This window comes from Actinopolyspora xinjiangensis, from assembly GCF_900104475.1.
In the GTDB taxonomy this organism is placed as follows: domain Bacteria; phylum Actinomycetota; class Actinomycetes; order Mycobacteriales; family Pseudonocardiaceae; genus Actinopolyspora; species Actinopolyspora xinjiangensis.
Genome location: NZ_FNJR01000011.1, coordinates 56,447 through 112,306 on the forward strand (window position 1 = coordinate 56,447; position 55,860 = coordinate 112,306).

Below are 55,860 nucleotides of genomic sequence, written 5' to 3' on the forward strand. Positions count from 1 at the left end.
ACTGTAGTGAGCGATCGGAGGAGGATGCCGACGGGGACGCGGTGTCCGAATCGGAGCGCGTTCCGGTGGCGGGGGAGTCATCGGTCGGGGCGACCGGGCGAGACGGCCGGGTCCGCGTGCCGCTCGGGGTGGTGCTCGGCAGCGCGCTCCTCGGCCTGGGGTTGGGCTGCCTGCTCGGTGCCCGGGTGGTCCGCTCCCACGTTTGAGGGGTCGGCGGTTCGGCACCGGGAAGGAGCGCGACGGGGAGTTCGGGGACGACCCGTCAGGAGCGGTCCTTGCGGCGGTAGGCCACCCCGGCGGCCACTCCGGCGGCCAACGCGCTCGCCCCCAGCACGGAGTGCGCGCCGATGCGCGCGGCCTTGCGGCCGGTCCTGAAGTCGCGGATCTCCCAGCCGCGTGCGCGTGCCGTCTCGCGCAGCCGCTGGTCCGGGTTGACGGCCACGGCTGTTCCCACCGCCGAGAGCATCGGCACGTCGTTGGCGGAGTCCGAGTAGGCGGTGCAGCGCCGCAGGTCCAGTCCTTCGCTGGCGGCGAGCGCGCGTACCGCCTGTGCTTTCGCGCGGCCGTGCAGCATCTCCCCGACGAGCTTGCCGGTGTAGACGCCCTGCGAGTGTTCGGCGACGGTGCCCAACGCGCCGGTCAGTCCGAGCCTGCGCGCCATGATCTGCGCCAGCTCCACCGGGGTGGCGGTCACCAGCCACACCCGCTGCCCCGCGTCGAGGTGCATCTGCGCCAGTGCTCGGGTGCCCGCCCAGATCCGGTCGGCCATGAGCTCGTCGTAGATCTCCTCGCTCAGCCCCACGAGGTCGGAGACGTCGCGTCCCGCGACGAACGAGAGTGCCTGCTCCCGGCTGGCCTGCAGATCCGTGGAGTTCTCCGCGCCCCCGATGCGAAACTTGATCTGTTGCCAGGCGAACCCGGCCAGATCCGCCGCCCGGACGAACTTCCGGGCCGCCAGCCCCCTGGCGAAGTGGAACAGCGACGCCCCCATCATCATCGTGTTGTCCACGTCGAAGAACGCGGCCGCGGTGAGGTCTCGCGATGCCGCCGTGTTCCCGTCGTCCGAAGGGGTGGTGACAGCCGCCTCCGCCGAGGCGCGTCCCGCGACCTCGGCGCTGTCCGGGGCGTCCTCCGGCGTCGGCTGCCGCGGTTCGGACACGTTGTCGTGCTGGTCCCCGTCGTTGGTTTCCTCGGCTGAGCCTGGCCGTGTCGGCACCGCCGCGCCTCCCGGTCTCCTCCGGAGTCGTCCGTTCGTTGCTGGCCCGCGAGCGGTGGGGGTTTCCGCCGTCGCTCCTACCGCCAGCATTCCTAGCTTAGAGGTATTGTCCGTTTTCGGTGTTGACCCAGTCGGGGCGGCGTCGTTCCACCGGTGGGAGTGATTTCGAGCCCGTGGCCTGGTGCTTCCGGTGTGCTGCGGTTCCCGGGGCCGTCGGGGTGGGGCGCTGGTGGCGGGGTGTCGCCCGTTCGGGCGTGGTGTGTTCGCGAGGCCCGTGTCACCCGGGGCGGGTCAGCGCGGGTCGTCGGGCAGCAGCTGGGCGAGTCTGCGGATCGCCCGGTGCTGCAGCGCCTTGACCGCTCCCTCGTTGCGGTTCATCAGCGTCGCGGTCTCGGTCACCGACAGGCCGAGCAGGAAGCGCAGCCGGATGCACTCACGCTGGTCCGGGTTGAGTCTGCGGACGCAGTCCATCAGTTCGTCGTACGCCGCCTCGGCCAGCACGTGCTGTTCCGGCCCCGGGGGGTGTTGCGCCGTGCCGCCGTCGCTCTCGCCGGGGTCGGCCAGCGGGATCTCCAGTTTGTTGCGGCTGGACTTGATGTGGTCGAGCAGGAGGTTCTTGGCGATGGTGATGAACCAGGCGGCTACGTCCCTTCCCTGGTAGCTCACCGAGGCGATGCGCCGTAACGCGCGCGCGAAGGTCTCGCTGGTGATGTCCTCGGCCAGGCAGTGGTCGCTGACCCGCAGCAGCACGTAGCGGTAGACCAGGTGCGCGTACTGGTCGTAGAGTCTGCCGAACGCCTGGTTGTCGCCGTCCTGGGCGGCGCGTACGTGGTTCCAGCCGTCCGGTTCCGCGCGTTCGGCGGGTGCCGGGACGCGGGAGGGGGTGTCGGTGGGTTCCCTCGGTTCGTCCGTCGGGGTGTTTTCCCGGGGCACCACTGCCTCCTCCGCCAGTGGGGCGGGTGGCTGTTGGGGAGCCTGCTGACGGGCGGGTGGGCGTCGCAGCGTCCGCTGGTGTTGCACCGTGGCCTGAAGCATTCTCTGGTCCCTGGAGTCTTCGGTGTGATCGTGCGAGCCTCGTCGGGAATCGGTTGTCAGGATCGGCAGCATACGTCTTGTTACTGCCGGGTAGGTAGTGTGTTCGGGGTTCGAATTGGTGCCGATTTCCCGGCGACCCTCGCTGCCCTCGGTTTCTCGGGCCGGATTTCGGTGATTTCGCCCACCGGCGACCGCCCGGTTGGGGTGGGCGGGAGCGGTCGTCGGGGACAATCGCCCCCTGCGGGCGAGCGCCCGTGTGAAGCGTTGAGACGAGGTGGTGCGGGGTGCCCGGTAACGCCGGTCACGAGGTGACGTTGCTCGTTCGGCAGGACTGTCCGGCCTGTGACACCGCTGCCGCCGACATCGACGAGGTGTGCTCAGAGCTGGGGGTGCCCTGGAGCGCTTCCGACGTCGACTCCGATCCCGAGCTCCGGGCGGAGTACGGCGACCGCGTTCCGGTGATCCTCGTCGACGGTGTCGAACACGGATTCTGGAAGGTGGAACCGGGGCGGCTGCGGGCCGCCCTGACCCGTTGAGCGGGGTCGCGCGAGGCGTTCGGAGCGGCTCTCGCGTGTCCGTTTCGTGTTCGTCGCGGCCCGCAGACCACTCGTTTTGGCACCTCGGGGGGCAGTCGGGGAGGATGTCTCAGTACCTGTTCCACAGCTCGGTCCGGTGGCGTCGAGCCGCCCGCCGAGTCGGAGCCCGATTCGTCGCCGAACGTGACGGCTGCCCGTCCGTGTGTGTTCGGTCATTCGAGGGGTCACCCGACTCGGTGAGAGGGTTCGGTCGGGCCGAGTTCGTTCGATCCGGGAATCCGGTTCCGGGACAGGTGTCCACTCGTGGACCGTCCGGGGTCGTCGGTTCGGTGGGTCGGCTGGACGCGGTCGGGCCGGTTCCCGGTCGGGTGCTCGGGTGGGTGTGGGGCTCGTTACTACGGGGCCCGCGAACTTTGTGCACGTGTTCACAAATAGCTACGGTGGGCGGTGTCGTGTTGCCGGACTCGTTCCGCGGAATCTCCGCACGCGATTACTGGTGGCGTTGGCACGCGCCCCCGGGTGTCACTTCTTCGTGGTCGGTGTTGTGGCCAACCGGCCGTCACGTTGCCGAACGGGGCGGCCGCCGGTTCGCGCTTGCCCCGGCCACCGACGGACGCAACAGCAGGCAGGTCGAGGGAGAGCCAGCGTGACGGCGCACGGAGACGACGTGCGAGACGGCGACGCGCACGCCGGGACCGCGGCGGATCCGCAGTCGTCGGACGGGGTCAGCATCCCCGAGCCGCAGGACCGCGCCAGAGCGATCCCGGAAGCGGCGGTGGCGCGACTCGCGGTGTACCTGCGTGTGCTCTCCGGTCTCGACGAACGCGAGGTGCACACCGTTTCCAGCGAGGAGCTCGCCGTCGCCGCCGGTGTGAACTCGGCGAAGCTCCGCAAGGATCTTTCCTACATAGGTTCCTACGGCACCAGGGGTGTCGGCTACGAGGTGGCCGTGCTCATCGGGCAGATCGAACGCACCCTGGGATTGACCCAGCAGAACCGGGTCGCGGTGATCGGCATCGGCAACCTCGGTCACGCGCTGGCCAACTACGGTGGCTTCCCCAGCCGGGGTTTTCCCGTCACCGCGCTGTTCGACCTCGACCCGGACCTGATGGGAGTGCCCGTCGGGGGCATCCCGGTCGACCACATCGACGACATCCCCAGGGTGTGCGCCGAACGTGACGTGACCATCGGTGCCATAGCCACCCCCGCCAAGGGGGCCCAGGAGGTCTGCGACCGCTTGGTCCGGGCCGGAGTGCGGTGCATCCTGAACTTCGCGCCCGTGGTTCTGCAGGTCCCCGAGGAGGTCGAGGTGCGCAAGGTCGATCTCGCGGTGGAGATGCAGATCCTCTCCTTCCACGTGGCCCGGCGGAGTCAGGAGGCACCCGAGTCGACCGACTCCGAGGACACGGGAGCCGGAGCGCCGCAGTCGGAAAATCGTGATGTGAATACCGGGGACAACCCGGTGGACGGGATGGTGGTTCGGCCGTGAATCTGCTCACCGTCGGTCTGTCTCACAACAGTTCCCCGGTACGGATGCTCGAACGCATGGCCGTCGGCGCGGACGACGTCGGCAAGCTGCTGCACGAGCTGCTTCGCAGTGAGCACATCTGCGAGGCGATGCTGGTGGCCACGTGCAACCGCGTCGAGGTCTACGTGGTGGCCGAAACCTTCCACGGCGGTCTCGACGACGTGACGTCGGTGCTGTCCAGGCACGGCGGTGTCGAGTTCACCGAACTGGCCGACCACCTGTACGTGCACTACGCCGGAGCCGTCGTCGAGCACCTGTTCTCGGTCGCCGCGGGCCTGGACTCGATGGTCGTCGGTGAGGCGCAGATCCTGGGGCAGCTGCGGCAGGCCTACAGCGACGCCGACGAGGCGGAGACGGTCGGCAAGACCCTGCACGAGCTGGCGCAGCAGGCGCTGCGCGTCGGCAAGCGGGTGCACTCCGAGACCGATATCGACGCCGCCGGTGCCTCGGTGGTCTCCGAGGCGCTGTCCGACGCGGAGGAGGTGCTGACGAGCCTTTCGGGCCGTTCCGCCCTGCTGGTCGGTGCGGGTTCGATGGGCGCGTTGGCCGCTTCGCAGCTCAGGCGGCTCGGGGTCGCCGAGGTGGTGATCGCCAACCGCACCCCGGCCAACGGTGACCGACTGGCCGAGTCGCTGCGCGCGGAGGGGCTGTCGGCTGACACGGTCGCGCTCTCCGAGCTCAGTGGGGCCATCCGCGACGCCGACCTGGTGGTCACCTGCACCGGGGCCGTGGGGTCCGTGGTCGACGCGGACACCGTGTCGCGGGCCCTGCGGGACAGGTCCTCGGACGCTCCCCTGCTGTGCTGCGACCTCGGGCTGCCGCGCGACATCGACCCGGAGGTGGCCGAGCTGCCGGGCGTCACCGTGGTCGACCTGGAGTCGCTGCAGCGCAGGCTGGCCGACCAGCACGGTGGCGGAGCCAGGCGGGACGCGGGCGACATCATCGCCGAGGAGGTCCGGAGCTATCTGGCCGCGCAGCGTTCCGCCGAGGTGACTCCCACCGTGACCGCGCTGCGCAAGCGCGCGGCGGAAGTCGTGGACTCCGAACTGCTCCGGCTGGACTCCCGGCTGCCCGAGCTCGACACGGACGTCCGGGAGGAGCTGGCGCGCACCGTCCGCCGCGTGGTGGACAAGCTGCTGCACGCTCCGACCGTCCGGGTCAAGCAACTGGCGTCGGCCCCCGGCGGGTCCGGTTACGCCGACGCCCTTCGTGAGCTATTCGAACTCGATCCGCAGACCGCCGCGGCCATCGGCACTCCGCAGGCCGTCGAGGACGCCGAGGGCGTCACCTCCGGTGGGAGCACCTCGGTCTCGCGGGCCCAGCCCCCGAAGGCCGCCGTGGTCTCGCGTGATCGTTCCGAACAGGACGGTGAGGACCGTTGACCAACACGCTCCGGATCGGCACCAGGGGCAGCGCTCTGGCGATGGCACAGAGCTCCAGGGTCGCCGAGGAGTTGGAACGCGCCGGTTACACGACCGAACTGGTCCGGATCGCCACTTCCGGCGACCAGTCGCAGGCACCGATCAACGAGATCGGTGTCGGTGTTTTCACCTCCGCGCTCCGCGAGGCGCTCGCGGCGGGGGAGGTCGATGTGGCGGTGCACTCCTTCAAGGATCTGCCCACCGCGCCCGATCCCCGGCTGTCGCTGGCCGCCGTCCCCCCGAGGGAGGATCCGAGGGACGCGTTGGTGGCCAGGGACGATCTGACGTTGGGGGAACTGCCTCCGGGCTCCGTTGTGGGGACCGGTTCGCCGCGCCGCGCGAGCCAGCTGCGAGCCCTCGGACTGGGGCTGGAGACGCGCGGTATTCGTGGCAATGTGGACACCCGGATGCGCAAGGTGGCCGACGGTGAGCTGGACGCCGTCGTGCTGGCCCGCGCGGGCCTGGCCAGGGTGGGCCGGCTTGAGGTGATCACTGAATCGCTCGATCCACTGCAGATGCTGCCCGCACCCGCTCAGGGCGCGCTGGCGGTGGAGTGCCGCGTCGATGACGTGGACACCGAGCACTTGCTGCAGTCCGTGTTGGACGATGAGGCCAGCCGCGTCGCGGTGGCCGCCGAGCGCGCCATGCTGGCAGCGCTCGAAGCCGGTTGCAGTGCGCCCGTCGGCGCACTGGCCGGAGTGGTGGAGGACCTCGACGAGGACGGCCGTGTGATCGACCGGCTGTCCATGCGCGGGGTGGTGGCGACCGACGACAACCAGTTGGTTCGCGCATCCGCCACGGGTGAGACGACCGCCGCTGAGCAGTTGGGCAGGGACATCGCCGCCCAGCTGCTCGAAGCCAGGGCCGCTTCGCTCAGCGGCCCCGGCAGTAGTTGATGGGGAGTGCCCTGATGACCCGAGCACGCAATACCCCCGGACGAGTGGCTTTCGTGGGCTCCGGTCCCGGTGATTCGGGCCTGCTCACCGTCCGGGCCAGGCAGTTGCTTACACACGCTTCGCTCGTCGTGACCGATCCGGACGTGCCCGCCGAGGTCTCCGGACTCGCCGACGACGCGGCCGAGGTGCGTCCGGCCGTCGGTGATCCCGCCGACGTGGCGGGCAACCTGGCCGGCGAGGCCCAGACCGGTCGCCCCGTGGTGCGACTGGTCGCCGGTGACCCGTTCACCGCCGACGCGGTGGTGCGGGAGGTCCAGGAGATCGCCAAGACCGACGTCTCCTTCGAGGTGGTTCCCGGCGTGTCCTCGGGCACGGCGGTCCCCGCCTACGCGGGTGTGGCGCTCGGCTCCGCCCACGCGGAGGTGGACGTGCGCGGCGAGGTGGACTGGGCCGCGCTGGCTTCCACCAACGGCCCGATCGTGCTGCACGCCTCCGGCAGTCACCTCGCGGAGGCCGCCTCGGCGCTGGCCGAGCACGGCGTGAGCCCGCAGACCCCGGTGGCCGTGACGGCCTCCGGCACCACGGTCTCCGAACGCACCATCGACACCACGCTGGCCTCGTTGCCCGGCGACGCGGGCGAGCTACAGGGGCAGCTGGTGGTCACCATCGGCACGGCGGCGGGCAACCGCGCCGCGCTGTCCTGGTGGGAGACCAGGGCACTGTACGGCTGGAAGGTCCTCGTGCCGCGCACCAAGGACCAGGCCGGGGCCATGAGTGACCGGTTGTGGTCCCACGGTGCCGTCGCCCACGAGGTGCCCACCATCTCGGTGGAGCCGCCACGCAGCCCCGCCCAGATGGAGCGGGCCGTCAAGGGACTGGTGGACGGCCGCTACCAGTGGGTCGTGTTCACCTCCGCCAACGCGGTGCGCGCGGTGTGGGAGAAGTTCCACGAGTTCGGCCTCGACGCCCGCGCCTTCTCCGGTGTCAAGATCGCCTGCGTCGGTGAGGCCACCGCGGAGAAGGTGCGCTCCTTCGGGATCAACCCGGAGCTGCTGCCATCCGGGGACCAGTCCAGCGAGGGCCTGCTGCAGGACTTCCCGCCGCACGACGAGGTGCTCGACCCGGTGGCCAGGGTGCTGCTGCCGCGTGCGGACATCGCGACCGAGACGCTGTCGGCCGGGCTGACCGAACGCGGCTGGGAGGTCGACGACGTCACGGCCTACCGCACCGTCCGCGCCGCGCCGCCGCCGGCCGAGACCCGCGAGATGATCAAGACCGGTGGCTTCGACGCGGTGTGCTTCACCTCCTCCTCGACCGTCCGGAACCTGGTCGGCATCGCGGGCAAGCCGCACGCCAGGACGCTCGTGGCCTGCATCGGGCCCAAGACCGCCGAGACGGCCAAGGAGTTCGGCCTCCGCGTGGACGTGCGGCCCGATCTGGCGCAGGTCCCGTCGCTGGTCGACTCGCTGGCCGAGCACGCCGCGAAGCTGCGTGCGGAGGGGGCGTTGCCGCCGCCGAAGAAGGCCAAGCGCACCCGCCGTTCTTGATTCGTGTTCGTTTGTCGGGTTGCTTGCGTGGTTACTCGGCGGAACCTCCGGCACGGCTCTCGCTGCGGGAGGCCCGACATCGGGTAGTTACTACACAACGTCGGGCCTTCCTCGCGAGAGCCGCACCGGAGAACCCGCGGCGGTGCCGACCGCGAGGGTGGTCGGGGCTCGGCTTGCGGGAGTGTTCGGGTTTCGGCCTGCCGTGTCGAGGAGTGAGTACGGCAGGCGGTCCGAGCCCGCGAGAGGTTCCGCCACGGAACTACCTTCGACAACCGGATCACCCCTCTTTTCCCCGCGAGGTGTTCGAGAGATGTATCCATCGGTCCGTCCGCGCCGACTGCGCCGCAACGCCGCGCTGCGGCGACTGGTCTCCGAGACCGAGGTGCGGCCGCGCCACCTGGTGCTGCCGATGTTCGTCCGGGAGGGCGCGGACGAGCCGGTGGAGATCCCCTCCATGCCCGGTGTCATGCACCACACCAGGGACTCGCTGCGTGCCGCCGCCGTGGACGCGGTTCGAGCGGGCGTCGGCGGGCTGATGCTGTTCGGCGTCCCCAGCGAGCGGGACCCCTCCGGCTCGGCGGCGGCCGATCCGGACGGCATCCTCAACGTGGCGCTGCGCGACGTGGCCTCCGAGGTCGGCGACGACACCGTGATCATGGCCGACACCTGCCTGGACGAGTTCACCGATCACGGCCACTGCGGTGTGCTCGACGAGCACGGCGGGGTGGACAACGATCGCACGCTGCGCCTCTACGGCGAGATGGCGCTGGCGCAGGCCGAGGCGGGGGCGCACGTGCTCGGCCCCAGCGGGATGATGGACGGCCAGGTCGGCGCCATCCGGGAGACGCTGGACGCGGCGGGCTTCCACGACACCTCGCTGCTGGCCTACTCCGCCAAGTACGCCTCGGCGTTCTACGGGCCGTTCCGCGACGCCGTGGACTCCCAGCTGTCCGGGGACCGCAAGACCTACCAGCAGGATCCGGCCAACGGCAGAGAGGGCATCCGGGAAGTGGGGCAGGACCTCGCGGAGGGAGCGGACATGGTGATGGTCAAACCCGCCATGTCCTACACCGACCTCCTCAGGCGAACCGCCGAGGTCTCCGAGGTCCCGGTGGCGGCCTACCAGGTGTCCGGGGAGTACTCGATGATCGAGGCCGCCGTCGAGCGCGGCTGGCTGGATCGGCGGCGGACGGTGCTGGAGACGCTGACCTCGATACGCCGGGCCGGGGCCGACATCGTGCTGACCTACTGGGCGGCGCGGGCGGCTCGCTGGCTTCGGGAGGAGTCCGGAGAGGACGCCTCGTGACCGGCCCGCGCGCTCCGCTCGACGCCCCGGGTGGCCGTCTCCCGGACCGCTCTCCCGAGCCGCCGTACTCGGTGTGGCTGGCCAGGTGGCTCTGGATCGGCGCGGCCGTGGTGGGGCTGGCGCGTTCGCTGCTCCAGCTGTCCGACCGCAGGATGCTCGTCGAGGAGCTGCGGCGGGTCGATCCCGGGCTCTCGCAGCACGAGGTCGATGCCGCGACCAACAGCGGGATCATGGTCGCGCTGCTGTTCATGGTCGGGATGGCACTGCTCTACGTGTTCTTCGGCAACCGGATGGCGCGGGGAGCCAACTGGGCGCGGGTGCTGGTGATGGTGCTGTGCGGGCTGTTCGTGTGCGGCGTTCTGCTGTCGTTGCTGACGCTCGGGTTGGCCGCGCGGGTGTTGCCCGAGGCGGCGATGCCGAGCGTGGCTGTCGGGCCGCTCGGTGTGTTGTTGAGCACGGTGATCGCGGGGCTCGATGTGGCCGTGTTCGTGCTGCTGTTGCGCGGTGAGTCCAGGCGATTCTTCGCCGAGGCGGGGGCGCGGCGTCGCGGTTGAGCCGGGTTCGGACGGGCTCGTGCCCGCCCGCCGGAATTGGACATCGCCACGGCGGGTTTCTACGGTTTCCGCGTGACTTCCCCACAGAACCCCTGGGAGCAGGACCCCTCACGACAGGAGAACTCCCCGCAGCAACCCGGCTACCCGCCCGACCCGCAGTCGGGTGGGTTCCAGCGACCCGATCCGCACTCCGGCGGATTCCAGCAGTCCGGCTACGGCCCGCCCTCCTACCCGCAGCAGGGCTATCCGCAGGGGCATCCGGGCGATCCCTCGCAGGGCGGCCACCCCGATCCCTACGCCGCGCCGCCGATCTCGGCGCAGGAGGTGGAGGGCCCGCCGCGGCCGAACACGATCGACATCGCCTTCTGGATCGCCGTCGTGATTCCCGTACTGTTCACGGTGCTCTCGGCGGTATCGCTGCTGTTGCAGCGCAGCTACATCGAGTGGGTGATGGAGCAGATCTCCGACAGGGCTACGGTCGTCAGCGAGGACCTGCTGCGGTTCGGCATGATGTTCGGTTTCGTGTTCGGACTGATCATCTCGGTGGTGTTCACCGTGCTCTGGGTCCTCTTCGCGTTCAAGATGCGCGCGGGGCGCAACTGGGCCAGGATCACGCTGACCGTCTTCGCGGGTCTCTGGCTGTTCGGATCTCTCGGCAACATAGTCACTGCCGCGAGCTACCGGACGGTGCGACTCCCCAGCGGGGAAAGCCTGACCTTTGAGGTCTCCACGGCGCAGTTGGCTACCAGCTATGCGCAGTACATCCTCACGCTGCTGGCGATGATCGCCTTCATCGTGCTGGTCTACCTCAAGCGGTCCAACGCGTTCTTCCGGGCGGCGCGGCGATGAGCGCGTTCCGTTCTCGCCGGGATCGAGGCGGGCACCGGTGACCGACACCCCGGAGGCGCCCACGGGAGTGCCGCGGACGTTGCGGGCGGGACTGGGGCTCTGGGTGGCGCTCGGCGTTTTCCTGCTCGTCCGCGCGGCGATCTCGTGGGCCGACCTCGGCGCGATGCGCGGCAGGCTCGTCGAGGCCAGTGGGCTGCTCCCGGATGAGGCGGAGCGGCTGGCCCGCGACCTCCTCGTGGCCAACACCCTCCTGGCGGTCGTGCTGGCCGCGGGCTACGCGGGACTGGGCTGGCTGGTGCTGCGTCGGCGCTCCTGGGCCCGGATCGCCGTCAGCGCGCTGGCGGTGGCGCACGTGCTGCTGTTGCTGCTGTCCGGGGCGTGGAGCGCCTCCAACCTGATCGTGCTGGTGCTGGCCGCGCTCGCGTGGGCGTGCTTCTGGCGCCGGGAGACCTCGGAATGGTTGGCCGGCGACCGGTGACCGGATCTCCGCGAGTCCGCTACGCCGAGCGGGGGTCGAGCTGGTGGCCGCTGCTCTGGGGGCCGTCGTTCGCCCTGCTGGGTCTCGTGGTGGAGCTGAGCACGCCGGGGCCGCTGCACCTGCCGCAGTGGCTGGTGCTGGCGGTCCTGTTGGCCGTCATGGCCGTGCCGTGGGTCCGGGCGCGCAGGCGGTTCCGCTCGGTTCGGCTGACCACCTCGGAGTTGACGCTGGGAGGGGAGTCGGTGCCGCTCGGGCTCCTCGCGCTGCCCGAGCAGCCGCCTTCGACGGACGCGGCCCGGGTGCTCGGGGGAGGCGGCACGGTCCCCAGGGGGATGGCCGAGGTTCCGCTGCTGCTGCACCACACCGACGAATCCGGCACCGACGCCGGGGAGGCCACCCCGGCCGGAGCGGGAACCGTGGTGCTGGCCTGGGCCGCCGATCCGGAACGGCTGCGCGCCGAGCTGGTGGCACTGCTGCGTTCGGAGTAGTTCACGGCATGCGATCCTGGCCGGGTGCACGATTCCCGATCCGAGGAGACCGATTCCGGGGCGCGGTCACGTCGGCTGCACCAGCCGTGGCGGCTGGCCGTGGCGGGCGCCGAGGTGCTGGTCGCCGCGCTGCTGATCGCGCTGGCCTTTCCCGCCTGGGAGAACTCGGTGGTCCGCATCGAACTGCCGGAGGCCGCCGGTGGCGCGGTCGTCTCCCGGATGCTGGGCAGCTGGGTGACGCTTTCGGTGCTCGCCGTCACGCTCGGCGGGCTGCTGCTGATCGACGCCTCGCGCCAGTTGGTGCTGGGGGTTCGGGCGGGCCGGTCGGGCGGCCGTTCCCGGGGTGACTCCGGGGCTACCACTTCGGAGGCCACCTCCGGTTCGCAGTGATCCGGCGGTGATCCCCGGCGCGGCCGTGCCGGAAAGGTGAGCGCGCGAGCCCCGGCACGGGTGCAAGATTCGCCACCCCCGGTGGGGAGGCATGGCCCGGTGGCATCCGTGGCCTGGCAAACTGGGCGACGTGACTGCCGATACTCCCGCCAACGCGACGACAGCAGCATCCGATCCGGCGCCCCGCTCCCGGCAGCTCTTCGAACGGGCGGAGGCGGTGACGCCCGGCGGGGTCAACTCCCCGGTGCGCGCCTTTCACTCGGTCGGCGGCACGCCGCGGTTCATGGTGCGCGGCGAGGGCGCGTATCTGTGGGACGCCGACGGCAACCGCTACGTGGACCTCGTCTCCTCCTGGGGACCGATGATCAACGGTCACGCGCACCCCGACGTGGTCGGCGCGGTGCGCGAGGCGGCCCTGGAGGGGCTCTCGTTCGGCACTCCCGCCACCGGTGAGATCGAGCTGGCGCGGGAGATCATCGACCGGGTGGACCCGGTCGAGCACGTGCGGCTGGTCAACTCCGGCACCGAGGCCACGATGACCTCCATCCGGCTGGCCCGCGCCTTCACCGGCCGCCCCAAGGTCCTCAAGTTCACCGGCTGCTACCACGGTCACGTCGACTCGCTGCTGGCGGGAGCGGGTTCGGGTGTGGCGACCCTGGGGCTTCCCGGCACTCCCGGTGTGACGGAGGCCCAGGCGGCCGACACCATCGTGGTGCCCTACAACGACCTGGACGCGGTGCGTCAGGCCTTCGCCGAGTACGGCGACCGGATCGCCTGCGTCATCACCGAGGCCGCCGCGGGCAACATGGGCGCGGTGCCGCCGCGCGAGGGCTTCAACGCCGCGCTGCGCGAGATCACCCGCGAGGCCGGGGCGCTGCTGGTGATGGACGAGGTCATGACCGGTTTCCGGGTCTCGCGCGCGGGTTGGTACGGCGTGGACGGCGTCGCCGGTGACCTCTACACCTTCGGCAAGGTGATGTCGGGCGGGCTTCCCGCGGCCGCCTTCGGTGGCCGGGCCGACGTGATGGATCTGCTCGCGCCGCGCGGCCCCGTCTACCAGGCGGGGACGCTCGCGGGTAATCCGGTGGCGGTGGCGGCCGGGCTGGCCAACCTGCGCGCCGCGGACTCCGAGGTCTACGCCGCGCTGGACCGCAACGCCGAGCGCCTGGGCGAGCTGCTGGGCCAGGCGCTGCGGGCGGAGGAGGTGCCTCACCAGCTCTCCTTCGCGGGCAACATGCTCAGCGTCTTCTTCACCGAGACGCCGGTGCACGACTTCGCGGGGGCCCAGGCCCAGCAGACCTGGCGCTTCCCGGCGTTCTTCCACGAGCTGCTGCGGCGCGGCGTCTACCCGCCGCCGAGCGCGTTCGAGTGCTGGTTCGTCAACGCGGCCATGGACGACACCGCTTTCGAGGTGATCGCGGAGGCGCTGCCGCACGCGGCGGCGGCAGCGGCGGCCGCCGAGCCGGAGGGGGCGAAGTGAGCGGCAGAACGACCGTGGTCCACTTCGTGCGGCACGGTGAGGTGCACAACCCGGAGGGCATTCTGTACGGCCGGCTGCCCGGTTACCGGTTGTCCGAGGAGGGGCAGCGGCAGGCCAAGATCGTCGCCGGTTTCCTGGCCGACCGCGACATCCGCGTGGTGCACGCCTCCCCGATGCAGCGGGCGGCGGAGACCGCGAGCCCGCTGGCCGAGCGGCACGGGCTGGACATCGACACCGACGAGCGGTTGATCGAGGCGGCGAACCGCTTCGAGGGTTGCCGGGTGTCGGTGGGCGACGGCGCGTTGCGTTCTCCCCGGCACTGGCCGAAGCTCTGGAACCCGGTTCGGCCCTCCTGGGGCGAGCCGTACCTCGGTATCGCGCACCGGATGCTCGCCGCGGCGCACCGCGCCCGGAGCGCCGCCGAGTCCGGGGAGGCGGTCTGCGTCTCCCACCAGCTGCCCATCTGGATTCTGCGCCGGTTCATCGAGGGCAGGGCGCTCTGGCACGACCCGCGCAGGCGGCAGTGCTCGTTGGCCTCGGTGACCAGCCTGGTCTTCCGGGACGAGAAGTTCGAACGTCTGGCCTACGCCGAACCCGTGGGCGAGACCGACGCGAGAGCGAGCGGCGCATGAGACCGAACCGTCGTTGGGGCCGTCCGGACAGGCGCGCGGGTGCCTTGCTGCTCACCGCGCTGTTCGCGCTGCTGTCCGGCTGTGCGGGCAGCGGCGACGCGGTCTCCGACAACGGCGAGTTCACCTTCGTGTCCCCCGGCGGCAAGACGCGGCTGTTCTACTCGCCCGGCGAGCGCGGTCGCGTCACGGGGTTGAAGGGCGAGTCCCTGGCCGACGGCGACGACACCATCAGGTTGTCCGACTTCAGCGAGGAGGTCGTCGTGCTCAACGTGTGGGGCTCGTGGTGCCCGCCCTGCCGTTCCGAGGCCGACGACCTGCAGGCGGTGCAGGACGAGCTCGGCGACGATGGCGTGCAGGTGCTCGGCATCAACGTGCGCGACAACCGCGACGCCGCCCAGGACTTCGTGCACAACCTGGACGTCGGCTACCCCTCGATCTTCGATCCCGCCGGACGCTCGCTGCTGGCGCTGGACGGCTTCCCGCGCAGCACCACCCCCGCCACGGTGGTGCTGGACCGCGAGCACCGTGTGGCCGCGATCTACCTGAGCGAGATCACGAAGGAAGGGCTGCTGCCGAAGGTCCGCGAGGTGGCCGACGAGACGTCCGGCTCGGACGGTTCCGGCGAGCAGGGTTCCGGTGAGCAGGGGGCCCGCGAGCAGGGTTCCGGGCAGTAGCTTCCGGCCCGTGCGCTCGCGGTTCGCGGCGCGCGGCACTTCGCCGGTCCCGACCGTCGTGCCCGTCCCGGCCGAGCCCACCGATCTCGGCGGATCCCGGACGGCGCGCCCCGAGCTTCGCCGCGGTCGCCGCGGTGTGATCCGGATCTCGATGTGCTCGTGCCCGCTTCGCGGGGGAGCCGTACGGCCTCGCGGCTGTTGGTTCCCCGCCGGGTCGTCGGCCGCCCGAAGGGGCAGCCGGACTATGTGTCGCAGCACGCTGCGGTGCGGTTTTTGTCCGTTTTGTCCCGGACGATGGTGTCGGTTTCCCGAGGTGTGCGGGGAACGGGACGTCCCGGCTGTGGTTCCGGTCACCAGGGCCGCTGTCCGCGCCCCGCGCGGGCTTACCTACCCTCGGGTTCGTGGATCCGACCGAGCTAGTCCAGACCGGCCCGCTGCTCGCGGCGGTCGGATTCGCCGTTCTCGCCGGGACGGTCAGTTTCGCCTCCCCCTGCGTGGTTCCCCTGGTGCCCGGTTACCTCGCCTATCTGGCCGGGTTGGTCGGCGCCGAGGCCCCGGCGGTGGACGCCGGGGAGGCGGCCGCCGGGCGCCGGAGGGGGCGCTGGCGGGTCGCGGGCGCGGCGCTGCTGTTCATGCTCGGCTTCACCGTCGTGTTCGTGGTCGCCACGGTGAGCGTTCTCGGGCTCTCCGACGCGCTGGCCCTCAACGAGCCGGTGCTGCGGCGGCTCGGTGGTGTGGTCACCGTGCTGATGGGGCTGGTCTTCCTCGGCGTGTTCCCCGCGCTGCAACGTGACGTGCGTGTCCGGCGGGTGCCGCGCGGCGGGGTGTGGGGCGCTCCCGCGCTCGGTGCCGTGTTCGGCCTCGGCTGGACCCCCTGCCTGAGCCCCACCCTCACCGGAGTCGTCTCGCTCGCCTACAGCACCCAGTGGCAGGGCGGCGCCGCGCTGCGCGGTGTCGTGCTGGTGGTGGTCTACTGCCTCGGCCTCGGTATCCCGTTCGTGGTGCTGGCGCTCGGGGCGCGGTGGGCGGTACGCGGCACCGGCTGGCTGCGCAGGCACTCCCGCAAGATCCAGTGGGTCGGTGGGGTGCTGCTCATAGTGGTGGGGCTGCTGCTGGTCACCGGCCTGTGGGGAAGCATGATCGCGTCGTTGCGCGCCCCGATCAACGGATTCGAGTTGCCCATCTGATGAACACTTCGGTCTTCCGGCGAGCCCTGGCCTTCCTGCGCAACACCTGGCGCGGGCTCACCTCGATGCGCACCGCCCTGGTGCTGCTGTTCCTGCTGGCGCTCGCCGCGCTGCCCGGTGCGCTGCTGCCCCAGTGGTCGCTCAACCGCCGGAACGTCGAGACGTTCTACGACAACCACCCGACCTGGGCGAAGGTCCTCGACTCCATCGGCGCGTTCAACGTGTTCAGCTCGGTGTGGTTCGCCGCGATCTACGTGCTGCTGTTCGTCTCGCTGATCGGGTGCCTGGTCCCGCGCAGTGCGGAGTACCTGCGACAGCTGCGCGCGCGCCCGGTGCGTACGCCGCGCAACCTCGCCAGGATGCCGCACCACGCCGAGGGCACCGTCCCGCTCCCGGCCGACGAGATGGCGGCCGTGGCGCGCCGCAGGCTGCGCCGCTGGCGTGTGTCCGAGAACACCGAAGAGGACGGCACCCGCACCCTCAGCGCCGAACGCGGCTACCTGCGGGAGGCGGGCAACCTGGTGTTCCATTTCGCGTTGGTGGGGCTGTTGATCACCGTCGGCGGTGATCAGCTCATGCGCTACGAGGGCCAGAAGATCGTGAAGGTCGGCGACGAGGGGTTCTGCAACTCGGGGACCTTCAACTACGACTCCTTCGACGCGGGGCTGACGGTGGACGGCACGAACCTGAGCCCGTTCTGCCTGCGGCTCAACGACTTCGACGTGCGCTACCTGCACACCGGTCAGCCGGAGCGCTTCCACGCCGACATCGAGTACCAGGCGGGCGAGTCGCTGGAAAACGACAACTGGAAGTCCCACGACCTGCGGGTCAACAATCCGCTACGGGTCGCCGGTGACCGCGTCTACCTGACCGGCAACGGCTACACCCCGGTGTTCACCGTCACCTTCCCCGACGGCACCCAGCGGACCAAGCGGACGCAGTGGCAGCCGGTCGACACGACCACGATGCTCTCGCAGGGCGCCACCAAGTTCGACCGTCCCGGCATGTCGAACGAACAGCGCAGGCACGACAACCAGCTGGCGATCACCGGCCTGTTCGCCCCGACGGCCAGTCTCGACGGCAAGGTGCTCAGCTCGCGCTTCCCCGCGCTGAACGACCCGATGGTGGCCGTGGACGTCCTCAAGGGCAAGCTCGGGCTCGCGGGCGGCAGGGGGCAGTCGATCTTCAGTGTGGATCAGTCCCTCATCGATTCCGGGGAGTTGAACCGGGTCGCCCGCGAGAACCTGGCGGTCGGCGAGACGATCCGGCTCGACGACGGCACCACCGTCCGGTTCGACGGGGTGGAGCGCTGGGCGAACCTGCAGGTCTCGCACAATCCGTTCCAGCGCTACGTGCTGGTGTTCGCGGTCGCGGTGGTCATCGGGCTCGGCGCTTCGCTGAGCATCAAGCGCCGCCGGATCTGGCTGCGGATCAGGCCGTCGCCGGAGGGCCCCGGCGACGACGCGGCGGAGACCACCTCCCGCGACGAGGGCACCGCCGGTGCCTCGGTCGAGATCGGCGGGCTCGCGCGTACCGACCAGGCCGGGTACGGCGAGGAGTTCACCAGGCTGGCCGATGAGCTGCTCGCGAGCGGGGCGGAATCCTCCGCGCGGGGCTCGTCGGAGACCAACTCCCTCGGAAGGAGCAGTTGATGGTCAACCAGGCACTGTCCAATTTGAGCGACATGGCGTTCGCGACCTCGGTCGTGGTCTACATCTTCGCCATGCTGCTCTACTTCGCCGAGTTCGCCTCCGGCAAGGCGACCGAGACCGCCGAGCGGGGCGCGGCCGAACCGGCGAGGGCGACCGTCGGCGTGGGCGGCGTCGCCACCCAGGAGCCGCCTGCGCGGCCCACTGTCGGACGCCTGGAGCCCGAGCCGCGCAAGCCCTGGTCGGAGCGCTTCGGCGGCATGGCCGTGGCCGTGACCGTGCTCGGCGTGCTCGTGCACGCCTTCTCCCTGGTCACGCGCGGTATGGCCGTGGGGCGCGTGCCCTGGGGCAACATGTACGAGTTCGGCTCGGCGATCTGCCTGGTCGCGGTGATCGCCTGGCTGGTGGTGCTCTACCGGCAGTCCCGCTCGATCCGCAAGCCCACCACCGCGCCCAAACTGCGCGGGCTGGGCGGCTTCGTGCTGCTGCCCGCCACGTTGCTGCTGTTCCTTTCCGGCACCGCCCTCTACGCCACCGCTTCGCAGCTGCAGCCCGCGCTGCGCTCCTACTGGATCTGGATCCACGTCTCCGCCGCCATCGTCTCCACCGGTGTGCTGATGTTCGCCGGTGTGGCCAGCGTGCTGTTCCTGGTCCGGCTGCGGAGCGAGAACGACCCGGCCAGGCCCGGCGGCATCGGCAGTCGGCTGCCCAGCAGCCAGGTGCTCGACCGGTTCGCCTACCGCGCGACCGTGCTGATCATGCCGGTGTGGACCTTCGCGATCATCGCGGGCGCCATGTGGGCCGAGGCCGCCTGGGGCCGTTTCTGGGGTTGGGACCCCAAGGAGACCTGCTCGCTGATCGCCTGGATCGTCTACGCGGCCTACCTGCACGCCCGGGCCACCTCGGGATGGCGGGGGACCCGCGCCGCCTGGATCAACATCCTCGGCCTGGCGGTGATGATCTTCAACCTGTTCTTCATCAACATCGTGATCTCCGGGTTGCACTCCTACGCCGGTCTGTGATCGCGGCGCGGGAGCGCGAGGGCCGGGTTTCCCGGCCGTCGTTCGTGACCCGGTGCTCGCGTGGACGCGAGTGTTGTCCGTAAGATCACGGCTGTGGTAGTGGCCCGATAGGCCGGGCGGGCCCGCGGGGAAGCGGCGCGGGCCGGATTCCCCGCGTGGCCACCCGCCGTGAACCGGGAGAGCTCTCGTCATTACCGTGCACACGGGCCGGGTGGGTCTCGATTCGTTCTTGGAGGATTCGAACGGTGACCGGAAGAAGCGACGAGCCGGACGCCCGACAGGACTCGGGAGGGTTTCCCACCGGAGGAGGAGCGGACCCGAACGCGGAGTCGAGCGAGGGCTCGTCCCCGACGGGGTACGTGGCACCCGACCAGGCCGCCGGTGCCCCGGCGACGGGCGGTCATCCCGAACAGGCGCGGCAGTACCCCGCCTACGGCCAGCAGTACCCGCAGTCCGGGCCGAACCCGGTGGTCAACCCTCAGGGGAATCCGGCCGCTTCCGGCCCCAGGCCGGTTCCCGGCGGGGACCCCAACCAGGCGCAGTCCGGTCCCTACCGCATGCCGCCGGGGACTCCCTCGGGGCCGTACCCCGCGCCGGGCAGCGGTTCCGGACCGTACCCCGCACCGCCGGGCCAGCCCTATCCGCCGCAGGGGGGTCCGGCCGGCCAGCCCCAGCAACCCCAGCCCGGCCAGCAACCGCCGCAGCCACAGGGCGTTCCGGGGTGGCAGCAGCAGGTCCCGCCCGGGCAGCAGGACCCCGCCCAGGACCTCTCCTCGGCGCAGTTGCTGCGGCAGTCCAAGCGCCCGCCGCAGTCGGGCTGGCGGCGTGTCCTCTACCTGGCCAGCGGGAAGACCATCAACCCCGGCGAGAGTCCCGCCGACGTGCACCGCCGCGAGCTGATAGCACGGATCAACCAGCCGCTCTACGGCTGCTACAAGATCGCCATGCTGAGCCTCAAGGGCGGGGTCGGCAAGACCACGACCACCGCCACGCTCGGCTCCACGTTCTCCTCGCTGCGCGGTGACCGGGTGGTCGCGGTGGACGCGAACCCGGATCGGGGGACGCTGAGCCAGAAGATCCCGCTGGAGACCACGGCCACCGTGCGGCACCTGCTGCGGGACGCGCAGCGCATCCGCAAGTACAGCGACGTGCGCTCCTACACCTCGCAGGGCCCGAGCAGGCTGGAGATCCTGGCCAGCGAGCAGGACCCGGCGGTCTCCGAGGCGTTCAGCGAGAGCGACTACCGCACCACCGTCGATCTGCTGGAGCACTTCTACAACGTGCTGCTCACCGACTGCGGCACCGGGCTGATGCACTCCGCGATGAAGGGTGTGCTCGACGTGGCCGACTCGCTGGTGATCGTCTCGCCCGGCTCCATCGACGGCGCGCGCAGCGCTTCGGCCACACTGGACTGGCTGGACGCCCACGGTTACGGCGAGCTGGTCTCGCGCTCGGTGGCGGTCATCAACTCGGTGCGGCCGGGATCGGGCAAGGTGGATGTCGACAAGCTGGCGGCGCACTTCGCGTCCCGCTGCCGTTCGGTGTCCAAGATCCCGTTCGATCCGCACCTGGAGGAGGGGGCCGAGGTCGATCTGGACCAGCTGGCCACTCCGACCAGGCTGGCGTTGCTGGAGCTGGCCGCCACGGTGGCCGATGACTTTCCCTACGCCGCGGGTAGGCAGCAGTCCGGCTGACGAGAAGTTTACTTCGCAGGCTGCCCAAGGACTAGCTTGGCGGAACCTCTGGCACGGCTCTCGCCGCGGGGCCGGGGACATCGAGTAGGTACACGCCACGTCTCCGGCGTCCTCGCGAGAGCCGCACCAGAGAACCCGCGGCGGTGCCGGTGGCGAGGGTGGTGGGAGCTCGGCCCGCGAGAGTGCTCGGAGTTCGACACTGCGGGCGTGGCTGGGGCTTGGCACCGCGCGAATCCGCTTGGTCGCGTTCGCGTGGGGTGCCGACCGCGAGGGTGCTCGGCGGTTCGGCCGGTGAGAGTGGCTGGGATCCGTTACCGGCCTCGTTGTCCCGTGCCCGCTCGTCCGGCGATTTGGTGAGGAATCGACGTCGCGCGGGGCACACACCGCCCCAGCGGAACGGCGATTTCGTGGGAGATCGGCGCTCCCGGCGGCCGGAACCCGACCACGGGTACCGGCCCGGGGGCCTTCAGTTCTCGTCGCGGGGTTTGCGTTGCTGTTCGGAGATCCTGCGGAGGAATTCGGGGTCGTCGTCCGGGGCGGGGCGTTCGGGCGGCTCGGTACCCTTGCCGGATATACCGCCAGTGGGGCCGAATCCCTGCCAGAGCAGCACGACGAGCGTCACGGCGCCGATCGCCGCCAGGATGTAGACCATCGTGGTCACCTCCGTTGTTCCGCCGGGTAGCGGATCCGTCCGGGAGCGTTGTCGTCCCGTGGTTCGTTGCCGCATGCCGGATCGCCGGCCGCGGCGCGGGGATTTGTCCGATCCGTGTGGCGTGCGAAGTTCAATGATAACCGGTCGGGAAAGCCGGGCACGGCATCGATGATCCCGCGATGTGGTGACGGATGTCGCGTGGTCCGGTGAGAAACGCCTCGTCCGGCGGGTCGTCCCGCCGGGAACGCGGGTGACGGAGTGGCCCGTCTCGGTGCCCTCGTGGCGGCGGTTCCGTTTCGGGGTCGGCGCCGGGGCGGACGGTGGGAGGTCTCGGCCGGGGCCGAGCCGGGTGCACTGCCGGGCGGCAGGGTACGTGACGTCGAGGTCCTCGTGCCCTGCCACACAGCAAGGCGCCGGCTCGGCCGGGCCGTCTTCCCCGACTCCGGGGGAGTCGGGCGGGTGCCCGTCTCAGTGGGCGGTGCCGATTCCGTTGGTCATCTCCGCGTCGTTGGTCAGCTCGGCCAGCATCGTGCGGACCTCGGACTCGCGGAAGCGGCGGTGCCCGCCCGGGGTGCGGATCGAACCGATCCGGCCCGCGGTGGCCCATCGGGTCACGGTTTTCGGGTCAACCCGGAACATAGCGGCGACCTCGCCTGGCGTGAGCAGATGGTCCTGGCCGTTCTGCGGGATCTGTTGGGTCGACGCTGTCACTGTGACCTCCACGGTCGAAGGATGGTATCCGGGCATTCCGGTCGCATCCTGGCACTGATGAGGCCGGGTACTCGAACCGTTGGGTCCAGGTAAAGGGAAAGTAAGGGACGAAAGGTGCGGTTCGGGCGGAGCGACGGCTCCCCGAGTCGTCCTATACCCTGGTTGACGTGCGACAACAGCAGCAGGAAACGCCCGGGGGCTCGGAGGAACCGCGCTCCGGGGCGACTACGGAGCGGGGCGAAGCACCGCGTGGTGGCGCGCTCGCGCTCGACATCGCGCTCTACACCGTCGCCAGGTTCGGCATGCTCGCCGTGCTGGCGGGTGTGTTGGTGCTCTTTCGGGTTCCGTTGCTGGTGGCGCTGGCCGTCGCGGTGGTGGTGGCCATGCCGCTTTCCCTGGTGGTTTTCTCCCGACTGCGCCGCAGGGTGGCGGCGGGGATGGCCGAGCGCGCCGCCGAGCGCTCGGAACGTAAAGAGCAGTTGCGGGCGCAGCTGCGCGGCGAGGCCGACGAGGTCGAGCCCGACCCGCCGGTGGGCGAGGAGGAGCCCGACCCCGAGGCCAGGAGTGACTGATCTCACCTGGGTTTTTCGGTTTCGTGCGCCGGGTTCCCGGTCTCCGGGCGGGGCGCGAGTGATCCGCCCGGTGGGTTCGCGAGCGGCGCGCTGTCCTCGCGCCGGCGGTTCTTCCGGCGCTCCTCCGGCTCTTTCAGCGATTGCTCGCGGTCTTTCCCGCTGTCGTCGTGGTCGTCATCGTCGTCCTCGGAGATTCCCGCTTTCCGCGCGGATATTCCCGTGGTGTCCGTCCCTGTCGCGCCTTCCCGGTTCCTGCTGGGGTTTTGTATCGGCCCCGTCCGATCGACCAGCCGGATGACGGTCAGCGCGGACTGCGCGGTGAAGCTCGTCTCGGCCTTCTCGCTGCCGCCGGCGAGCTCACGCGTGTCGAATCCGGCCCGGTAGGAGAGCGTGTAGCGCACTCCTCTGTTGGTGGGGATCTCCCGCTGGAGGTAGCCCTGGTTCTCCCAGCCGTCGAGGTCCAAGACCTTCGCGTCCTCGGACGCTGCCGGCGGCGTCAGGTCCGGGTGCTCGAACTCCGGGTGCACCGTGACGGGAATGTCCGGGGAGCTCTCGATGAGGAGGTAGTACGCACTTCCCGCGCTCGATGCAGTCCATGAAGCCGCACCTGAGATCCACGCGCTTGAGGTTTCCCGTCGGCGGTGGTCTGTTTGGTGTGGAATGTTCCGGTCGGGGGCGCGTACCCGTTCCGTTTCAGGCGGGTTTCTCCGGTGCGGACATTCGTCCTTCTCGCGGCGTGCGGGGGCGTGCGGCGGGGGTTCCGTTCTTCGTCTCGTGGCCGCGAAGCTAGTCAGCCCGGAAGGAGGGCCGGAAGGGGAGTTGCCCGAACCGGTGACCTCGCCTTATCCGTTCGTCCCAGTTGTTCTCCGGGGGTCTTGCCCCGGCCGGGTGGCCGGGGCGGTGCTGCCGGGCAGGGGTGGGGATCTCGCGGGAAAACCGACGAGCTCTCGGTCGGCGGGAATGCTGCGGCGGTTTTGCCGTGGTGCACCGGAACGGCGGTGCGGGTGGGCGGGGCGGTTCTATAGCCGGTGGAGCCCGTCGAGCACGCGGCGCATGAGTGCGAGCTCGGGGTGCTCGGTGCCGGGGTCGCCCGACACGCCCGTGGGTGCGCTGTTCCCGGAGGTTGTGCCGGAGTCCGGTGGTGCGGGGGCCGGAGTCGGTGGGCCGGGTGCCGGGATCGCTCGTGGTGGCGCGGGTGCGAACGGCCTAGGGTGCCGGTCCGGGTCGCACAGCGGCCAGCGGATGACTTCGGTGGTGGGGTGTTCGCGCCGGAAGTACGACTCCAGCCGCAGCGCGGCCAGCCGTCGGGCGGCGGGGCCGCTGCCGCCCGCGTGGCGGGGACGGTAGCAGGCGCGGTTTCCCCACAGGGTGAGCACGATCGCGGTGCCCGCCAGCAGCACCGCCGTGCCCAGCAGCATGGCGGGATGGGTGTTCATTCGGGTCCTTTGTGGTTCCGTGGTTGTTCGGGGGTCGTTCCGGTGGTCGGTGGTCGACCGCCGAAGGCGAGTGCGGCGGCGTAGTCGCTCAGTTCGTGGGAGAGGTGTCGCAGTGCCGAGGCGGTTTCGGCGCACTGCCGGGCGGTGGCCCGCCCGGCCGCGATGTCGCGCATGGTTCGTTCCAGGCGCTCCGGGTCGTGGGACGGGGTGGGGTTCGGCCGTGCCGAGGGGCCGGTCATGAGGCATCACCGGCGCGCGGCACCGTGTGCTGCCGGGGCGGTCGCGTGCGGGTGGAACCGCGTTCGGCGGTGGGCATTCGCGTCGTCCTTTCCGCGTCGTCGTGGTTGTCGTGTCGGGAATTCGTCGTGTCGTTCCGGGCTGTCGTCGTGTCGCTTCGGGTGGTGGCCGTGTCGCGCCGTGTCGGGGACGGGGAGGCGTGTGCGGCGTGCTGGGGTGGATGCCGCCCGGCCGGGGCGGTGGACGGCCTGGCTCCGGATGTCGGAGGTCACGGGGCCGGGCCGTGGTTCGGCAGGGCGCGGAGTCCGGCGAGGACGCGGGCGAGCAGCTGGGGGTGTGGTGGGGCGAGCGTGGTCGGTGTGTCGGTTTCGGTGGGGCGTTCTGGGAGGGTGCTGCTGCCCGGTCGGCGCCTGGTGACGGTCGCCAGGGGGAGCGTGCCGTGCCAGCGGGACCAGCGCCCCGATCTGACGGTGGGCATGATCTCGGTGGGGGCCGCGTCGGCGCGCGGCGGGCCGGGCGGTGTCCCGGCGGGCAGTGCTACCGGTGGTGGCGCGTCGTGGGGTGGTGCGTCCGGGGGCAGTGCCCGCTCAGGGGGTCGCGTGTCAGCCATCCGGCTCGTCGTCCCTGTCGTCGGGCGGGGGTTCGGTGGGCGGTTCGCCAGTGGGCAGCTCGCCGGTGGTTGGTTCCCCGGAGGGCAGCAGGTCGGCGTGCTGGCGCAGCGCGGCGGCGAGCTCGTCCAGCACGGTGGCGGCCCGGCGGCACTGGGTGGGGCTGTAGTGCTGCCCGCCGACCGCGAAGGCGGCTTCGTCCAGCAGCCACTCGCCCTGTCGCAGGAAGACCGACAGCTGGGTGTGCGGCTGGCTCATGACCGCTCGCCCGCCCGGATCGCGGCGTCGAGCACGTCCCGCAGCTGCCGGGCCTGCTCGATCGTCCACGCGGTGCGGTTGTAGACCGTGGGGGTCTCGATCCGAATCACCTGAGGCGTCCACTGTGACCGCCAAACCAGCAGTGAATCGGGTCCGGCCTCGTGGCGGCATCTCACCCGTACTCCGAAACCTGTCCAGTCGTACGTCTGTGGCATAGCTGTTAAGTGCTCCGTCGAATCGTTGCATCGTTACGCGAAACAGATTGCCGCTAACTGAAACTTATAAACAATCCCCTAAACGGGGGATCGTTTAAGGAACACACATCTGGTTAGTGTTTGTTTCATGCGACGAAACAGTGGAGGAACGCCGAAAGCACGTGCACTTGGCGCGGAACTGCGTGAGGTACGAAAAAACGCAGGGTATAGCCTGCGGGATCTCGCCAAAGAGCTCGAGGTGAGTCACGTTCGTCTACAACGTTACGAATCGGGCGAAACAGTTCCCGCCTCCGAATTCGTTGCCGCCTACATAACAACCCTCGGTGCACCCGCCCAAACGCGAGATCGGCTCACGAATATGGCCCGTGACGCGGACAAGCTCGATTGGCTATCGACAGCCACGTCTGGAGCACGCAAGGAGCTGACCACGCTCATCGAGTTCGAGCGCAGCGCCAGTCACATCACCGAAGTCGCTACCGGTGTGATCCCCGGACTGTTGCAGACGTCGGACTACGCACGAGCGGTGATGCAACATCTCTCGCTCGACGAAATCGAAACGATGGTGTTGATGCGGGTAGGCCGTCGCGAAGTACTGATGAAGCCGAAGGCGCCACACCTGACGTGCTTCATCTCCGAGGCGGCGTTGCTCGAATCCATCGGCGGCCATGCGGTCATGGCCGAACAGCTTCGACACGTTGTGAAGATGAGCGAATGGGACAATGTCGATGTGCGCGTGGTGCGGATCGGAGCGACCTCGCTGCACCCGGCGCACATGGGCTCGTTCATCCTGTTCGAGTTCCCGAAAGCTACGCCGATCGTGCACATGGAGCAGTACCACTCGTCGGTGTCCCTGCACAACCCGGGTACCGCAAAGGCGTATCAGGATGCGGTTACTAACCTGCACGAAGTGGCGATGAGCCCCGAGGCGTCGGCAGAGTTCATCGCCAACTGTGCAGACGAAAAGGAGAACGACATTGACGATACACCCCCAAGGATGGCGGAAGTCTAGTCGCTCAGGACAACGTACGAGCTGTGTCGAGGTCGGCCGTATCGCGGACGGCGCGGCGGTGCGTGACACGAAGGATCGTTCGGCCGGGTACTTCACCACGACCGGCGCTCAGTGGGCGGCGTTCATCGGTGCGGTGAAGGCCGAGAAGTTCGACTGATTCCGCGTGTGAAATCCAGCGCCTCCGGATGCGTTCCGGAGGCGCTTTTTCGTGCCACTCCCGCTCGTTCTGTCCGGCGCTGAGGCGCCCTCGTAGCCACCACACCCGGACAGCCAATCCCCGCGTGCGCGGGGCCTACCACCGCCGGTGGGTGGTCTCCAGCGTCGCGTTGGGTCCATCCCCGCGTGCGCGGGGCCTACGCCGGATACGTCACCACCCGCCGGTCGGCGAACGGTCCATCCCCGCGTGCGCGGGGCCTACGAACGCGGTGAAACCGGGCCGCGCCCGAAGGACGGTCCATCCCCGCGTGCGCGGGGCCTACACTCACTGCGCTGGGATTCTAGCGCGGCGAAGACGCTGTGAACACCACTCCGTCACGAGTCTGCTTCAGTCGAACGGTAACGGGATCGGATTCGCCGGACCAGTTCCCTGAGCGGTGCCGCCAGCTCGGGGTGATCACCGATCTCGACTCGGCGCAGCAACCGAGCCGCCACGTGCAGCAGCGCGATCTCGCCGTTCGGGGTTTCCAGCACGTCGGCGAAGGTTCGCCACACTGTCTCGGCCGTTCGCGGCGCGAGCAGGCTGTAGCAGTACAGCGTGGCCGCGTCGGTGCCCACTGGTCCGCGTCCCCACAGTGTCCAGTCGAGCAGCCCGAACTCCGGACAAAGCAGGTTCGTCCAGTGCAGATCCCCGTGCACGGTTTCCCAGCGTCCTGCGTTCTCCCATCGCCGCACCGCGTGGTGCGCGCCGACTCGTTCGAGCCGTTCGGCGACTTCCGCCGCGTTCTTGTGCTCGCGTTCGGTGGGAACGGTGGCCAGATGATCGAGTCCGCCGCGCAGCTCGCGCCACCAGGAGTCGGGGAGCTGGATCTCTTCGTGGAGCGCGTCCTCACCACCGCAGGGATGCCCGGCCAGGTGGGTCATGAGCTCGGCGCGTTGGCGGCGGATCCCGGGGATCTCCCATTCGTGGGTGGTGAGCACGCGGGGTTTGCGGATGCCGGTGACGGCGTTCGCATCGGTGTTTCCCCGCCACCGGTCACCGTAGGCCCAACGGGGTTCCTCGGTGACCACGCGCAGCCAGTACCTTCCGTCAGCGCCGAACGCGGGAGCCCCGATGGACAGCAGCCGCCAGCCGTAAACCGGTTCGCCGAGAGCGCTGAGTCCGAAGTGTTCGGCCGAGTGGTCGAGGTTCTCACGCATCCAGGCGGCGAACTCGCGGTCGGCCCGGGCGGTCTCGGACTCGGTGGGGCTCATGTGTCCAGCAGGTGACGCAGGTAGGTGTCGGGGTTGTCGAGATAGCGCCGCCAGTGGTCGACCAGCTCCAGCTCTCGCCACTCTACTCGGTCGATTCCTTGCTCGCCCACTTCGAGGATGTCCGCACCGGGAGTGGAGGCCAGAATCGGCGAGTGGGTGGAGCAGACGACCTGGGCACCGCTCTCGCCGAGCTGATGCAGCAGTGCCACCAAGCGCAGGCAGGAGGTGAAGGACAGCGCTGCTTCTGGTTCGTCCATGACGTAGAACCCCGGGCTGGCCATCATCTCGTGGAACACGGTCAGGAAACCTTCGCCGTGCGACATCGAGCTGGTGTCCGGCTCCCAGTAACCGGGGACGCCGCCGAGTCGCTCGGTCATCCGGAACGCGGTCTCCGCGCGCAGGAAGAACCCCTGCTTCTTCGAGCGTGGCCCGCCGAGCATCCGCGAGCCCGCCGGGGTCGTCTCCAGGCTCAGCCGCTGCCCGAGTTCGGTCGTGCTCGGTTCGGGGTGCCCGCGCTTCGCGGCGAGCTTGCCTCCGTAGGAATCGAGTCCGAACGCTTCGGCGACGGCCTCCACCAGCGTGGACTTGCCGGAACCGTTGTCCCCCACCAGGAACGTAACCGGAGCCCGGAAAGTCAGGCCGTGTTCGACGAGCTCGGTCACGCACGGCACCGTGAACGGCCACCGACCGCGTTCGGCGCGGTCGGGGGCATCCCGCTCGCGTACGCGGGCTCGTCGCACGAACACCCGGCAGGTCTCCTAGGCGTCGTAGTTCGGCTGGCACCCGCACTTGGGGCCACACGGACCCGCCCCGGTAGGCCAGCACGAAGGATTGCAGGCTGGACCGCAGTTCGGTCCGCACTTAGGATCGCACGCCGCTTCGGAGGCCGCGTCGAAGTGGTCACGCAGCTGTCGTTCGACGGAGTACATGCGGTTACCGGCGAGGATTTCGGACAGGGTGTTCTCGCGGGCGTTTCCGACGGGCATCCAGCGGGCGAACACGCAGGGCCACACTTCACCGTCGCAAGCGATCGCGACCGCGCCGTCGCCGCAGTGTCCGCACAGTTGGTCCGGGCCGGTCTCGGCTTCCCGGATGCCGCGACCAACCTGACGCAGCCGGTCGGTTCCGATATCGGTGACTCCGAGTTCTCGTAGTTCGGCCACGGCCTGTTCGCTGCGTTGCGTGTCGGCGAGATCCACGACCCCCACTCGCAGCGGTATCGAGCGGCGGACGGCTTCGGCGATGTTGGCCTTCGTCCGTGCGTGGGTGTCGCGCCACGTCACAGCCGCGTGTTCGGCCGGATCATCGGAGTAGTACGAGGTCGCCAGCCGCACTCCCGGCCGAGAAAGCACTTCCCACATGGCGGGGCGCACGTGCACCAGGTTCGAGAACACCTCGACGTGCATTCGTCTGTTCAGGGCATGGTCCACCAGAGCGGAGCAGGAAGGGTGCAGGGTGGGCTCGCCCCCGATGAACTGCACCAGCCGAGTACCGAGTCGTCCGGCTTCATCGAGGACGCGGCACCAATCGGCCTCGGTCATGTTTCCGTGGCTGCCGCGAGGACCGGAATCGGCGTAACAGTGGGTGCATTCCAGCTGACATTTTCCGGTGATCTCCAGCCAAACGAACGACAAGTCGCGCAAGGCAATCTCCAATAAAAGTCGATGATCTCGAACGCGTTCCACCGGCGGCGTTGTCAGAACGCCGCTCGGCGTCGACCAGGCAACAGGTGTGTTTCCCGCCTTCACGGCTGGTAGGGCGGGGTTTGGTGGTGGCGGTGCGTACGTTTCCTGGGAAATTGACGACCGGCCACCACCGGCCCGGTGTGTCTCCGCGGTTGTCGGGGGCGTGCCGAGAGCACGGTTCCGGGTCGGTCTTCACGGGGAGTGGACCGCGGGGGACGGAAGATCGGAATGATGCTGAGGTATCTAGAGGCGGTGCAGCTCGTCGAGGACGCGGCGCATGAGTGCCAGCTCGGGAGGCTCCGGTGCCGATGCTGATTCAGGGGAGGAAGCTGAAGCAGCGGTAGCGGTATTCATAGCGGTCGGGCTGGTGGGAGTCGGCACGGCCGGTGGGGACTCCGGTCTCGATACCAGTGAGGGCGCCACCGGGGCGGGTGGGGCCGGCCCGAACAGGTGCGGCTGCTCGTCCGGATCGCAGAGTGGCCAGCCGATCAACTCGACGGTCGGGTACTCGTCCCGGGCGTAGTGCTCCAACCTGAGTGCGGCCAACCGTCTGGCGGCCGGGCCACTGCCGCCCGCGTGGCGCGGCCGGTAGCCGGCCCGATGACCCCAGCCGCCCAGCACGAGCACGGCCCCCGTCAGCACCACGGCCGTGGCCAGCAGCACCGGCGGCGCACTCATCGCTGATCCTCCCCTCCGGGGGGCTCGTCGGGGTCGATCGACCCCGACTCCGGCGGCTGCCCGCCGCTGAAGGCGAGCCCGGCCGCGTAGTCGCGCAGCTCATCGGAGAGTCGTTGCAACACCCCGGCGAGTTCCGCGCACTGCCTGGGGGTGGCCCGCCGCGCCGGGATGTCGTAGGAGGCCTGCTCCAGCTTCCACTGCTCATGGGCCAACCACATCCCCAACCTGCCCGCATAACTGGTCACCGAGCATCACCCCCAGCACACCGCACCGCCGCATCCAACACATCCCGCAACACACGAGCCTGCTCCACCGTCCACACCGTCCGGTTAAACACCGTCGGCGTCTCGATCCGAACCAACCCCGGCGACCACCGCGAGATCCACACCAACAACGACGACACCCCCACCTCATTCCGACACCACACCCGCACACCCGGATACGACACGTCATAGCTCTCCGGCATCACTGACCTCCACTACAGCTTGCTTGGCTCAACTCATCGGGTGCAGCCTGCACCATCAATGAGAATCAATCAAGAATCATCTCTATGATGAGCATCAAATGCATCCAATTAGGTGAACTAGCAAGTTCCTTGCTGGACTCAATCCCCTTGATGCTTGCATGATTCGCACTAAGGATCAGCAAAGCTCCAGTGAGGAGAGGTCATGCAACTGAGGTTCTTGGGCACGACCAGCGGCAGCGATGCATGCCCCAATCTGTACGAGACGGATCGCGGCACCTATGTCGTTCAGGGATACAAGATCACTGACTCCGAAGCACTGCGGACGTTGCACGAACGTGGCCTGCCGGAGACTGAGAGCGCCGTGGAGATCCCCAAAGCACTGCTGAGCTTTGCCGAGGAAGCGTGATGACGGAGTGCACGATAACCGGGCGTGACGAGCTACGGAGGTTGTTCACCAGGTTCCGAGACAGCGCGTTTCGGCTGGAAGTACACCGGCACTATCAAGGTTCGGACGGAGCGGAGCCGCTGCATCGGTTCCTCACCGGACAACCACCGGACGACACATGGATACACCCCTGGTTGGAAACGGTCAGAAGCCGAACCGAGCACGGTGCCCGTTTTCAACGGGTACGGGTACTGGCAGAACCCATGACTTCTTACCAGCTCTACGCGCGTGCTCTGGCACTGCGCTGCAACATCCCGGCCGGTGAGGACATCCGGACGCTATCGGAGTCCCGAGCCGGCGAACTCGAACTGCCTGGACATGACTTCTGGATGTTCGACGCGCGATGGGTAACGACGATGCACTTCGACGAAAGCGGGAACTTCACGGGCGCCGAGTTCATCACCGCCTCGGACACTGTCAGTCAGTATCGTGAGTGGGCTCGGATAGCGTGGCAACACTCCACGAGTTACGAGACGAGTCCGATGGGAACGTAGAAGGAGCACGAAGCGAGTGGCCACCTTCGACGAGCGGCGCGCACAGTTCGGCGAACGCCTACGCGGTTTCAGAGCGCAGACAGGGCTGAACGGACGCGACTTCTCCTACGCCCTCGGAGAGGGATGGACCCAATCCAAGGTCTCCAAACTGGAGACGGGAAGACAGACTGCCACCGACTCCGATGTCGTCGACTGGCTGCATGCCTGCGGAGCATCGGAGCCGGTTGTGCAGCGGGTTCTCGACGAGCTGCGTGAGTTGCGCGTCGAAGAGGTCACATGGCGCCGTCAACTTCGGGGCGGTCATCAGGGTCGCCAGTCCCAGATAGCTCGCCTCGAACAACACGCGACGAGGATTCGTGGTCTCAGCACAGCTCTCGTTCCCGGCCTGGTCCAGACGGCCAACTACGCACGGGCCGTCTTCACCACTCAATCGGACCTTCACGGCACTGAGCGTGATCCCGACGAGGCGGTACGCGAACGTCTTCGCAGACAGGAAGTCCTCTACGAACCGGATAAACGGATCGACATCCTGATCACGGAATCAGCTCTGCTGCACTCCGTGGTCCCACCGGCTGACATGATCGCACAGCTGGACCGGCTGAACACCATCCTCGCGCTGCCGAACCTGCGGATGGGCATACTTCCGGCTGGGCGAACTCTGCCGCACACACCGATTCACGGATTCTGGATCCTCGACGACCACGTACTCGTCGAGAACATCACCGCGGAGCTCCGTATCACCGACCCGGACCAGATCGGCGTGTACGAGACGCTCGCCGACCAGCTCTGGTCCGCCGCCGACGTAGGGAACGACGCGAGCGCGATCCTGCAACGCCTTACCGAGCTCTATCGCGACAAGCTCGAAGACTGAACAACCGAGACCTTCGCTCCGGTCGACATCCTGCAACGAACCCCCCAGTTCCGGCCGACGGCACCGGGCGGTTTTCGTAGCAGGATCAGGAACAGCCCCTGCCTCTCGTCATGCGGGGCCCGCAGAACCAATGGCTGCACGACCGACCACAGCCAAGGCGTTGCGGTCCATCCCCGCGTGCGCGGGGCCTACCTTCGTCGATACATCCGCGCCTGGCGAGAAGAGGGTCCATCCCCGCGCGTGCGGGGCCTACCGCAACAACATCCCACGTCATCACCGTCACTCGGGTCCATCCCCGCGCGTGCGGGGCCTACACTCACTGCGCTGGGATTTTAGCAGTGGGAAAGCGTTGTGAGAACCACTTCGTTCTTCCCCTCTTCGGCGTCCTGGGGGCGCGGTGACGAGATTCGGTCGTGCTGGCGGGGGCTCCGCTGAGTACTGAAGAAGAGCCGCTTACCGAGTCATCGAATGACCATTGTGGGTTTGAGGTTCCGGCCCGGATCGCAACATCCGGTCAGGGTTGCCACGGTCTCCCGGCACACCTCAGCGGCGTCGGTGAAAGGAGGCTGGCGGGGTTTCGTTCGTGAGGTAGCGCGTTGTTCGTCCGTAGCGGCACGGCGCTCTCCGTAGTCGGCGCGGGGAGTTCGTGCTGTGCGTTCAGGTCACTCCATCACCCACTCGATGTTCGTCGGGCACTCATGCGTGCGCAGGAACTCCCGCAGGGCCGCGAGCGTGTCTTCGGCGCTGATCTCGTAACCCGCCGGAAGCTGGGAGTGGTGGCCACCGCGCCAGTAGTCCACGGGTTCGGTGTTCGAGCCGTGCGCCGGACGAAAGGAATCCTGCCCGTCCCACCACGTGACGACACCACGGTCACCGTCGAGCCCGACCGAGAACTCGGTCGCGGCGCCATCCGAGATGTTCACGAAGAACGACCACGCTTGCTGCGGTTGCCGCTCGTTCGCCTCCTGAAGGAGATCGATCACGTCCAGATCAGCGGGAAGTTCGCCCACGTCGATTCCGCCTTCGGTCAGCAGCTCGGAGGCAATCGCGTTCGATGTCATGGGTGTCCCTGTCCCCTGTACGTCTTCGTGAACGTGGACCCGTCCTGTCCGCTTCCGTAGACCGTCAAGCTATACCCCTCCGGTAGAAGACTCGGCAGCGCCTTGTCACACGTGTTGGGGAAGTTTCGTTGCCGCTCGATCCCGCACGGGACGTTGTTGATCGCCAGCTCCCCGTGTGGCTGTGCGCTGTCGATCATCAGGGCCGCGAAATTCGCTTCCACGTGGCCATCCACCCATCTGGGGTTGACACCCGCGCGCTTCAGACGTTCGCGGATGATCTGCGAGTAGTGTTCACTCATCCCGGAGCGCATCGGGGGAAGCGGATGCCCGTCCTCGCCGAAGCGACCGACTCCCATCGTCTTCTCACCCACGCCAGGGATCACGCGCTTGTCCAAGTGTTCCGCCAGGCCAGCGGCTTGTGGTGGGTAGGAGTCACCGTGCGGGCTCTTGACCGGCTCGGATGTCCGTACGGAACCCGCCTCCGATCGGGGTGTCTCCAGCGGAGCCGGTTCCCCTTCGATGCTGGTGCGGTAGCGCTGGATGGTGCGGAGGGCCAGCGTGATCTTGCGCCAAGCTTGCCGCATGTCTTCGGCGGTGGTCTCGTGCTGGTTCAGGAGGTGTTGGGCGTTCGGGTCGTTGGTGCCGGACAGGCGTTCGGTGAGTTCCTGTCCTCGTTGGTTCCAGGTGCTTCCGGCCGCGACGATCGCTTCCTGGGCTTCGGTGGCTTTCGTGGTGGTGATCGCCAGTGACCGCCCGATTTCCTCCAACGCGCTCATGGTGAGCTACGAACCGGCCGCGTGCTCGTTCGGTGATTCGCGTCGTTTTCCGAGGATGCCTTCTGGCTTGCCGCAGCGCGAGGGCTTCGCCGGATGTCTCGACTCATGAGCGAGCTTTCTGCTCGGGGCTCTTCGATGCCTGCCGTGTGGGGGCGTTCCTTCGATTCATCCCCGCGTGCGCGGGGCCTACGTCTACCGCGATACGCCGCGGGAGCATCCGCACGGTCCATCCCCGCGTGCGCGGGGCCTACGAGGGTTCGCTGCCTCCGATGGCGATGGTGTTGGGTCCATCCCCGCATGCGCGGGGCCTACTGGGTCGGCAGGGGATGGGATTGATGAGGAGTCGGTCCATCCCCGCGCGTGGCGGATTCGTGGGGTCGTTGCAACGGTGGTTGGTTATTTGCTGGTCAGTAGTGTAGTCCATCGGTGTTTGGGGGTGTCCCAGTTGAGGGTTTTGCGGGGTCGGGTGTTGAGTTCGCGAGCGATGTCGGTGAGCTGGGTTTGCTGCCGGGGAGGGTCGGTGCCTTTCGGGAAGTATTGGCGCAGCAGCCGGTTGGTGTTTTCGTTGCTGCCGCGTTGCCACGGGCTGGCCGCATCGCAGAAAAACACCGGGATGCCGGTACGAGCAGTGAACTCCTCGTGGTAGGCCAGCTCGCTGCCCTGATCCCAGGTCAACGTCCGGGTGAGATGACGAGGAACGCGGGCTAGACTGCGCCGCAACGCCGTGTTGACATGCTGGGGCGTTTGTCCCCACGGCAAAGCCACCAATGTCACATAGCGCGTGGTGCGCTCAACCAAGGTAATGATCGCGGTCGCGTTATTGCGCCCAATGAGCAGATCGCCTTCCCAATGACCGGGCACAGCACGATCAGCGGCTTCGGCCGGACGATGATCCAGCATCACCGACGGAGTCACGAAGAAGTGCTGCCGCTGCCGCGTTTCCCGCCGAGACCGCCGCCGACGACGCCCACTGCGCAACTGCCGACAACTATGCTGCCGCAACCGCCCCCGATGACGGTGATACATCGCCTGATAGATCGTCTCGTGCACCACATGCCGGTCAGGCTGGCCCGGAAACCGCCGCCGCAGATACGCAGCGATCTGCTCCGGACTCCACTGATGCCCCAGCTTGGTCTCCACCACCTGCCGCAGCCGCCCATCACGGGCGATTTTGCCCCGCTTCGGTCGAGGCCTACGCGCCCGCGCCCGCGCATGCGCCCCGTGCGGACGATAGGCACCATTCTGCTGGCAATTCCGCCGCAACTCCCGACTGACCGTGGACGGATCACGCCCCAACTCCCGCGCAATCACGCGCACACCGGCCCGCTCCCGACACCGATCAGCGATATGAACCCGCTCCGACTCAGACAGAAACCGCCCCGACACCTCTGCCCGCCCACCCCGCGGCTTCGGCACCCGACCATTGCGCCACATCTTGCCCCGACGCGGATCCACCCCCACCCGACGACACGCCTCACGACTGGACACACCCTGCTGCATCAACCGGAAGTATTCCGCCCGCGCCTGCGCCAACCGAAAAGACCCACCACTCACACGCCTCTCCAGGCCCATCACAACCCCCACACACTCAGGCGTTGCAACGACCAGCAGAACCCACGACGCGCGGGGCCTACACTCACTGCGCTGGGATTCTAGCGGCACGGAGGCACTGTGAGAACCACCTCGTTCGTACTTCCTCCGAGCGTCCGCTTGGAGCGAGGAGCTTTCTGGCACTCCGCTACGGGAATAGCACATCGTTCGTGTGCTTGGAGCCGCACTAGCGGTTCACGATTGCTTCGCGTTGGCGTCCTCCGGGAACGCCAGGTAGCTGATCGAGCTGAGGTCGATCCCGTACCGAGCGTAGATTTTGGTCGTGTTCTCGCCGGTGAGGTCCTGCTCGGCATACCCGAGTCGGTCGGCGACGGCGAGTACCGCTGACGTGCTCTCGGCTTCGATCTCAGCGTACGGTGGTATGTGCGGCCACGCGTCGATGGTGACTTCGGCGCCGTCGAGCTCGAACCTCACTCGCGTGTTCTCCTGGTACGCCTTCGGTCGGTAGCCCAGTTTGCCGAGCAGGATGTTGGTCGTTTCGAAGTCCGAGACCGTGACCTCGGTTTCGGTGGTGCCGTCGATACCGTCGTCAGCGATCTCCTTGATCGTGAGCGTGGTCTCAGTACCCGTGTCACGTAGGCGAACCCATCGTGATTGGTCGCCAGGAACGATGTCGTAGACGTAACGGCGTTGCCGTGCTCCGTCGATCCTGCGCCCGCCGAGCGCGACTACACGGTGTTCGAATTCGTCCGGATCGATCTCCAGTACCTTCGCCTCGTGCTCGGTCATCATGATGCGGTGAGCCCTTCGTTGACGTGAGGATCGCGGGACACAAGAGGGTAGGGAACTCGCGTGCTGGGCCAGTCGGGCGTACTCCGCTTCGCGGAACCGTACGACCTCGGTGGCGAGCTCCCCGTGCAGGAACTCATCAAGAGGTTGGCACAGGTCCATTCGCCGGATGCAAACACCGACCATCCACCGGCCGTCGCGATCTCGGTACAGGCGCAAACCGTAGAAGCCCTCCTGGCAGTCGGTGCCGTTGTTGAACCGACATCCGGCACACGTGTCCGGCAAGCGCGTGGGGCGCAGACGCTTGAACGAGATGTGCCGACCGTCGGCCATGCGGTACTCGGTGCGGGCACCGGACACGCCCGCTGTGACGTGGTCCGCTACGGCGACCGCACCTCGTTCGGCGAGAACGCGCTCGATCGCGGCTACTGATGCCGTCCCGTGGTCAAGGCTGTTCAGCAGACGTACCGAGATCGTTGACGAGTACTCGTCGAGCAATCGGTGAACCCGTTCGACGTGCGTATCGTCGAGTACGACGATATTCGCCCGTGCTCCGATGCCGTACCGTTCGCAAGTCGCTATGGAAGCACGCAGCGCCTCGATCTTCCTCGCGGCACGTGTCGTGTCCTGAAACCGCGTGCTCTGTACCTGAGCGAGCTCGCTCGCCGTGGTGCCGAACACAGAGAAGTTCACGTGATCGAGCCCAGCGCGAGCGCACGCCCCGAGTACATCAGCGCCGTGTTCGCCGTTCGAGGTCATGCGTACCCGGTAACCGACGTCACGAGCGAGCCGCACGACCTCTACCAACCGGGGGTGCAGAGTGGGTTCGCCTCCCGTGATGTGCAACTCGGTCAGCCCGAGCTCACGTAGCGTGATGAGCGCACGCTGATACTCTTCGCTCGGTTCTACTGTGGCGGGCAAGAAGTTCGCCCCGTTGCTCGCGGCATAGATGGAAACACGTCCCGAGGTGCCCGCTGTGACGAACTCCCCGGCCGTTCGGCGGCTGTTGTCGGCTACGACTGGCGTGCCCTCGTTGTGGCAAAATGTACATGTCATCCCGCACGCGTCCACAACTTTGATCCGCAAGGTCGTGTCTTTGTCCACGTAGGTCGGTACGTTCGCGGCGACATCCGGCATCATTCGATTTCCCGCGTTGATTACAGTTTTCGTGTGGTGGAGCGGAGCCGGCCGAAAAGGTCCGGCGTCGGCGTTACCGATGCAGCGATCCGTCCGGACCAAGTGGACAGACGGGGCAGCGCTCGTAATGTTGGGCAGGAGTGCCGAACCTCGGGAAGGCGAGGCAACCACACTCGGCGATAACGACCTCGCGGCTTTCGTGGAGCTGTATCACCGGGGGTTCGGGTACTTCGTGCCGAACGAACTCTCCTCGAAGGCCCACCGCGTAAACGCGTGCGTCGTCCTCGATCCGAGTCTTCAAGGGCATGGTTCGCCCCCAGGGCACGGGGACTGGTGCTGCGTGTGGAGATTCGTATGTGAATCTCGGATGTGCTTCGGGGCGTCGCGCCCGGACGGCTCTCGTTGTGCGCCGTGTTCGGCGCGGCGTCCGTTGCTCACGTGCGAACGAGCGTTTCGCTACCGCGCGGGTCGCTCGTGCGGTCGATACGGGTGTTTGCACAGTCCGCTACCTCTCCAGCGCTTCGGCAGTGCCATCACGAGCCTCCGTCGTTGTGGCCTGACACGGGAGGGAGCGATGCCGGGAGCGCAAGGGGAGAGTTCGGGGAGAGTTGATTTTCTCCTCGGGTAGTCGGTTCGTTACTGTCGGATACGGACTGATCAGAGGAGCAGGTGTGCCGGAGCCCAACGAAGCCCTACGCGCTGCGCGGCAACGCCTAGGGTCACCGTCATCACCGGGCCAGCCGATGACCCGCCAAGAACTGGCCGAAGCCGTGAATGTCCAGACCTACCGGCTGACGGAGAAGATCACCGAGGTCGACGCCAACCACATCGGCAAGTGGGAGCGCGGCGACATCCGCTGGCCAGCCGCTCACTACCGGTGAGCGCTGCGGCACATCCTGAATGCCGATTCAGATCTCGAACTCGGGTTCAGGCGACGTGGTAACGGGTGTACCACTGAAGACGTGGACAGAAGGACTTACCTCGGAACGACCCTCGGACTTGGTGTCGGGGTGGCGCTGGCGCGAAGTCGCGGTGCCGGTGTGACGGGTGGCTCCAGCGAAGATCTCGTCACGTCGATCGCCGCACCGACCGAGTCTTATCGGCGCATGGAAGCGTCGGTCTCTTCGCGGGATCTCGCACCCGCCGCTGAAGGACATCTGCGGCTGGTGAAGCAGATCGTTCGGAACAAGCCGCACGACGCGCGGGGATTCGCCGCCCTGAGCGAAGTCGCTGGTTTCTCGGCGTGGCTCGCGGCTGATCGGGGCGATACGGTCCTCGCGTGTGCGCGGTACCGGGAGAGCATCCGATTCGCCGAGTCAGCCCGCAATCCCCTGTTGGTGTCCTACATGATCGGAAGTCTGGGACACTTCGCCGTCGAGATCGGTGACTCTCGTCAGGGAGTGCGACTGCTCGACAAGGCGGCTCGGCAGCTCGACAACAGCAGTCCGGCCGCCGCCCGGGCATGGCTCGCGTCCCTGCGAGCGGTCGCCTTCGGCGCGCTGCGGGACCGAGTGGCGATGACCGAAGCGCTCAACACGGCCGAACACCTCGCCGATCGACGTCCCGGTGAGGCCCGATGGCCGTGGATGTTCGCTTTCACCTCGGCGAAGGTGGCTCGCTACCGGTCCAGTGCGCTGGCTAAGTTCGGTGACCTGTCGGCGGCGAAAAGCGCCTACGCCGCCGCACTCCCGGGCATGACGACTCCCAAGCCCCAGGCGCTCGCGAAGGTCGAGCACGCGTTACTACTGGCACGGACGGCCCATCAGGATGAGGCCGCCAAACTCGGCCTGGAAGCGCTGCGGGTCGGCAGGCAGTACGGTTCCGAGCGGATCGTGTCGAGCGTCCGAACGCTGCGGTCCGAGCTGCCGGTGCGCAGCCACGAGGTCGAGGACCTCGACCGGATGTTGACCGAGCTCTACGAAGAGGACCAGCGGTGACGAAACTGGCCATCACGGGACACCGAGGTCTCCCCGACGACACGGAACGACTCGTGGACACCGCGCTGCGCGAGGAGATAGCGGGCACCCCCGAGGTCGTCGGAGTGAGCTGCCTCGCCGACGGCGCCGACAGCCTCTTCGCGCGTGCCGTGCTCGACCACGGCGGAGAGCTCGTGGTCATCGTTCCGGCGGCCCGGTACCGGGAAGGGCTGCCCGCCGAGCACCACCCGACCTACGACGCCCTCGTGGCACGTGCTTCGGACGTCGTGCGGCTAGACCACGTGGAATCCACCTCGCGGTCCCACATGGACGCCAGCCTGGAAATGATCGAACGAGCCGACCGGCTGATCGCGGTGTGGGACGGCGAACCGGCACGGGGCTACGGCGGCACCGCCGACATCGTGAAGGCGGCGCGAGACCGAGGGATACCGACCACCGTGATCTGGCCGGAGGGCGCCCGCCGCGACTGAGGCCGGGCGCGCCCGAGCGGATCGGCGCGAGGAGCACGACATCGATCCGCTGCGGTGCCGCGAGGTTCTCCGGCGCTACTCGGCTGATGAGTGAGAGCTCTGGTCGGAGTTCTTCGATGACTTCTGTGTTGATGGTTCATTCGGTTTAGCCCCCGCGTGGGGGCTACCCAGGTGGGCTGACCAGCCGAGCGAGCGGGAATCGGCTACGTCGTTTCGACCAGGCTTGGGGCTGTCCTGCCCACTTTAGGACGCGGTACTGTTCTCGCCGTCGCGGTTTCTCGAACTCCTGTAGCCAACGCCACGCGACTCTCCGTCCGCCGTTTTCGTAGTCGGTCATCGCGGCTTACACCGACCAGCACAGCACCTGGATCCGTTGGAATCGCTGAACCAGGAGGTTCGGCCGATGGCCGAGCATCACTCCTCTGTGACGGCGATCGGTATGAAGTGGTCGCATCCCACACGGGAACCCCGTGCAGGATGCGACGTGCTCTGCTTTGAACGAGCTGAACGGCTCGATCCGATCAGCGGAATATTCCGCGCGGGGCGAATCCGGGTGGAATCGCGATTATCGCTGGTACTTGTTCACTGCCGGAAGAAGATGACACGGCACGAATGCTGGGGCGCACGACTGGGATTTTCCCGTCGGCGGTGTTCACGCGCTCTGGGCCCACGCGTTGGAGACCCGGGCACCGAGATCGCACCACACGGTCGATGTCTCGTACGCGAAGACCCAAGGACCGTAGTGGGTGTAGGTCTCGCCGCCGAGCTTCTTGCACACGGCCACGGCGCGGAAACTGTCCCCCCGGTCTCCGACGCAGGTGATGGAAACGCCCTTGTGCCCGCCGCTTCCCGTTATGTAATTCTCACTACAGCCATAGACGTCGGTCGGTTGTTCCGGTGTCGCCGTGGCTACCCCGGCGAAGCCGAGCGTGGCTCCGAGGGTCAGCAGAACCGCTGCCGCGATCCGGGAGAAGGTTCGTATTAACTGCATGCTTTTCCTGTTGTCCTGGGGAACCCGGTGTTCCCACCGGTCGGGACGGTAAAGTCCGAGGCGGGATCAAAGACAGGCTTCTTTTCTTTTCTCACTCGAAAAGATCAATATTTACGTGTATCGATTTTGTTTGGTTCATAAATAAATCTTTCTGTGTCGAGTCCCGTCGAAACCCGCGATTTCGGTACGGGGAGCTCGCGTGCCCTGTGTCCGCGCGTCGGTGAGCTGTGTGCTGAGAGCGCACCACGGTGCTCAACGCGAACTCGCTGCTGAGCTTCGTGGGCATACCGTTGATGTCGCTGTTCGGGCCGCTGTCCGGCTGGTTCGGTAGGCGCACCGATGGTGCTCGGCGGCATGGTGATGCGGCTGTGCCGGACGACGGTATGCGGTCCCGGTCCGCCTGCCTCTCCGAGCTGTTCCGACGTCCCCGAGGCGGGATCGTTCACCGAGTCATCGTAAGACCATTGTGGATCGATGGGTCGTACTGGATCGTAGGACCGCCACGGGGCCTCGAAGCTCGTTCCCGTCCTCCGCCGCTTCGCCCGCCCCGATCCCGTTCGTCCTTTTCAAGATCGAGTTCTCGCGCCCTCTTGTGGTCGGCGCGTCCTGTCGTTAACGTTCCCAAAACTTACAGCGTTAGTTATTTACGCCACATCCACCTGTCCGTGCGAGTCCCCGACAGCTTCGACACGAAGGGTGCATACCAAATGGTCGGTACGTCACAGCCGCACTCCCGAAGAGTGGCATTCGCCAGCCTCATCGGCACCACCATCGAGTGGTACGACTTCTTCATCTACGGCACCGCCGCCGCGCTGGTGTTCAACAAGCTGTTCTTCCCCGAACTCGACTCGATGGTCGGCGCGATCGCCTCCTTCGCCACCTTCGCCGTCGGCTTCATCGCCCGCCCGCTGGGCGGCGTCGTGTTCTCCCACTTCGGCGACCGCCTCGGCCGCAAACCGATGCTGATCTGGTCGCTGATGCTGATGGGCGTGGCCACACTGCTCATCGGGCTGCTGCCCACCTACGAGACGATCGGCGCCTGGGCGCCGCTGCTGCTGGTCACACTCCGCTTCGCCCAGGGCATCGGCGTCGGCGGCGAATGGGGCGGCGCCGCCCTGATGGCCGTCGAGCACGCCCCCGCCAACCGGCGCGGCTTCTACGGCTCCTGGCCGCAGGTCGGCGTGCCCGCCGGGTTGCTGCTGGGCAACCTCACCTTCTCGGCGATCTCGGCCAGCGTCGGCGACGAACAGTTCTTCGCCTGGGGCTGGCGCGTCCCCTTCCTGCTCAGCGCCGTGCTGATCGTGGCGGGTCTGCTCATCCGCATCACGATCAGCGAGAGCCCGGTCTTCGAACAGGTGATGAACACCAAGGAGAAGGCCAAGATGCCGGTGCTGGAGGCGCTGCGCTCGCACCCGAAGACGATCCTGCTGGCCACCGGCATGTTCCTGGGCACGCACGCCACGTTCTACGTCACCAGCACCTGGATGGTCTTCTACACCACCGAGGAAGGGCTGTTCGAACGCACCACGGTGCTCAACGCGAACTCACTGCTGAGCTTCGTGGACATACCGCTGATGCTGCTGTTCGGACTGCTGTCCGACTACTTCGGCAGGCGCAGGATGGTGCTCGGCGGCATGGCCGTGATGGCGTTGATCTCGGTGCCCTACTTCATGCTGGTGGGCACGGGCGCGATCATGCTCTACCTGCTCGGCGGCATGGTGATGCAGCTGTGCCGGACGGCGGTCTACGGCCCCCAGTCCGCCTACTTCTCCGAGCTGTTCTCCACCCGGCTGCGCTACAGCGGCATCTCGATCAGCTACCAGCTCGCCTCCATCCTCGGCGGCGGGATAGCGCCGATGATCTGCACCTGGCTGTACGGCACGACCGACTCCGCGATGTCCATCGCCGCCTACGTGATCGTGCTCGCGGTGATCTCGTTCGGCTCGGCCTACCTGCTGACCGAGACCTACGAGAAAGACCTCACCGAGGACGCGGCGGTCCCGACGGCCACCGAGCGCTGAGAACGTTCGAACGAACCGGGCGAGGGTGCCGTCGGACCCGTCACCACCGGCGGCGCCCTCGTCGTTTCGGTTCACAGTGGACCCTGGGACGACGTGACGACGCACCCGGCACCGGGTTCCGTTCCCGGCAGTGACGCGGTGAATCTCTCGCGAGACCACGGACGTCCCGCGCGATGCGGCGTTCTGGTGCATCCTGGAAGCCATGTCTTGTGCTTCTGGCGCCGGTTCCAGGTCGAGGCGCACCGGATCGCGCGTCTCGGCCTGCGCGGGCGCGCTGCTGGTGCTGTTGAGCGGCTGCGGCGGAGGTGGGACGACGACCGACACCGATTCCACCGGTACCGGCCGGAAAACGACCCCCGCGCCGTCGTCCTCGGCCGCGCCCACCACCCCGACCGAACAGCGCGAACAGCTGGCCGACCTCTCGGCCACACGGATGTGCTCGCTGATCGATCCCGCCGAGCTGCGCGAACCGGCCTTCGCGGTGCGCGACGGGCAGCCGGAGGAGGTCAGCTTCGACCCGCCGGTGCGCGGCTGCCGCTACCGGGCGGAGCAGGAGGCCGAACAGGACCGCTCGGTCCTCGTGGCGGCGCAGCCCGACGGGTTCGAAGGGCTCGGCAGCGAGCCGATCCCCGAGCTCCCCGTCGCCGCCTCCAGGACCTCCTACGCCAACGACTGCACCGTCTACTCCGACGTGGCGGGGGCCACGCTGCAGGTCGTGGTCAGCGACGGGGAATCCGGCACCGAGCGGTGCGAGGCCGCGCGGCGAATAACCGGCCGAGTGCTGGAGAAAGTGGCGCACTGATCGGACTTCTCCGGTCGGGCCGTCGGGACGCCAGCTTGGCGGAACCTCTCGTGGTCCCGTGATCGAGACCGGAGACATCGGGCGGGTGCCGCACAACGTCTCCACCGCCCCCTGCGAGAGCACGACACGGGAGAACCCTCGGGCGGTCGAGTCGCTCGGCTCGCGCCGACCGAGCACTCCGGCGAGGTGAACCTCCGCCGGGTGGCCGATCCCCGGATCGCACCTCATCTTGCCGAAATCCGTCGCCGGATGTTCGGAACCGCCCCACCCTCGGACGCGTCACAGTTATGGTCCGAACGTGTTAATCGGCTCCGATGAATGATCGGTCGAATCCGGCTACCAGGGGGAACTGTGTCCGAAAGGGTCGAAGCGGTGCCGTCGCGGCTACGGGGCTACGGCGATCTGCTGCGGCGCAATGCCGAGTCCTTCAAGGAGATCGAGAACTACGCCAACGAGACCGCTTCGGACACCAGCGGATTCACCGGCGTCATGGCCACCCTGGTCCCGGTCGTGCGGGGCGCCACCGCGCTGTACTCGGAGACGCTGCGACTGGCCCACGCCAGGCTGCTCCGGGTGCGTGAGGAGCTGGACAACACCGCCGCCGACTACGAGGAGCGCGAGCGCGAGATCGGGCGACTGCTCGGGGCCGTGGAGAACGCGCTGGACGGGATGCGGGACTGAACACCACTCGGTACGACCGAGCGCCCGAATTCCCCGGTATCCGCCCGCTTCGACCTCGCCCGAACCGGCCGCCGCTGTCTCCGGTACCGACCGGTGGTCGGTCGGGCACCCGGCGCCGTCCCGCCCCGGCGGGCACCGGGGGCCGTTGCCGTGAACCAGGAGCGCTGTCGTGGACGGGAGTTCACCGGCGGAACCGGGGCAGGACGGCGACCGGCCGTCACCGCGGGAGGGCATCCGCCCACGAGAGGACGGAAGGTTCCGCCGGGCGAACCACCGGCGCGAACCGTTACGGGGACAGTTTCCCAGGGGGACGAATGGCATTCGCCGATGTGGACGATCCGACCGCGAAGCTCGAGCAGCGGACCGGGCAGGCGGACGCGGAGACCCTGAAGTCGGCCATCGAGGGGGCGAGCTGGCAGGTACAGGGCGTCAACTGGATCTACGAGCAGGTGACGGGGCAGAACCTCGTCGAGTCGTTGATCTCGCCCATCACCGGTGACTTCGCCAAGATCGAGCAGAACGCCAAGGCGTGGACCGACATCGCGGAGTCACTGCGTGCCGTGCGGCGCAACCTCAACCACGGTGTCAGCGACCTGCGGCAGAGCTGGGACGGCGCGGCGGCCGTCGCGTTCGAGACCATGATGGTCGGCACCTGGACCGCGGCGCTGGAGGCCGACGCCGCCGTGGCGGACCTGGTCAGCACCGCCTTCACCAAGGCGGCAGACACCTCGAAGACGCTCTGCTCGAAGATCCTGGAGCTGATCACCAAGCTCGTGAACCGACTGATCCAGGCCGCGTGCACCGCCTGGATACCGGTCGGGGGCTGGGCGAACGCGGTGCGCATCGTGATCCGGTGCGTCGACATCGTGTTCATGATCATGGACCTGATCCAGGCGATCATCCGGATGTACGAGGGCGTGAAGCAGGTGGTCGAGGGAGTCGAGTCCACCGGTACCTCGCTCGCCAAGATCCAGGACGTCGCCAGTGGCGACGGGCCGCGCGGTACCGGCGACGCCGTCAACGCCGCCCTGGACCGGACGCGCGGGCTCTCCGACTCCGTGTCCGGAGTCACGGACGGCGTCGACCAGGTGCGGGAAGGGGCGACGCGGGTGCGCGGTGGTGCCTCCGATGTGCGGCGGACCGCCTCGGACATGCGTGGAGACGCGAGCACGGACCAGCGGGACGGTGCCGATCAGCCGAGAAGCGCGGGCCGGCGGGGAGGCACCGGCTCACAGGACGGTGCGGGGCGCCGTACGAGCATGTCGGGCGAGCTGTGACACCGGAACCCATCGACCCCGTCGAACCAGGAGAGGACTTGCGGGACTGGAGAACACAGCGAATCCGCGACGCCGAGGCCGCGCTCGACGAGGCCGTGGCGGAGGCGGAGCGCGTCGCGGCACGTGCCGACGAGCTGAACAGCGAGCTGCCGGAAGCGGAGCTCTCCGAGGAGCAGACCGAGCGGATCGAACAGCTCGTCCGGCGCGGAGAAGCGCCCACCGAGATCGCCGAGTTGCAGCGGCGCATCGACGAGGGAGAGCTGAGCTGGCAGGAAGTGACCAGCGGCCGGGCGATGGCGGACGAAGGGGTGCGGCGCGCGTTCGAAGCGGGCGTACCCGCCATGCGACGGGTCAAGGAGATGCTGGACGAGGGGCACGAGGTGGGCGAGATCATCGCCAACGACCCGAACCGTGCCCCCGAACAGGACGACGAGGAACCGCCCGATTCTTTCCTGCGGAGCGGTAACCGGTGAGTGAGGACGGATGTTGCGGAAAGCAGTGCTGTACCTGGCGATCGGCTGGGTCGTACTCGTGGTCGCCGGGTTCGGGGTGCTCTACGGGGCGGCGACGCTGAACGCCACCACGTTGCGGTCCGACCGCGGGGTCACCGAGGAGAACGCGGACGAGTACCGCTGGAGCGGGAAGACCATCGCGCTCACCGACAACCTCAGGAAGAACGGATGGGCCAGTTGCGACGTCGTTCCCGACAGCGGCGAACGGCGCGACATCCGGAGCCCGCGCGACGACTCCACCGTCTCCTACCGGCAGTACCAGCCGTGGTTCTCCGGCACCGCGACGGTGACCTGCGACGAGCGGGTCACCATCAGGTCGGGTGCCACGCTGACGATGTACAAGCTGGCGACCTCGCGGCTGGTGCGGTTCGGCTCCGCCGCGATCGCGGCGATTCCGCTGGCGCTCGCGCTGATCTGGTACTACGGGCTGGTGCGAATCCGGAACTGAAGCGCCTCAGGCGATGCGCCGCGACCCGAACCGGGCCTCGGGTGGGCGCCGTCCGCGTGGTCGGCGCCCACCGCGTCGCGGACTCCGAGCCCCCACCCCGCCGGGCCTCGTCGGCCACCCTCGACTCGACCGAGGGGCCGTGCCTCAGCCGAGCACCAGCCCCACGGCGGTCGCCACGGCCCAGAGCAGCATCGCCAGCCCGGTGTCGCGCAGCACCGGAAGCAGCGCCAGCCCGGTGTCCCCGCGCGTCACCCGACGCAGCGGGGCGATCACCAACGGCAGCGCGAGGAAGCCGAGCAGTGCGGGCGTGAGCCGCAGCGCCGTCAGCGTCGTGATCAGAAACGGCGCCAGCACCAGGGTCACGTACAGCATCCTGGTGTCCCGGTCGCCGAGCAGCACCGCGAGCGTGCGCTTGCCGCTGCGGCGGTCGGTGGGGATGTCCCGCAGATTGTTGGCCACCAGCACCGCGCTGGAGAACGCGCCCATCGCCACGGCGGCCCCGATCCCCGAACCGTTGACGGTGTCCGCCTGCACGTACATCGTGCCCAGCACGGCGGCCGGGCCGAAGAAGCAGAACACCGCCAGCTCGCCCCAGCCCGCGTAGCCGTACGGGTGCTTGCCGCCGGTGTAGAACCAGGCCCCCGCGAGGCTGACCACCCCCAACGCCAGCAGCCACCAGTGCCCGCTCAGGTAGAGCACCGCCAGCCCCGCGACGGCCGCGACGCCGAAGCAGACCAGCGCCGCCCCCAGAACGCTGCCCGGACGTGCCGATCCCGAGCCCACGAGCCGTTGCGGACCGGTGCGCACCTCGTCGGTGCCGCGGACGCCGTCCGAGTAGTCGTTGGCGAAATTGACCCCCGTGATCAGCGACAACGCCACCAGCAGCGACAACAGCGCCAGCGGCGGGTCGAACCCGGCGGCTCCGGCAGCGGCGGCGCTGCCCGCGATCACGGGGGCGATCGCGTTCGGCCAGGTGCGGATCCGAACACCTTCGACCCATTCAGCGACTGAGGCCATGGCGCAATCCTCGCGCACCGCCGATCCGCGACGTCTCCCCAGGGTGTTCCCTCCCGCGCCTGGTCACCGAGCGCCGACGGCGCGCGACGAGGCGCACACGGGAGAGGCGCGGCGACTCACCCGAACATCGCCAGCAACGCCCGCTTGTCGGGCTTGCCCGGCCCCCGCAGCGGCAGCTCGTCCACCACCAGGAACCGTTTCGGGGCCGCCGCGGCCCCGAGGAGTCGCTTGACGAGCCCGTGCAGCTCCCGCTCGTCCGGCGCGGTGCGCTCGGGAACCACGGCCGCCAGCACCGCCTGTCCCCACTCCGGGTCGGGGCCACCCAGCACGCACGCCTCCCGGACGCCGGGGTGCTCGACCAGAGCGCGTTCCACCGAGCTCGGCACCACCTTGACGGCGCCGGTGACGATCATGTCGTCGGCCCGGCCCAGCACTTCGAGGTGTCCGTCGCGCCACTGCCCGACATCGCCGGTGTGGAACCAGCCGCCCTCGAACGCCACACGCCCGGAGCCGTGACCGCCTTCGGATGAGTGGCCGCTGTTCGGGGAACGGCCGCTGTCGGGGGAGTGGCGATAACCACGAGCCAGTGTCGGCCCGGACAGGCTGATCCGCCCCGGTTCGGGCGACTCCACGTGAACCCCGACACCCGCAAGCGGGGTGCCGTCGTAGACGCAGCCGCCCGCCGTCTCGCTCATGCCGTAGGTGGTGATCGCGGTCACCCCAGCCGCACGTGCCCGTTCCAGCAGCGCGGGAGCGGTGGTGGCTCCGCCGACCAGTACCGCGTCGAAGCGGCGCAGCGCGCGGAGCCCGCGCGGATCGCTCGCCGGGTCCAGCAGCCGCGACAGCTGAGTGGGCACCAGCGCCGTGTAGTGCCGGTGCACGGTGTCCAGCAGCGGTTCGGCCGCTTCGGCGAACGCCCCGGCCGTGAACCCCCCGCGCGTGTCGACCACGCCGGGCTCCAGCCCCGCCACGACCGAGCGGACCAGCACCTGAACCCCGGCGACGTGATGGGCGGGCATGGCCAGCAGCCACTGGCCGCGTCCGCCGAGGTGATCGTGGGTGGCCCGCGCCGAACTCCGCAGCGCGGAGGAGGACAGCAGCACCCCCTTCGGGGTTCCGGTCGACCCCGAGGTCGCGATCACGAGGGCGGTGGGATCGTCCCCGGCGTCCTCGCCATCGCCCAGTGGCTCCCCGGCCCCGAGCGAACGGGCCGTCTCCCGGGCCGTGGGGTCGTCCGGCGCCAGCGGCAGCAGCGCGGGCCCCGTGCCGTCCAGCGCGGCACGCAGCTCCGGCAGCACCCCCGGGATCTCGTCCGGCTTTCGGGGAACGGTCAGGGTGCGGAGTTCTCTGACGCTGCTCATGGGGCCATTGTCCGCCCACCGAGCGGTTCGGGCGCGTGCCGCGTCGGTGGCGGTCGCCACGCGGAGTCGGTCGCCGCGCGGAGTCGTCGAGCGCGCACCGGTGGTAGGTGACGTCGGTGAACTCGCGACCCGCCACAGACCGCCACGCGGCCGGATCGAGGACCTGACGCAGTGCCGTGGCAGTCACCGCGGGAAACGGTTTCCGAACCCTCCCCACGCTCGGCCGTCCCCGCCCCGGGCAGGTGGTCGGGACCCGCGTCGTGCCCTCCGCTCCCGGTCCCGCGCACCGTCCCGGCTCCGCGAGCTCCGCCGCCCGACCTGCGAAAGTCGAGGTGAGGCACTGCTATAGAGTGACCGGCGGCCCACATTCGCTGTCGGAAGATCCCGGGTGATCGCTTGAATCCCGCAACGGCCCAGGCCGAGGTGATCGTCGACGAACTCGTGCGCGACGGGCTGCGTCACGCGGTGCTGTCCCCGGGGTCTCGCAACGCGGCACTGGCCTTCGCGCTGCACGCGGCCGCGCGCCGGGAACGCCTCGCTCTGCACGTGCGCGTCGACGAGCGCAGTGCGGGTTATCTCGCGCTCGGCATCGCCGCCGCCACTGGTGAGCCGGTGGCCGTGGTCTGTACCTCCGGCACCGCCGCGACGAACCTGCACCCCGCCGTCACCGAGGCGGGGTACGCGGCCGTGCCACTGCTCGTGCTCACCGCCGACCGCCCGCCCGAGCTGCGCGCCGCCGGGGCCAATCAGACCATCGACCAGCACGGTCTCTACACCACCTCGGTGCGCTGGTTCGGCGAGCTGGCGGTGGCCGAGAACCGACCGGGCCAGAACGCCTACTGGCGCAGCCAGATCTGCCGCGCGGTGCACGCGGCGCTCGGCGGATCGCGCCCCGCCGCGCCGGTACACCTCAACCTGCCGTTCCGGGAACCGCTGGTGCCCGACGAGCCCATCGCCACGGGAACGGACGAGCCGGAGGGCGCCGCGTCGGAGTGGTGCGAATCCCTGGCGGGACGGGACGATCGGCGCCCCTGGACCGAGTTCGCCGCGCCGGAACCCGAGACCGCGCTCCTCCGGCCGCGTTCGCCGCACGGTCTGGTGCTGCTGGCCGAACACGCCCACGAGCACGAGCTCGACTGGGCGGTGCGGCTGGGCTGGCCGGTGCTCTCGGAGACCGGTGGGGTGGGCGCCGGTGGTGAGACCCTCCTGCCCACCGGGATGTGGCTGCTGAACCTCGCCGAGTTCCTCCGCGCCCACCGGCCGGAGCAGGTCGTCTGCGTCGGCAGGCCGACCGTGTTCCGTCAGGTGCAGCGGTTGCTGGCCGACAGCGGGGTGGAGACCCTCCTGCTGTACGGGGGGCACGACGCCTGGCCGGCCCCCGCCCACGACGTCTCGCGGGTCGCGGACTCGGTGGATCCTTCCCCGGTGACCCCTGATCCGGAGTGGCTGGAGACCTGGCGTGCCGCCGACCAGAAGGCGGGCACGGAACTGGCCGCCGCGCTCGCCCGGGAGTCCCGGCCGTACGGCCCCGTGGTCGCCGCCCGGGTGCTGGACGCGCTGCCTGCCGGGGCGACGCTGCTGGTGGGCTCGTCGAATCCCACGCGCGACGTGGCGTTGTCCGCCAGGCGGCGTGCTGATGTGCGGGTGCACCGCAACCGCGGCGTGGCGGGCATAGACGGCACGGTTTCCACGGCCATCGGCGTGGCGCTGGCCCGGCGGAGCCCCACCTACGCGCTGTTGGGGGACCTGACCTTCCTGCACGACGCGAACGGCCTGCTGCTGGGACCGCACGAGCGGCGGCCGGACCTGACGATGGTGGTCTGCAACGACGACGGCGGCGGGATCTTCTCGCTGTTGGAACAGGGCCATCCGAACCACGCCGAGCCGTTCGAGCGCGTCTTCGGCACCCCGCACGGCACCGACCTGGCCGCGCTGTGCGCGGCGCACGGCGTGTCGCACCGGCTGGTGGACGAGACGGAGCTCGGGGAGGCGCTGCGGTACCGGCCCGGGCTCCGGGTGATCGAGGTCCGCACCCCGCGCGACGGGCTGCGCGAACTGCACCAGCGGCTGTCCGAGGCAGTGTCGTCCGCTGTGCTCGGGTGAGCGGGAAGGCTCGGGCGTGTGGGAAGTGCTCGTGATCGCCCGCTGTCGGCGGTCGGGCGAACACCCTTCGTGGTGGTCCGGTGTCGGTGCGAGACTGTCCGCTCGGAGGTCGCCTCTCGCGCCGACCGTGCGCGAGGCCCGCCAGTGAGACAGCCGCGCTTTCCGGGAGACGACATGACCCGTCTTTACACCGCCGAGGAAATCACGGACCAGCGTTTCGAACCGGTCCTCGACAGTGACCGGGGGATCATCGGGTACGAGCTCTTCGTGGCCGGGGACCACCTGGGCAGCGTCATGTACGATCCCGAGCGGCGGGGATGGATCCCCTACACGACCTACACCGACGTTCCGATACCCCACCGACGTGGTCCGATCGCCTCCACCAGCGTGGAGGCCGTGCTCGACCTGCTTCACAACCTGCGGGACCACGACCACATCGGCCCGGCTCCGCCCGGCCGGGAATGACGGCTCCTCGCGGAACGGTTCGTCCCGCACCGCACGCACCCCGGTGCCGCCGACGAGCGGCGGGGGACGCGACATCCGTGTCGGCGTCGCCGTGAGCCGTCCGGGGAATCCGGTGGGAATCGTTCGGCGGGAATCGCCGTGAGGGCGGCCGCGGTTTTTCGGCGTCGCTGAATGAGCCGGACTCGTTCGAACTCTGATTCGGGATGCGTGCCGGACGATTTCGGAGGGGCGGGGACTGTACTGTCCACTTCGACACGTGGTGCCGAAACGGATTCGGAATAAACCCGAATCACCGTGGGATTCTCCCGGTTCACGTGGAAGCGAATGGGAGAATCCACGGTGAGGTCAACCGGTCAGCCCGGTTGTGGCGAGTGCCGTCAGCCGATGGTGTAGCTGCCCTCGAACGGAGCCTGCTTCAGCCCGCCGGTGAAGGAGCCCGCCGTGCAGGACGCCCCGGCCGAGAACAGGTCCACGGAGAAGGTGCCCTCCAAACGCTCGCCTTCGAGGGGGCCTTCCGTGACGTAGCCTTCGAAGCGCGCCTCGTTGAGGGTCTGGCCGCTCATGGTCAGGCTGACGGTGCTCTTACTGGTACTGCCGTCGTCGTACTTCCAGGTGATCTTGGCCGTGCCGTCGACTCCGTCACCGGCGCCGACCTCGCAGGACATCTTGGCCGTGAAGGAACCGGTGAAGGTGCCGGAGACGATCCCGGTGTCGGCCAGGTCGGTGCACTTCTTGTTCTCGCCGTCGAACTGCACCGTGCTCCGCTTGGGGACCGGCATCAGGCCGGGAGTGAAGTTGGCGTTCCCCCCGGACGCGCAGTGCACCGAGACATCCTGCCGCGAGTCCGATACGGACTCGCCCTGCGCGGCAGGGGCTACCATCGTGATCCCGGCGGCGCAGAGCAGGCTCGCCGCGAGAGCCGTACCGAATTTGCGGTTACCCGAGCGGTTGCCGGAGATCCCGGAAACGCTTTCGGACATTGTCAGGCTCCGTTCTGAAACAACTTCGCTTTTTTGCTTTCCTGTTCGGTGACCGAATGCGAGAGGTTCGCCGTATCCTTCGATCACCGGAATCGATTCCGCCAGAAAGCGCAGTGTGGCCGCAAGGATTTTCACCCGCTCGTGCGGTAGCGGTGCTTCTTCGGAGGATTCGCCCACCACCCGGTGTCCGACAGGCACTCGACCATTGCCGGTTCCGCCCATCTCGGCGGCAAATCCCGTGATCCGCGCGTGCTGTTCTCGGCCCCGGCGCGGCGATAGCGTCGCCCGCTGATCCGGAGCGAACGCGCTCCGCGTGCGTATGATCACTTGGTGTGTTCCGGATCGAGCACCGTGTTAGGAGTTGTCACTTGTTGCGGAGACGAGCGCTACGTACCGCTGTCGCCACCTGCGCCGCGACGGCGGTTCTCGCGACTCCGGCGCTGGCGGGAACCGGCGGTGCCGGTGCGCCCGGTGTCGGGGATTCGTACTTCCCGAAGGCCGGCAACGGCGGCTACGACGTGTCCCACTACGACATAAGGCTGCGCTACCAACCGGAGAACGACCTGCTGCGCGGCACCACGACCAACGAGGCCGAGACCACCGAGAGGTTGAGTTCGTTCAACCTGGATTTCGCGCTCGAGATCCGTTCCGTGCGGGTCAACGGCGCGCCCGCCCGGGTCGAGCGGCAGGACGCCACCGAGGTGACCGTCACGCCGAAACGCGCCCTGCCCGAGGGCAGCCTGGCCACGTTCGTGGTCAGCTACGCGGACAAGCCATCCACAGTGGAGGTGAACGGCGAGACTCCCTGGAAGCGCACGGCGGACGGCGCCGTCGCCGTAGGACAGCCCCGGATCGCGGAGTGGTGGTTCCCCGGCAGCGACCACCCCTCGGACAAGGCCTCCTTCGACATCTCGGTCGCCGTGCCGAACGGGACGGAGGTGCTCTCCAACGGCAGGATGACCGCTCGTACCCGCTTGGGCGGTTGGACCAGGTGGAACTGGCGGATGCCCAGCCCCAGCGCCACCTACCTGGCCTTCCTGGCCATAGGTCAGTACGACGTGCACAGCAAGAAGGGCGCCTTCGACCAGCCGATGGTCACCGCCTACGCCGACGACCTCGGCGAGCTGCGGGGAGCGGCCGAAGCCAGCCTGGAACGCACCCCGGAGATCCTGGACTTCCTCTCCGAACTCGTCGGTCCCTACCCGTTCGAGAGCCAGGGCGGCGTGGTGCCCGCCGAGGGCCTCGGCTTCGCGCTGGAGAACCAGACCAGGCCCGTCTACAGCCCCAACTTCTTCCGGATCGGCTCCAACACCTCGGTGGTCACCCACGAGCTGGCGCACCAGTGGTTCGGGAACTCGGTGGCGTTGGAGGACTGGTCGAGCATCTGGCTCAACGAGGGCTTCGCGAGCTACGCCGAGTGGCTGTGGGCCGAGCACCAGGGCAACGGGACGGCCCAACAACTGTTCGACCACTACTACTCCTCCTACCCGGCCGACTCGCCGTTCTGGCGGTTCACACCCGGTGATCCCGGTAAGGAGAGCCTGTTCCACGCCTCGGTGTACAACCGGGGGGCGATGACGCTGCACGCACTGCGCGAGCGCATCGGCGACGAGGCCATGCTGGAGACCGTGCGGACCTGGTTCGAGCGGAAGCGGGGCGGTAACGCCACCGTGTCCGAGTTCGTCGAGCTCACCGAGCGGATCTCCGGGCAGCGACTGGACGGTTTCTTCGACGAGTGGTTGTTCAGCGAGGGCAAACCGCGGGTCGGTGTCGAGACCGGAGTCGCCCGGACGGCTTCGGCGAGATCCGCCGACGCTCCCGAGCCGAAGGCGGTCGAACGGCTGGACCACACCCACGAGCTGCTGGCCCGCGCGCACCGGCGGGGCTGACACCCCGGGAGCGCTCGACGACCGTCCCCGTCCGGCGCGCGGCGGGGACGGTTCTTCCGGCCCGCCGGGTGCGTGGGAGTCGTACCTTCGCGTGAACTTCGAGCCCGAGAGCTGTTCCGTGCCGTGATCCCGCCGATAATCTCCGTGCGGAGGGTGTTCGGCCCGGCCGGTGCGGGCTTTCGGAGCGGAACTCCGGTACGGGAGTTCGACGGTGGAGCCCGGGCGGTGTCGTCGTGCGTGGTGGAGTGTGGAGGTCCGAAAGGGAATGCTGTTGCGGGACGAGGGATCCGGCCAACTCAACCCGACCGGGGCGAGGGTGCTGCGTGATCTGCTCAACGGCGAGGAACCCGAACGCGTGACTGAGAAGCTGGTCATCGCCTACCGGGTGGATCGGCGGACGGCGGCCGACGACGTGAACGCGGTGCTGGAGAAGCTGCACGCGGCGCGGCTCGTCGACGCGGAGTGAGGACTCCACCGGTTTTCCCGGGGGAACCGCTCGCTCGGGATCAACACACCCCTTCCAACGCCTCCCGTACGGGAAGCAGCTTCGCCTCCGCCTCGGTCACCTCCGTGTCCGGATCGGAGTCCGGGACCACGCCGCACCCCGCGAACAGCCGAGCTCGCGAGCCCTCGCCCGAGTGCCACGTGATCCGCGCGCAGCGCAACGCGATGCCGAACTCGCCGTTGCCGTCGGCATCCACCCAGCCGACCGGTCCCGAGTAGCGTTCCCGGTCCATCTCCTCCAGCTCCTCGATCAACTCGATCGCGCTGGAAGTGGGGGTGCCTCCCACGGCGGCCGTGGGATGCACCGCCTGTACCAGGCGAAGCAGGCCCGCGTGGCCGCTCTGCGCGAGCATCGGGTCCAGTTGGCCGGAGACGTCCGAGGCCAGGTGCATCACGTTGCGCAGCCGCAACACCTCCGGGGTGGCGGGTACCTCCAGCTCCTTGCAGAAAGGTTCCAGCCCGTGCGCCAGGGAACGCACCGCGTAGGTGTGCTCTCCCCGGTTCTTGGCTGAGCCGAGCAGTTCGGCCATCAACTGCCGCTGGGTGCGCCCGTCGCGTGGCCACGCCGTGCCCGCCAGCACGCGGGAGCTGACCTCGTTGCCGTTGCGCTGCAGCAGTAATTCCGGGGTGGCCCCCACCAGGCCGTCCACCGCGAACGTCCAGCACCCCGGGTAGCGCCTGCCCAGGTTGCCCAGCATGTACCGCGGACTCAGCGGTTCCGTGGTGGTGGCGATCAGGTCGTGGGCCAGTACCACCTTG

62 protein-coding genes and 1 pseudogene (2 of these 63 only partly in view) are annotated in these 55,860 nt (G+C 68.6%); 39 read left to right on the forward strand and 24 right to left on the reverse strand.

What is annotated here, in order from left to right; translation table 11 throughout:
- Positions 1–206, forward strand: partial view of a helix-turn-helix domain-containing protein gene (locus tag BLQ75_RS23105; RefSeq protein ID WP_139183008.1) — the 3' portion only. Its footprint begins 274 nt before the window's first position; only the last 206 of its 480 coding nucleotides appear in the window; its start codon lies beyond the left edge, outside the window; it ends in the stop codon at positions 204–206.
- A gap of 56 nt (positions 207–262) precedes the next feature.
- Here BLQ75_RS23105 and BLQ75_RS16670 read toward each other — a convergent pair whose 3' ends face one another.
- The gene (locus BLQ75_RS16670) at positions 263–1,159 is read right to left on the reverse strand and encodes an HAD family hydrolase (protein WP_092603683.1); all 897 of its coding nucleotides are present in this window, start codon (positions 1,157–1,159) and stop codon (positions 263–265) included.
- A gap of 348 nt (positions 1,160–1,507) precedes the next feature.
- Positions 1,508–2,251: a sigma-70 family RNA polymerase sigma factor gene (locus BLQ75_RS16675; protein ID WP_092603685.1), complete on the reverse strand. Its 744-nt coding sequence runs from the start codon at positions 2,249–2,251 to the stop codon at positions 1,508–1,510.
- Positions 2,252–2,535: 284 nt separating this feature from the next.
- Between BLQ75_RS16675 and BLQ75_RS16680 the strand changes: the two genes are divergently transcribed.
- From BLQ75_RS16680 to BLQ75_RS16765, 18 genes are all read left to right on the forward strand, one after another.
- Positions 2,536–2,787 (forward strand): glutaredoxin family protein, encoded by a 252-nt coding sequence (locus BLQ75_RS16680; protein ID WP_092603415.1) that lies wholly within the window; start codon positions 2,536–2,538, stop codon positions 2,785–2,787.
- Between the two features lie 646 nt (positions 2,788–3,433).
- The gene (locus BLQ75_RS16685; protein ID WP_092603417.1) at positions 3,434–4,276 is read left to right on the forward strand and encodes a redox-sensing transcriptional repressor Rex; all 843 of its coding nucleotides are present in this window, start codon (positions 3,434–3,436) and stop codon (positions 4,274–4,276) included.
- On the forward strand, positions 4,273–5,697 hold the full coding sequence (locus BLQ75_RS16690; RefSeq protein WP_092603419.1) for a glutamyl-tRNA reductase: 1,425 nt from the start codon (positions 4,273–4,275) through the stop codon (positions 5,695–5,697). The genes BLQ75_RS16685 and BLQ75_RS16690 overlap by 4 nt, the downstream gene beginning before the upstream one ends.
- Positions 5,694–6,632, forward strand: coding sequence for a hydroxymethylbilane synthase (hemC, locus tag BLQ75_RS16695; RefSeq protein ID WP_092603421.1), 939 nt, complete (start codon positions 5,694–5,696; stop codon positions 6,630–6,632). The genes BLQ75_RS16690 and hemC overlap by 4 nt, the downstream gene beginning before the upstream one ends.
- 14 nt (positions 6,633–6,646) lie before the next feature.
- Positions 6,647–8,179: a bifunctional uroporphyrinogen-III C-methyltransferase/uroporphyrinogen-III synthase gene (locus BLQ75_RS16700; RefSeq protein WP_043570130.1), complete on the forward strand. Its 1,533-nt coding sequence runs from the start codon at positions 6,647–6,649 to the stop codon at positions 8,177–8,179.
- 310 nt (positions 8,180–8,489) lie between these two features.
- Positions 8,490–9,485: a porphobilinogen synthase gene (gene hemB / locus BLQ75_RS16705; protein ID WP_092603423.1), complete on the forward strand. Its 996-nt coding sequence runs from the start codon at positions 8,490–8,492 to the stop codon at positions 9,483–9,485.
- Positions 9,482–10,039 (forward strand): hypothetical protein, encoded by a 558-nt coding sequence (locus tag BLQ75_RS16710; protein WP_244515644.1) that lies wholly within the window; start codon positions 9,482–9,484, stop codon positions 10,037–10,039. The genes hemB and BLQ75_RS16710 overlap by 4 nt, the downstream gene beginning before the upstream one ends.
- A gap of 72 nt (positions 10,040–10,111) precedes the next feature.
- On the forward strand, positions 10,112–10,888 hold the full coding sequence (locus BLQ75_RS16715) for a proline-rich domain-containing protein (RefSeq protein ID WP_139183010.1): 777 nt from the start codon (positions 10,112–10,114) through the stop codon (positions 10,886–10,888).
- Positions 10,889–10,925: 37 nt separating this feature from the next.
- A complete protein-coding gene (locus tag BLQ75_RS16720) occupies positions 10,926–11,366 on the forward strand; it encodes a hypothetical protein (protein ID WP_092603427.1) in 441 nt (146 codons plus the stop codon).
- On the forward strand, positions 11,345–11,854 hold the full coding sequence (locus tag BLQ75_RS16725) for a hypothetical protein (RefSeq protein WP_092603429.1): 510 nt from the start codon (positions 11,345–11,347) through the stop codon (positions 11,852–11,854). The genes BLQ75_RS16720 and BLQ75_RS16725 overlap by 22 nt, the downstream gene beginning before the upstream one ends.
- 24 nt (positions 11,855–11,878) lie before the next feature.
- Positions 11,879–12,244, forward strand: coding sequence for a hypothetical protein (locus BLQ75_RS16730; RefSeq protein ID WP_092603431.1), 366 nt, complete (start codon positions 11,879–11,881; stop codon positions 12,242–12,244).
- A 130-nt stretch (positions 12,245–12,374) separates the two neighbouring features.
- The gene (hemL, locus tag BLQ75_RS16735) at positions 12,375–13,724 is read left to right on the forward strand and encodes a glutamate-1-semialdehyde 2,1-aminomutase (protein ID WP_211481423.1); all 1,350 of its coding nucleotides are present in this window, start codon (positions 12,375–12,377) and stop codon (positions 13,722–13,724) included.
- Positions 13,721–14,356, forward strand: coding sequence for a histidine phosphatase family protein (locus BLQ75_RS16740; RefSeq protein ID WP_092603435.1), 636 nt, complete (start codon positions 13,721–13,723; stop codon positions 14,354–14,356). Before hemL ends, BLQ75_RS16740 begins: the two co-directional genes overlap by 4 nt.
- On the forward strand, positions 14,353–15,030 hold the full coding sequence (locus tag BLQ75_RS16745; protein ID WP_092603437.1) for a TlpA disulfide reductase family protein: 678 nt from the start codon (positions 14,353–14,355) through the stop codon (positions 15,028–15,030). The genes BLQ75_RS16740 and BLQ75_RS16745 overlap by 4 nt, the downstream gene beginning before the upstream one ends.
- Positions 15,031–15,431: 401 nt before the next feature.
- Complete coding sequence (locus tag BLQ75_RS16750; RefSeq protein WP_092603439.1) at positions 15,432–16,217, forward strand: cytochrome c biogenesis CcdA family protein; 786 nt, start codon at positions 15,432–15,434, stop codon at positions 16,215–16,217.
- A complete protein-coding gene (resB, locus tag BLQ75_RS16755; RefSeq protein WP_092603441.1) occupies positions 16,217–17,869 on the forward strand; it encodes a cytochrome c biogenesis protein ResB in 1,653 nt (550 codons plus the stop codon). Before BLQ75_RS16750 ends, resB begins: the two co-directional genes overlap by 1 nt.
- The gene (gene ccsB, locus BLQ75_RS16760; RefSeq protein WP_092603443.1) at positions 17,866–18,888 is read left to right on the forward strand and encodes a c-type cytochrome biogenesis protein CcsB; all 1,023 of its coding nucleotides are present in this window, start codon (positions 17,866–17,868) and stop codon (positions 18,886–18,888) included. The genes resB and ccsB overlap by 4 nt, the downstream gene beginning before the upstream one ends.
- Positions 18,889–19,133: 245 nt before the next feature.
- Entirely contained in the window at positions 19,134–20,582 is a 1,449-nt protein-coding gene (locus BLQ75_RS16765) for a MinD/ParA family ATP-binding protein (RefSeq protein ID WP_092603445.1), read from the forward strand.
- Positions 20,583–21,048: 466 nt separating this feature from the next.
- On the opposite strand, the gene BLQ75_RS16770 is transcribed toward BLQ75_RS16765, so the two are convergent.
- Both BLQ75_RS16770 and BLQ75_RS16775 read right to left on the reverse strand, forming a co-directional pair.
- The gene (locus tag BLQ75_RS16770) at positions 21,049–21,234 is read right to left on the reverse strand and encodes a hypothetical protein (protein ID WP_092603689.1); all 186 of its coding nucleotides are present in this window, start codon (positions 21,232–21,234) and stop codon (positions 21,049–21,051) included.
- Positions 21,235–21,702: 468 nt separating this feature from the next.
- Positions 21,703–21,945, reverse strand: a complete 243-nt coding sequence (locus BLQ75_RS16775) for a BldC family transcriptional regulator (protein ID WP_092603691.1) — start codon at positions 21,943–21,945, stop codon at positions 21,703–21,705.
- A gap of 167 nt (positions 21,946–22,112) precedes the next feature.
- On the opposite strand from BLQ75_RS16775, the gene BLQ75_RS16780 reads away from it, so the two are divergent.
- Entirely contained in the window at positions 22,113–22,517 is a 405-nt protein-coding gene (locus BLQ75_RS16780; RefSeq protein ID WP_211481424.1) for a DUF4229 domain-containing protein, read from the forward strand.
- Positions 22,518–22,519: 2 nt separating this feature from the next.
- Here the strand turns inward: BLQ75_RS16780 and BLQ75_RS16785 are convergent, their stop codons facing one another.
- The 5 genes from BLQ75_RS16785 to BLQ75_RS16800 form a co-directional block, all read right to left on the reverse strand.
- The gene (locus BLQ75_RS16785; protein WP_092603447.1) at positions 22,520–23,044 is read right to left on the reverse strand and encodes a hypothetical protein; all 525 of its coding nucleotides are present in this window, start codon (positions 23,042–23,044) and stop codon (positions 22,520–22,522) included.
- A 492-nt stretch (positions 23,045–23,536) separates the two neighbouring features.
- Positions 23,537–23,953 carry a hypothetical protein gene (locus tag BLQ75_RS16790; protein ID WP_092603449.1) on the reverse strand — a complete coding sequence of 139 codons (417 nt, stop codon included), beginning with the start codon at positions 23,951–23,953 and terminating at the stop codon, positions 23,537–23,539.
- Positions 23,950–24,192: a hypothetical protein gene (locus BLQ75_RS16795; RefSeq protein WP_092603451.1), complete on the reverse strand. Its 243-nt coding sequence runs from the start codon at positions 24,190–24,192 to the stop codon at positions 23,950–23,952. The genes BLQ75_RS16790 and BLQ75_RS16795 overlap by 4 nt, the downstream gene beginning before the upstream one ends.
- A gap of 266 nt (positions 24,193–24,458) precedes the next feature.
- Complete coding sequence (locus BLQ75_RS23110) at positions 24,459–24,800, reverse strand: hypothetical protein (RefSeq protein ID WP_139183011.1); 342 nt, start codon at positions 24,798–24,800, stop codon at positions 24,459–24,461.
- The gene (locus BLQ75_RS16800) at positions 24,793–25,056 is read right to left on the reverse strand and encodes a hypothetical protein (protein ID WP_211481425.1); all 264 of its coding nucleotides are present in this window, start codon (positions 25,054–25,056) and stop codon (positions 24,793–24,795) included. Before BLQ75_RS16800 ends, BLQ75_RS23110 begins: the two co-directional genes overlap by 8 nt.
- A gap of 342 nt (positions 25,057–25,398) precedes the next feature.
- Here BLQ75_RS16800 and BLQ75_RS16810 point away from each other — a divergent pair, with 342 nt between their 5' ends.
- The gene (locus BLQ75_RS16810; protein ID WP_170837540.1) at positions 25,399–26,280 is read left to right on the forward strand and encodes a helix-turn-helix domain-containing protein; all 882 of its coding nucleotides are present in this window, start codon (positions 25,399–25,401) and stop codon (positions 26,278–26,280) included.
- Positions 26,246–26,437: a DUF397 domain-containing protein gene (locus tag BLQ75_RS16815; protein ID WP_092603453.1), complete on the forward strand. Its 192-nt coding sequence runs from the start codon at positions 26,246–26,248 to the stop codon at positions 26,435–26,437. The genes BLQ75_RS16810 and BLQ75_RS16815 overlap by 35 nt, the downstream gene beginning before the upstream one ends.
- Positions 26,438–26,811: 374 nt before the next feature.
- Here the strand turns inward: BLQ75_RS16815 and BLQ75_RS16820 are convergent, their stop codons facing one another.
- From BLQ75_RS16820 to BLQ75_RS16840, 5 genes are all read right to left on the reverse strand, one after another.
- Positions 26,812–27,690, reverse strand: a complete 879-nt coding sequence (locus BLQ75_RS16820) for a hypothetical protein (RefSeq protein WP_092603455.1) — start codon at positions 27,688–27,690, stop codon at positions 26,812–26,814.
- A complete protein-coding gene (locus BLQ75_RS16825; RefSeq protein WP_425286466.1) occupies positions 27,687–28,436 on the reverse strand; it encodes an AAA family ATPase in 750 nt (249 codons plus the stop codon). Before BLQ75_RS16825 ends, BLQ75_RS16820 begins: the two co-directional genes overlap by 4 nt.
- Before the next feature lie 12 nt (positions 28,437–28,448).
- On the reverse strand, positions 28,449–29,333 hold the full coding sequence (locus tag BLQ75_RS16830; RefSeq protein WP_211481427.1) for a radical SAM protein: 885 nt from the start codon (positions 29,331–29,333) through the stop codon (positions 28,449–28,451).
- A gap of 285 nt (positions 29,334–29,618) precedes the next feature.
- Positions 29,619–30,053 carry a hypothetical protein gene (locus BLQ75_RS16835; protein WP_092603457.1) on the reverse strand — a complete coding sequence of 145 codons (435 nt, stop codon included), beginning with the start codon at positions 30,051–30,053 and terminating at the stop codon, positions 29,619–29,621.
- Positions 30,050–30,298: a hypothetical protein gene (locus BLQ75_RS16840; protein ID WP_092603459.1), complete on the reverse strand. Its 249-nt coding sequence runs from the start codon at positions 30,296–30,298 to the stop codon at positions 30,050–30,052. The genes BLQ75_RS16835 and BLQ75_RS16840 overlap by 4 nt, the downstream gene beginning before the upstream one ends.
- 423 nt (positions 30,299–30,721) lie before the next feature.
- On the opposite strand from BLQ75_RS16840, the gene BLQ75_RS16850 reads away from it, so the two are divergent.
- The 3 genes from BLQ75_RS16850 to BLQ75_RS16860 are packed head-to-tail and all read left to right on the forward strand — an operon-like array spanning position 30,722 to position 32,329.
- Positions 30,722–30,925, forward strand: a complete 204-nt coding sequence (locus BLQ75_RS16850) for a hypothetical protein (RefSeq protein WP_092603461.1) — start codon at positions 30,722–30,724, stop codon at positions 30,923–30,925.
- Positions 30,925–31,458, forward strand: a complete 534-nt coding sequence (locus tag BLQ75_RS16855) for a DUF6879 family protein (protein WP_092603463.1) — start codon at positions 30,925–30,927, stop codon at positions 31,456–31,458. The genes BLQ75_RS16850 and BLQ75_RS16855 overlap by 1 nt, the downstream gene beginning before the upstream one ends.
- Before the next feature lie 16 nt (positions 31,459–31,474).
- The gene (locus BLQ75_RS16860) at positions 31,475–32,329 is read left to right on the forward strand and encodes a helix-turn-helix domain-containing protein (protein ID WP_092603465.1); all 855 of its coding nucleotides are present in this window, start codon (positions 31,475–31,477) and stop codon (positions 32,327–32,329) included.
- Positions 32,330–32,991: 662 nt separating this feature from the next.
- On the opposite strand, the gene BLQ75_RS16865 is transcribed toward BLQ75_RS16860, so the two are convergent.
- The 4 genes from BLQ75_RS16865 to BLQ75_RS24230 form a co-directional block, all read right to left on the reverse strand.
- Entirely contained in the window at positions 32,992–33,390 is a 399-nt protein-coding gene (locus BLQ75_RS16865; protein ID WP_092603467.1) for an Imm1 family immunity protein, read from the reverse strand.
- On the reverse strand, positions 33,387–34,166 hold the full coding sequence (locus tag BLQ75_RS16870; RefSeq protein ID WP_092603469.1) for a DddA-like double-stranded DNA deaminase toxin: 780 nt from the start codon (positions 34,164–34,166) through the stop codon (positions 33,387–33,389). The genes BLQ75_RS16865 and BLQ75_RS16870 overlap by 4 nt, the downstream gene beginning before the upstream one ends.
- Positions 34,167–34,562: 396 nt before the next feature.
- Positions 34,563–35,654 carry an IS30 family transposase gene (locus BLQ75_RS16875; protein ID WP_425286468.1) on the reverse strand — a complete coding sequence of 364 codons (1,092 nt, stop codon included), beginning with the start codon at positions 35,652–35,654 and terminating at the stop codon, positions 34,563–34,565.
- 297 nt (positions 35,655–35,951) lie between these two features.
- Positions 35,952–36,509, reverse strand: a complete 558-nt coding sequence (locus BLQ75_RS24230) for a class IV adenylate cyclase (protein ID WP_084133907.1) — start codon at positions 36,507–36,509, stop codon at positions 35,952–35,954.
- 60 nt (positions 36,510–36,569) lie between these two features.
- Between BLQ75_RS24230 and BLQ75_RS24235 the strand changes: the two genes are divergently transcribed.
- Positions 36,570–36,938 carry a hypothetical protein gene (locus BLQ75_RS24235; protein WP_244515648.1) on the forward strand — a complete coding sequence of 123 codons (369 nt, stop codon included), beginning with the start codon at positions 36,570–36,572 and terminating at the stop codon, positions 36,936–36,938.
- A 123-nt stretch (positions 36,939–37,061) separates the two neighbouring features.
- On the opposite strand, the pseudogene BLQ75_RS24740 reads toward BLQ75_RS24235, so the two are convergent.
- Positions 37,062–37,646, reverse strand: a pseudogene (locus BLQ75_RS24740) (radical SAM protein); the annotation flags it as partial.
- Between the two features lie 740 nt (positions 37,647–38,386).
- Between BLQ75_RS24740 and BLQ75_RS23575 the strand changes: the two are divergent.
- The 3 genes from BLQ75_RS23575 (at position 38,387) to BLQ75_RS16895 (ending at position 40,050) form a co-directional block, all read left to right on the forward strand.
- Positions 38,387–38,524: a hypothetical protein gene (locus tag BLQ75_RS23575; RefSeq protein ID WP_170837541.1), complete on the forward strand. Its 138-nt coding sequence runs from the start codon at positions 38,387–38,389 to the stop codon at positions 38,522–38,524.
- 81 nt (positions 38,525–38,605) lie between these two features.
- Entirely contained in the window at positions 38,606–39,580 is a 975-nt protein-coding gene (locus BLQ75_RS16890) for an NsdA family TPR-like regulatory protein (RefSeq protein ID WP_483069170.1), read from the forward strand.
- Positions 39,577–40,050, forward strand: a complete 474-nt coding sequence (locus BLQ75_RS16895) for a hypothetical protein (protein WP_092603473.1) — start codon at positions 39,577–39,579, stop codon at positions 40,048–40,050. The genes BLQ75_RS16890 and BLQ75_RS16895 overlap by 4 nt, the downstream gene beginning before the upstream one ends.
- Before the next feature lie 652 nt (positions 40,051–40,702).
- Here the strand turns inward: BLQ75_RS16895 and BLQ75_RS16900 are convergent.
- Positions 40,703–41,041: a hypothetical protein gene (locus BLQ75_RS16900; RefSeq protein ID WP_092603475.1), complete on the reverse strand. Its 339-nt coding sequence runs from the start codon at positions 41,039–41,041 to the stop codon at positions 40,703–40,705.
- 740 nt (positions 41,042–41,781) lie between these two features.
- Here BLQ75_RS16900 and BLQ75_RS16905 point away from each other — a divergent pair.
- The 6 genes from BLQ75_RS16905 (at position 41,782) to BLQ75_RS16930 (ending at position 46,782) form a co-directional block, all read left to right on the forward strand.
- Positions 41,782–43,062, forward strand: a complete 1,281-nt coding sequence (locus BLQ75_RS16905) for an MFS transporter (protein WP_244515650.1) — start codon at positions 41,782–41,784, stop codon at positions 43,060–43,062.
- Between the two features lie 202 nt (positions 43,063–43,264).
- Positions 43,265–43,864, forward strand: coding sequence for a DUF3558 family protein (locus BLQ75_RS16910; RefSeq protein ID WP_092603479.1), 600 nt, complete (start codon positions 43,265–43,267; stop codon positions 43,862–43,864).
- A 351-nt stretch (positions 43,865–44,215) separates the two neighbouring features.
- Positions 44,216–44,545, forward strand: coding sequence for a hypothetical protein (locus BLQ75_RS16915; RefSeq protein WP_092603481.1), 330 nt, complete (start codon positions 44,216–44,218; stop codon positions 44,543–44,545).
- A 314-nt stretch (positions 44,546–44,859) separates the two neighbouring features.
- Entirely contained in the window at positions 44,860–45,822 is a 963-nt protein-coding gene (locus BLQ75_RS16920; protein ID WP_092603483.1) for a WXG100 family type VII secretion target, read from the forward strand.
- A gap of 38 nt (positions 45,823–45,860) precedes the next feature.
- Entirely contained in the window at positions 45,861–46,295 is a 435-nt protein-coding gene (locus BLQ75_RS16925) for a hypothetical protein (RefSeq protein WP_092603705.1), read from the forward strand.
- A gap of 10 nt (positions 46,296–46,305) precedes the next feature.
- Positions 46,306–46,782, forward strand: coding sequence for a hypothetical protein (locus BLQ75_RS16930; RefSeq protein ID WP_139183013.1), 477 nt, complete (start codon positions 46,306–46,308; stop codon positions 46,780–46,782).
- 144 nt (positions 46,783–46,926) lie between these two features.
- Here the strand turns inward: BLQ75_RS16930 and BLQ75_RS16935 are convergent, their stop codons facing one another.
- Together BLQ75_RS16935 and menE are read right to left on the reverse strand one after the other, a co-directional pair.
- Positions 46,927–47,799, reverse strand: a complete 873-nt coding sequence (locus BLQ75_RS16935; protein ID WP_092603487.1) for a 1,4-dihydroxy-2-naphthoate polyprenyltransferase — start codon at positions 47,797–47,799, stop codon at positions 46,927–46,929.
- Between the two features lie 116 nt (positions 47,800–47,915).
- Complete coding sequence (gene menE, locus BLQ75_RS16940; protein WP_092603489.1) at positions 47,916–49,160, reverse strand: o-succinylbenzoate--CoA ligase; 1,245 nt, start codon at positions 49,158–49,160, stop codon at positions 47,916–47,918.
- A gap of 396 nt (positions 49,161–49,556) precedes the next feature.
- Here menE and menD point away from each other — a divergent pair, with 396 nt between their 5' ends.
- Complete coding sequence (gene menD / locus BLQ75_RS16945) at positions 49,557–51,263, forward strand: 2-succinyl-5-enolpyruvyl-6-hydroxy-3-cyclohexene-1-carboxylic-acid synthase (protein WP_092603491.1); 1,707 nt, start codon at positions 49,557–49,559, stop codon at positions 51,261–51,263.
- A 174-nt stretch (positions 51,264–51,437) separates the two neighbouring features.
- Positions 51,438–51,728 carry a hypothetical protein gene (locus BLQ75_RS16950; protein ID WP_092603493.1) on the forward strand — a complete coding sequence of 97 codons (291 nt, stop codon included), beginning with the start codon at positions 51,438–51,440 and terminating at the stop codon, positions 51,726–51,728.
- 377 nt (positions 51,729–52,105) lie between these two features.
- Here the strand turns inward: BLQ75_RS16950 and BLQ75_RS23115 are convergent, their stop codons facing one another.
- A complete protein-coding gene (locus BLQ75_RS23115) occupies positions 52,106–53,035 on the reverse strand; it encodes a hypothetical protein (RefSeq protein WP_139183014.1) in 930 nt (309 codons plus the stop codon).
- 41 nt (positions 53,036–53,076) lie between these two features.
- Between BLQ75_RS23115 and BLQ75_RS16960 the strand changes: the two genes are divergently transcribed.
- Together BLQ75_RS16960 and BLQ75_RS16965 are read left to right on the forward strand one after the other, a co-directional pair.
- Positions 53,077–54,597 (forward strand): M1 family metallopeptidase, encoded by a 1,521-nt coding sequence (locus BLQ75_RS16960; RefSeq protein WP_092603497.1) that lies wholly within the window; start codon positions 53,077–53,079, stop codon positions 54,595–54,597.
- Between the two features lie 247 nt (positions 54,598–54,844).
- A complete protein-coding gene (locus BLQ75_RS16965) occupies positions 54,845–55,063 on the forward strand; it encodes a PqqD family peptide modification chaperone (RefSeq protein ID WP_244515652.1) in 219 nt (72 codons plus the stop codon).
- A gap of 40 nt (positions 55,064–55,103) precedes the next feature.
- Here BLQ75_RS16965 and BLQ75_RS16970 read toward each other — a convergent pair whose 3' ends face one another.
- On the reverse strand, positions 55,104–55,860 hold the 3' portion of the coding sequence (locus BLQ75_RS16970) for an isochorismate synthase (RefSeq protein ID WP_244515653.1). 449 nt of this gene lie beyond the right edge of the window; only the last 757 of its 1,206 coding nucleotides appear in the window; the start codon falls outside the window, past its right edge — the gene reads right to left on this strand; the stop codon is at positions 55,104–55,106.

Bases quoted from the DNA above. Each gene is read 5' to 3' on its own strand.
- BLQ75_RS16675 (WP_092603685.1), bottom strand. From the start codon at position 2,251: ATGCTTCAGGCCACGGTGCAACACCAGCGGACGCTGCGACGCCCACCC.
- BLQ75_RS16700 (WP_043570130.1), top strand. From the start codon at position 6,647: ATGACCCGAGCACGCAATACCCCCGGACGAGTGGCTTTCGTGGGCTCC.
- hemB (WP_092603423.1), top strand. From the start codon at position 8,490: ATGTATCCATCGGTCCGTCCGCGCCGACTGCGCCGCAACGCCGCGCTG.
- BLQ75_RS16725 (WP_092603429.1), top strand. From the start codon at position 11,345: ATGGTTGGCCGGCGACCGGTGACCGGATCTCCGCGAGTCCGCTACGCC.
- BLQ75_RS16745 (WP_092603437.1), top strand. From the start codon at position 14,353: ATGAGACCGAACCGTCGTTGGGGCCGTCCGGACAGGCGCGCGGGTGCC.
- resB (WP_092603441.1), top strand. From the start codon at position 16,217: ATGAACACTTCGGTCTTCCGGCGAGCCCTGGCCTTCCTGCGCAACACC.
- BLQ75_RS16770 (WP_092603689.1), bottom strand. From the start codon at position 21,234: ATGGTCTACATCCTGGCGGCGATCGGCGCCGTGACGCTCGTCGTGCTG.
- BLQ75_RS16790 (WP_092603449.1), bottom strand. From the start codon at position 23,953: ATGAACACCCATCCCGCCATGCTGCTGGGCACGGCGGTGCTGCTGGCG.
- BLQ75_RS16795 (WP_092603451.1), bottom strand. From the start codon at position 24,192: ATGACCGGCCCCTCGGCACGGCCGAACCCCACCCCGTCCCACGACCCG.
- BLQ75_RS23110 (WP_139183011.1), bottom strand. From the start codon at position 24,800: ATGGCTGACACGCGACCCCCTGAGCGGGCACTGCCCCCGGACGCACCA.
- BLQ75_RS16800 (WP_211481425.1), bottom strand. From the start codon at position 25,056: ATGAGCCAGCCGCACACCCAGCTGTCGGTCTTCCTGCGACAGGGCGAG.
- BLQ75_RS16810 (WP_170837540.1), top strand. From the start codon at position 25,399: ATGCGACGAAACAGTGGAGGAACGCCGAAAGCACGTGCACTTGGCGCG.
- BLQ75_RS16820 (WP_092603455.1), bottom strand. From the start codon at position 27,690: ATGAGCCCCACCGAGTCCGAGACCGCCCGGGCCGACCGCGAGTTCGCC.
- BLQ75_RS16835 (WP_092603457.1), bottom strand. From the start codon at position 30,053: ATGAGTGCGCCGCCGGTGCTGCTGGCCACGGCCGTGGTGCTGACGGGG.
- BLQ75_RS16850 (WP_092603461.1), top strand. From the start codon at position 30,722: ATGCAACTGAGGTTCTTGGGCACGACCAGCGGCAGCGATGCATGCCCC.
- BLQ75_RS16855 (WP_092603463.1), top strand. From the start codon at position 30,925: ATGACGGAGTGCACGATAACCGGGCGTGACGAGCTACGGAGGTTGTTC.
- BLQ75_RS16865 (WP_092603467.1), bottom strand. From the start codon at position 33,390: ATGACATCGAACGCGATTGCCTCCGAGCTGCTGACCGAAGGCGGAATC.
- BLQ75_RS16870 (WP_092603469.1), bottom strand. From the start codon at position 34,166: ATGAGCGCGTTGGAGGAAATCGGGCGGTCACTGGCGATCACCACCACG.
- BLQ75_RS24230 (WP_084133907.1), bottom strand. From the start codon at position 36,509: ATGATGACCGAGCACGAGGCGAAGGTACTGGAGATCGATCCGGACGAA.
- BLQ75_RS23575 (WP_170837541.1), top strand. From the start codon at position 38,387: ATGACCCGCCAAGAACTGGCCGAAGCCGTGAATGTCCAGACCTACCGG.
- BLQ75_RS16900 (WP_092603475.1), bottom strand. From the start codon at position 41,041: ATGCAGTTAATACGAACCTTCTCCCGGATCGCGGCAGCGGTTCTGCTG.
- BLQ75_RS16910 (WP_092603479.1), top strand. From the start codon at position 43,265: ATGTCTTGTGCTTCTGGCGCCGGTTCCAGGTCGAGGCGCACCGGATCG.
- BLQ75_RS16920 (WP_092603483.1), top strand. From the start codon at position 44,860: ATGGCATTCGCCGATGTGGACGATCCGACCGCGAAGCTCGAGCAGCGG.
- BLQ75_RS16930 (WP_139183013.1), top strand. From the start codon at position 46,306: ATGTTGCGGAAAGCAGTGCTGTACCTGGCGATCGGCTGGGTCGTACTC.
- BLQ75_RS16935 (WP_092603487.1), bottom strand. From the start codon at position 47,799: ATGGCCTCAGTCGCTGAATGGGTCGAAGGTGTTCGGATCCGCACCTGG.
- menE (WP_092603489.1), bottom strand. From the start codon at position 49,160: ATGAGCAGCGTCAGAGAACTCCGCACCCTGACCGTTCCCCGAAAGCCG.
- BLQ75_RS16950 (WP_092603493.1), top strand. From the start codon at position 51,438: ATGACCCGTCTTTACACCGCCGAGGAAATCACGGACCAGCGTTTCGAA.